62 protein-coding genes and 2 tRNA genes (1 of these 64 only partly in view) are annotated in these 52,941 nt (G+C 62.6%); 31 read left to right on the plus strand and 33 right to left on the minus strand.

Annotation, left to right across the window (positions count from 1 at the left end; translation table 11 throughout):
• Positions 1-443: 443 nt before the first annotated feature.
• Positions 444-1,448, minus strand: a complete 1,005-nt coding sequence (locus tag ACI3KW_RS20985; protein ID WP_404849706.1) for a hypothetical protein — start codon at positions 1,446-1,448, stop codon at positions 444-446.
• Positions 1,449-1,759: 311 nt separating this feature from the next.
• Between ACI3KW_RS20985 and ACI3KW_RS20990 the strand changes: the two genes are divergently transcribed.
• Positions 1,760-1,996, plus strand: a complete 237-nt coding sequence (locus ACI3KW_RS20990) for a hypothetical protein (RefSeq protein WP_404849707.1) — start codon at positions 1,760-1,762, stop codon at positions 1,994-1,996.
• Positions 1,997-2,052: 56 nt separating this feature from the next.
• Here the strand turns inward: ACI3KW_RS20990 and ACI3KW_RS20995 are convergent, their stop codons facing one another.
• Positions 2,053-3,111 (minus strand): SDR family oxidoreductase, encoded by a 1,059-nt coding sequence (locus ACI3KW_RS20995; RefSeq protein WP_404849708.1) that lies wholly within the window; start codon positions 3,109-3,111, stop codon positions 2,053-2,055.
• 110 nt (positions 3,112-3,221) lie between these two features.
• On the opposite strand from ACI3KW_RS20995, the gene ACI3KW_RS21000 reads away from it, so the two are divergent.
• The gene (locus tag ACI3KW_RS21000; RefSeq protein WP_404849709.1) at positions 3,222-4,112 is read left to right on the plus strand and encodes a LysR family transcriptional regulator; all 891 of its coding nucleotides are present in this window, start codon (positions 3,222-3,224) and stop codon (positions 4,110-4,112) included.
• Positions 4,113-4,192: 80 nt separating this feature from the next.
• On the opposite strand, the gene ychF is transcribed toward ACI3KW_RS21000, so the two are convergent.
• From ychF to ACI3KW_RS21015, 3 genes are all read right to left on the minus strand, one after another.
• The gene (ychF, locus tag ACI3KW_RS21005) at positions 4,193-5,290 is read right to left on the minus strand and encodes a redox-regulated ATPase YchF (protein ID WP_113123259.1); all 1,098 of its coding nucleotides are present in this window, start codon (positions 5,288-5,290) and stop codon (positions 4,193-4,195) included.
• Between the two features lie 62 nt (positions 5,291-5,352).
• Entirely contained in the window at positions 5,353-5,871 is a 519-nt protein-coding gene (locus ACI3KW_RS21010) for a disulfide bond formation protein B (protein ID WP_113123260.1), read from the minus strand.
• A gap of 76 nt (positions 5,872-5,947) precedes the next feature.
• Positions 5,948-6,772, minus strand: a complete 825-nt coding sequence (locus tag ACI3KW_RS21015; RefSeq protein ID WP_404849710.1) for a DUF72 domain-containing protein — start codon at positions 6,770-6,772, stop codon at positions 5,948-5,950.
• Positions 6,773-6,957: 185 nt separating this feature from the next.
• On the opposite strand from ACI3KW_RS21015, the gene ACI3KW_RS21020 reads away from it, so the two are divergent.
• Together ACI3KW_RS21020 and ACI3KW_RS21025 are read left to right on the plus strand one after the other, a co-directional pair.
• Positions 6,958-7,626 (plus strand): response regulator transcription factor, encoded by a 669-nt coding sequence (locus ACI3KW_RS21020; protein WP_113123262.1) that lies wholly within the window; start codon positions 6,958-6,960, stop codon positions 7,624-7,626.
• Positions 7,623-8,978, plus strand: coding sequence for a sensor histidine kinase (locus ACI3KW_RS21025; protein WP_404849711.1), 1,356 nt, complete (start codon positions 7,623-7,625; stop codon positions 8,976-8,978). Before ACI3KW_RS21020 ends, ACI3KW_RS21025 begins: the two co-directional genes overlap by 4 nt.
• 10 nt (positions 8,979-8,988) lie before the next feature.
• Here the strand turns inward: ACI3KW_RS21025 and ACI3KW_RS21030 are convergent, their stop codons facing one another.
• Positions 8,989-9,570 carry a DUF308 domain-containing protein gene (locus ACI3KW_RS21030; RefSeq protein WP_404849712.1) on the minus strand — a complete coding sequence of 194 codons (582 nt, stop codon included), beginning with the start codon at positions 9,568-9,570 and terminating at the stop codon, positions 8,989-8,991.
• Between the two features lie 61 nt (positions 9,571-9,631).
• Complete coding sequence (locus ACI3KW_RS21035) at positions 9,632-10,210, minus strand: TetR/AcrR family transcriptional regulator (RefSeq protein WP_404849713.1); 579 nt, start codon at positions 10,208-10,210, stop codon at positions 9,632-9,634.
• A 172-nt stretch (positions 10,211-10,382) separates the two neighbouring features.
• On the opposite strand from ACI3KW_RS21035, the gene ACI3KW_RS21040 reads away from it, so the two are divergent.
• Together ACI3KW_RS21040 and ACI3KW_RS21045 are read left to right on the plus strand one after the other, a co-directional pair.
• Complete coding sequence (locus tag ACI3KW_RS21040; RefSeq protein ID WP_404849714.1) at positions 10,383-11,309, plus strand: manganese catalase family protein; 927 nt, start codon at positions 10,383-10,385, stop codon at positions 11,307-11,309.
• Between the two features lie 13 nt (positions 11,310-11,322).
• On the plus strand, positions 11,323-11,829 hold the full coding sequence (locus tag ACI3KW_RS21045; RefSeq protein ID WP_404849715.1) for a ferritin-like domain-containing protein: 507 nt from the start codon (positions 11,323-11,325) through the stop codon (positions 11,827-11,829).
• Between the two features lie 18 nt (positions 11,830-11,847).
• On the opposite strand, the gene ACI3KW_RS21050 is transcribed toward ACI3KW_RS21045, so the two are convergent.
• Positions 11,848-12,693 (minus strand): helix-turn-helix transcriptional regulator, encoded by an 846-nt coding sequence (locus tag ACI3KW_RS21050; protein WP_404849716.1) that lies wholly within the window; start codon positions 12,691-12,693, stop codon positions 11,848-11,850.
• A 98-nt stretch (positions 12,694-12,791) separates the two neighbouring features.
• Between ACI3KW_RS21050 and ACI3KW_RS21055 the strand changes: the two genes are divergently transcribed.
• The 3 genes from ACI3KW_RS21055 (at position 12,792) to ACI3KW_RS21065 (ending at position 15,004) form a co-directional block, all read left to right on the plus strand.
• The gene (locus tag ACI3KW_RS21055) at positions 12,792-13,694 is read left to right on the plus strand and encodes an SDR family oxidoreductase (protein WP_404849717.1); all 903 of its coding nucleotides are present in this window, start codon (positions 12,792-12,794) and stop codon (positions 13,692-13,694) included.
• A gap of 202 nt (positions 13,695-13,896) precedes the next feature.
• Positions 13,897-14,253 (plus strand): MarR family winged helix-turn-helix transcriptional regulator, encoded by a 357-nt coding sequence (locus ACI3KW_RS21060; RefSeq protein WP_404849756.1) that lies wholly within the window; start codon positions 13,897-13,899, stop codon positions 14,251-14,253.
• Positions 14,254-14,269: 16 nt separating this feature from the next.
• On the plus strand, positions 14,270-15,004 hold the full coding sequence (locus ACI3KW_RS21065) for an NADPH-dependent F420 reductase (protein WP_404849718.1): 735 nt from the start codon (positions 14,270-14,272) through the stop codon (positions 15,002-15,004).
• 136 nt (positions 15,005-15,140) lie between these two features.
• Here the strand turns inward: ACI3KW_RS21065 and ACI3KW_RS21070 are convergent, their stop codons facing one another.
• Positions 15,141-15,824 carry an outer membrane protein gene (locus tag ACI3KW_RS21070; RefSeq protein WP_162740421.1) on the minus strand — a complete coding sequence of 228 codons (684 nt, stop codon included), beginning with the start codon at positions 15,822-15,824 and terminating at the stop codon, positions 15,141-15,143.
• Positions 15,825-16,050: 226 nt separating this feature from the next.
• Here ACI3KW_RS21070 and ACI3KW_RS21075 point away from each other — a divergent pair.
• Positions 16,051-16,134: transfer RNA gene (locus ACI3KW_RS21075), tRNA-Leu, on the plus strand.
• A gap of 31 nt (positions 16,135-16,165) precedes the next feature.
• Here ACI3KW_RS21075 and ACI3KW_RS21080 read toward each other — a convergent pair.
• From ACI3KW_RS21080 to ACI3KW_RS21095, 4 genes are all read right to left on the minus strand, one after another.
• Complete coding sequence (locus ACI3KW_RS21080; protein ID WP_404849719.1) at positions 16,166-17,038, minus strand: alpha/beta fold hydrolase; 873 nt, start codon at positions 17,036-17,038, stop codon at positions 16,166-16,168.
• A gap of 27 nt (positions 17,039-17,065) precedes the next feature.
• Entirely contained in the window at positions 17,066-17,680 is a 615-nt protein-coding gene (locus ACI3KW_RS21085) for a hypothetical protein (protein WP_404849720.1), read from the minus strand.
• 70 nt (positions 17,681-17,750) lie between these two features.
• Entirely contained in the window at positions 17,751-18,173 is a 423-nt protein-coding gene (locus tag ACI3KW_RS21090) for a hypothetical protein (RefSeq protein ID WP_262166404.1), read from the minus strand.
• Positions 18,174-18,328: 155 nt separating this feature from the next.
• The gene (locus ACI3KW_RS21095) at positions 18,329-19,285 is read right to left on the minus strand and encodes an alpha/beta hydrolase (RefSeq protein ID WP_404849721.1); all 957 of its coding nucleotides are present in this window, start codon (positions 19,283-19,285) and stop codon (positions 18,329-18,331) included.
• Between the two features lie 248 nt (positions 19,286-19,533).
• Here ACI3KW_RS21095 and ACI3KW_RS21100 point away from each other — a divergent pair, with 248 nt between their 5' ends.
• Positions 19,534-20,889, plus strand: coding sequence for an MATE family efflux transporter (locus ACI3KW_RS21100; protein ID WP_113123276.1), 1,356 nt, complete (start codon positions 19,534-19,536; stop codon positions 20,887-20,889).
• Positions 20,890-20,922: 33 nt separating this feature from the next.
• Here the strand turns inward: ACI3KW_RS21100 and ACI3KW_RS21105 are convergent, their stop codons facing one another.
• Entirely contained in the window at positions 20,923-21,471 is a 549-nt protein-coding gene (locus ACI3KW_RS21105) for a TetR/AcrR family transcriptional regulator (RefSeq protein WP_404849722.1), read from the minus strand.
• 157 nt (positions 21,472-21,628) lie between these two features.
• Between ACI3KW_RS21105 and ACI3KW_RS21110 the strand changes: the two genes are divergently transcribed.
• A complete protein-coding gene (locus ACI3KW_RS21110; RefSeq protein WP_404849723.1) occupies positions 21,629-22,378 on the plus strand; it encodes an SDR family NAD(P)-dependent oxidoreductase in 750 nt (249 codons plus the stop codon).
• 139 nt (positions 22,379-22,517) lie between these two features.
• On the opposite strand, the gene aac(3) is transcribed toward ACI3KW_RS21110, so the two are convergent.
• From aac(3) to ACI3KW_RS21125, 3 genes are all read right to left on the minus strand, one after another.
• Positions 22,518-23,294, minus strand: coding sequence for an aminoglycoside 3-N-acetyltransferase (aac(3), locus tag ACI3KW_RS21115; RefSeq protein WP_404849724.1), 777 nt, complete (start codon positions 23,292-23,294; stop codon positions 22,518-22,520).
• A 6-nt stretch (positions 23,295-23,300) separates the two neighbouring features.
• Positions 23,301-23,717, minus strand: coding sequence for a helix-turn-helix domain-containing protein (locus ACI3KW_RS21120; RefSeq protein WP_035103496.1), 417 nt, complete (start codon positions 23,715-23,717; stop codon positions 23,301-23,303).
• Positions 23,718-23,790: 73 nt separating this feature from the next.
• Positions 23,791-24,360, minus strand: coding sequence for a type 1 glutamine amidotransferase family protein (locus tag ACI3KW_RS21125; RefSeq protein WP_404849725.1), 570 nt, complete (start codon positions 24,358-24,360; stop codon positions 23,791-23,793).
• A 165-nt stretch (positions 24,361-24,525) separates the two neighbouring features.
• Here ACI3KW_RS21125 and ACI3KW_RS21130 point away from each other — a divergent pair, with 165 nt between their 5' ends.
• Positions 24,526-25,689 (plus strand): D-alanyl-D-alanine carboxypeptidase family protein, encoded by a 1,164-nt coding sequence (locus ACI3KW_RS21130; RefSeq protein WP_404849726.1) that lies wholly within the window; start codon positions 24,526-24,528, stop codon positions 25,687-25,689.
• On the opposite strand, the gene ACI3KW_RS21135 is transcribed toward ACI3KW_RS21130, so the two are convergent.
• Positions 25,690-25,971 carry a sulfurtransferase TusA family protein gene (locus ACI3KW_RS21135; protein WP_404849727.1) on the minus strand — a complete coding sequence of 94 codons (282 nt, stop codon included), beginning with the start codon at positions 25,969-25,971 and terminating at the stop codon, positions 25,690-25,692.
• Positions 25,907-26,398, minus strand: a complete 492-nt coding sequence (locus ACI3KW_RS21140; RefSeq protein WP_404849728.1) for a CAP domain-containing protein — start codon at positions 26,396-26,398, stop codon at positions 25,907-25,909. Before ACI3KW_RS21140 ends, ACI3KW_RS21135 begins: the two co-directional genes overlap by 65 nt.
• A gap of 193 nt (positions 26,399-26,591) precedes the next feature.
• On the opposite strand from ACI3KW_RS21140, the gene ACI3KW_RS21145 reads away from it, so the two are divergent.
• The 8 genes from ACI3KW_RS21145 (at position 26,592) to ACI3KW_RS21180 (ending at position 35,503) form a co-directional block, all read left to right on the plus strand.
• On the plus strand, positions 26,592-27,965 hold the full coding sequence (locus ACI3KW_RS21145; protein ID WP_404849729.1) for a cache domain-containing protein: 1,374 nt from the start codon (positions 26,592-26,594) through the stop codon (positions 27,963-27,965).
• Positions 27,962-28,591, plus strand: coding sequence for a response regulator (locus tag ACI3KW_RS21150; protein ID WP_404849730.1), 630 nt, complete (start codon positions 27,962-27,964; stop codon positions 28,589-28,591). Before ACI3KW_RS21145 ends, ACI3KW_RS21150 begins: the two co-directional genes overlap by 4 nt.
• Before the next feature lie 139 nt (positions 28,592-28,730).
• The gene (locus tag ACI3KW_RS21155; RefSeq protein WP_262166417.1) at positions 28,731-29,279 is read left to right on the plus strand and encodes a TRAP transporter small permease subunit; all 549 of its coding nucleotides are present in this window, start codon (positions 28,731-28,733) and stop codon (positions 29,277-29,279) included.
• Positions 29,280-29,294: 15 nt separating this feature from the next.
• Positions 29,295-30,923: a TRAP transporter large permease subunit gene (locus tag ACI3KW_RS21160; RefSeq protein ID WP_113123286.1), complete on the plus strand. Its 1,629-nt coding sequence runs from the start codon at positions 29,295-29,297 to the stop codon at positions 30,921-30,923.
• A gap of 29 nt (positions 30,924-30,952) precedes the next feature.
• On the plus strand, positions 30,953-32,068 hold the full coding sequence (locus ACI3KW_RS21165; protein WP_113123287.1) for a TRAP transporter substrate-binding protein: 1,116 nt from the start codon (positions 30,953-30,955) through the stop codon (positions 32,066-32,068).
• A gap of 253 nt (positions 32,069-32,321) precedes the next feature.
• Positions 32,322-33,608, plus strand: a complete 1,287-nt coding sequence (locus tag ACI3KW_RS21170; protein WP_404849731.1) for an ABC transporter substrate-binding protein — start codon at positions 32,322-32,324, stop codon at positions 33,606-33,608.
• A 56-nt stretch (positions 33,609-33,664) separates the two neighbouring features.
• The gene (locus ACI3KW_RS21175) at positions 33,665-34,738 is read left to right on the plus strand and encodes a Gfo/Idh/MocA family protein (protein ID WP_404849732.1); all 1,074 of its coding nucleotides are present in this window, start codon (positions 33,665-33,667) and stop codon (positions 34,736-34,738) included.
• Positions 34,739-34,795: 57 nt separating this feature from the next.
• Positions 34,796-35,503 carry a GntR family transcriptional regulator gene (locus tag ACI3KW_RS21180; protein WP_404849733.1) on the plus strand — a complete coding sequence of 236 codons (708 nt, stop codon included), beginning with the start codon at positions 34,796-34,798 and terminating at the stop codon, positions 35,501-35,503.
• A 3-nt stretch (positions 35,504-35,506) separates the two neighbouring features.
• Here ACI3KW_RS21180 and ACI3KW_RS21185 read toward each other — a convergent pair.
• Positions 35,507-35,583 (minus strand) — tRNA-Arg (locus ACI3KW_RS21185).
• A 161-nt stretch (positions 35,584-35,744) separates the two neighbouring features.
• Here ACI3KW_RS21185 and ACI3KW_RS21190 point away from each other — a divergent pair.
• The 5 genes from ACI3KW_RS21190 to ACI3KW_RS21210 all read left to right on the plus strand — a co-directional run bounded on the left by ACI3KW_RS21190 (position 35,745) and on the right by ACI3KW_RS21210 (position 38,813).
• On the plus strand, positions 35,745-36,113 hold the full coding sequence (locus ACI3KW_RS21190) for a hypothetical protein (protein WP_404849734.1): 369 nt from the start codon (positions 35,745-35,747) through the stop codon (positions 36,111-36,113).
• Between the two features lie 100 nt (positions 36,114-36,213).
• Positions 36,214-37,446 (plus strand): bifunctional glutamate N-acetyltransferase/amino-acid acetyltransferase ArgJ, encoded by a 1,233-nt coding sequence (argJ, locus tag ACI3KW_RS21195; RefSeq protein ID WP_404849735.1) that lies wholly within the window; start codon positions 36,214-36,216, stop codon positions 37,444-37,446.
• A gap of 1 nt (position 37,447) precedes the next feature.
• The gene (locus tag ACI3KW_RS21200) at positions 37,448-38,194 is read left to right on the plus strand and encodes a GNAT family N-acetyltransferase (protein ID WP_404849736.1); all 747 of its coding nucleotides are present in this window, start codon (positions 37,448-37,450) and stop codon (positions 38,192-38,194) included.
• Positions 38,191-38,595, plus strand: coding sequence for an 8-oxo-dGTP diphosphatase MutT (mutT, locus tag ACI3KW_RS21205; RefSeq protein WP_404849737.1), 405 nt, complete (start codon positions 38,191-38,193; stop codon positions 38,593-38,595). Before ACI3KW_RS21200 ends, mutT begins: the two co-directional genes overlap by 4 nt.
• A 20-nt stretch (positions 38,596-38,615) precedes the next feature.
• On the plus strand, positions 38,616-38,813 hold the full coding sequence (locus ACI3KW_RS21210; RefSeq protein WP_404849738.1) for a Flp family type IVb pilin: 198 nt from the start codon (positions 38,616-38,618) through the stop codon (positions 38,811-38,813).
• A 329-nt stretch (positions 38,814-39,142) separates the two neighbouring features.
• Here the strand turns inward: ACI3KW_RS21210 and ACI3KW_RS21215 are convergent, their stop codons facing one another.
• From ACI3KW_RS21215 to ACI3KW_RS21230, 4 genes are all read right to left on the minus strand, one after another.
• Positions 39,143-40,627 (minus strand): M48 family metalloprotease, encoded by a 1,485-nt coding sequence (locus ACI3KW_RS21215; RefSeq protein ID WP_162740423.1) that lies wholly within the window; start codon positions 40,625-40,627, stop codon positions 39,143-39,145.
• Positions 40,624-41,433: a thermonuclease family protein gene (locus tag ACI3KW_RS21220; RefSeq protein WP_404849739.1), complete on the minus strand. Its 810-nt coding sequence runs from the start codon at positions 41,431-41,433 to the stop codon at positions 40,624-40,626. Before ACI3KW_RS21220 ends, ACI3KW_RS21215 begins: the two co-directional genes overlap by 4 nt.
• 126 nt (positions 41,434-41,559) lie before the next feature.
• Positions 41,560-42,258, minus strand: coding sequence for an aminoacyl-tRNA hydrolase (gene pth, locus ACI3KW_RS21225; protein WP_404849740.1), 699 nt, complete (start codon positions 42,256-42,258; stop codon positions 41,560-41,562).
• 71 nt (positions 42,259-42,329) lie between these two features.
• Positions 42,330-42,962 (minus strand): 50S ribosomal protein L25/general stress protein Ctc, encoded by a 633-nt coding sequence (locus ACI3KW_RS21230; RefSeq protein ID WP_404849741.1) that lies wholly within the window; start codon positions 42,960-42,962, stop codon positions 42,330-42,332.
• 176 nt (positions 42,963-43,138) lie between these two features.
• On the opposite strand from ACI3KW_RS21230, the gene ACI3KW_RS21235 reads away from it, so the two are divergent.
• Positions 43,139-43,396: a BrnT family toxin gene (locus ACI3KW_RS21235; RefSeq protein WP_113123299.1), complete on the plus strand. Its 258-nt coding sequence runs from the start codon at positions 43,139-43,141 to the stop codon at positions 43,394-43,396.
• Positions 43,386-43,670, plus strand: a complete 285-nt coding sequence (locus ACI3KW_RS21240) for a BrnA antitoxin family protein (RefSeq protein ID WP_162740425.1) — start codon at positions 43,386-43,388, stop codon at positions 43,668-43,670. The genes ACI3KW_RS21235 and ACI3KW_RS21240 overlap by 11 nt, the downstream gene beginning before the upstream one ends.
• Here ACI3KW_RS21240 and ACI3KW_RS21245 read toward each other — a convergent pair.
• The 8 genes from ACI3KW_RS21245 to lgt all read right to left on the minus strand — a co-directional run bounded on the left by ACI3KW_RS21245 (position 43,667) and on the right by lgt (position 50,039).
• Entirely contained in the window at positions 43,667-44,911 is a 1,245-nt protein-coding gene (locus ACI3KW_RS21245; RefSeq protein ID WP_404849742.1) for an RNA polymerase sigma factor, read from the minus strand. The two genes, ACI3KW_RS21240 and ACI3KW_RS21245, sit on opposite strands and share 4 nt — an antisense overlap.
• On the minus strand, positions 44,908-45,252 hold the full coding sequence (locus tag ACI3KW_RS21250) for a YciI family protein (protein WP_404849743.1): 345 nt from the start codon (positions 45,250-45,252) through the stop codon (positions 44,908-44,910). Before ACI3KW_RS21250 ends, ACI3KW_RS21245 begins: the two co-directional genes overlap by 4 nt.
• Positions 45,253-45,261: 9 nt before the next feature.
• Entirely contained in the window at positions 45,262-45,615 is a 354-nt protein-coding gene (locus tag ACI3KW_RS21255; RefSeq protein WP_262166431.1) for a YciI family protein, read from the minus strand.
• 88 nt (positions 45,616-45,703) lie between these two features.
• Entirely contained in the window at positions 45,704-46,054 is a 351-nt protein-coding gene (locus tag ACI3KW_RS21260; RefSeq protein ID WP_404849744.1) for a YciI family protein, read from the minus strand.
• Between the two features lie 271 nt (positions 46,055-46,325).
• Positions 46,326-47,258 (minus strand): ribose-phosphate pyrophosphokinase, encoded by a 933-nt coding sequence (locus ACI3KW_RS21265; RefSeq protein WP_404849745.1) that lies wholly within the window; start codon positions 47,256-47,258, stop codon positions 46,326-46,328.
• 116 nt (positions 47,259-47,374) lie between these two features.
• A complete protein-coding gene (gene pgeF / locus ACI3KW_RS21270) occupies positions 47,375-48,142 on the minus strand; it encodes a peptidoglycan editing factor PgeF (RefSeq protein ID WP_404849746.1) in 768 nt (255 codons plus the stop codon).
• Positions 48,139-49,218, minus strand: coding sequence for a class I SAM-dependent methyltransferase (locus tag ACI3KW_RS21275; protein WP_404849747.1), 1,080 nt, complete (start codon positions 49,216-49,218; stop codon positions 48,139-48,141). Before ACI3KW_RS21275 ends, pgeF begins: the two co-directional genes overlap by 4 nt.
• A complete protein-coding gene (lgt, locus tag ACI3KW_RS21280; protein WP_404849748.1) occupies positions 49,215-50,039 on the minus strand; it encodes a prolipoprotein diacylglyceryl transferase in 825 nt (274 codons plus the stop codon). The genes ACI3KW_RS21275 and lgt overlap by 4 nt, the downstream gene beginning before the upstream one ends.
• 122 nt (positions 50,040-50,161) lie before the next feature.
• On the opposite strand from lgt, the gene ACI3KW_RS21285 reads away from it, so the two are divergent.
• From ACI3KW_RS21285 to proC, 3 genes are all read left to right on the plus strand, one after another.
• The gene (locus ACI3KW_RS21285; RefSeq protein ID WP_035103542.1) at positions 50,162-50,416 is read left to right on the plus strand and encodes an accessory factor UbiK family protein; all 255 of its coding nucleotides are present in this window, start codon (positions 50,162-50,164) and stop codon (positions 50,414-50,416) included.
• 446 nt (positions 50,417-50,862) lie between these two features.
• Positions 50,863-51,363 carry a YbjN domain-containing protein gene (locus ACI3KW_RS21290; protein ID WP_035103544.1) on the plus strand — a complete coding sequence of 167 codons (501 nt, stop codon included), beginning with the start codon at positions 50,863-50,865 and terminating at the stop codon, positions 51,361-51,363.
• A 2-nt stretch (positions 51,364-51,365) separates the two neighbouring features.
• Positions 51,366-52,184, plus strand: a complete 819-nt coding sequence (proC, locus tag ACI3KW_RS21295; protein WP_404849757.1) for a pyrroline-5-carboxylate reductase — start codon at positions 51,366-51,368, stop codon at positions 52,182-52,184.
• Between the two features lie 308 nt (positions 52,185-52,492).
• On the opposite strand, the gene ACI3KW_RS21300 is transcribed toward proC, so the two are convergent.
• A protein-coding gene (locus ACI3KW_RS21300; protein ID WP_404849749.1) for a MarR family winged helix-turn-helix transcriptional regulator crosses the window boundary here: on the minus strand, positions 52,493-52,941 show its 3' portion. The gene runs 70 nt beyond the window's last position; only the last 449 of its 519 coding nucleotides appear in the window; the start codon falls outside the window, past its right edge; its stop codon occupies positions 52,493-52,495.

A 52,941-nucleotide genomic window follows, 5' to 3' on the forward strand; every position in this document is an offset into this window, starting at 1 on the left:
GGTGTGGCGTCGCGGTTATACGGTAACGGGCGGCCATTGGACCTTCCGAAACAGATAGAGTGGGCCAATGGCCGCCCGTCACGATCCGCTTTTTATGCAGGGTCCGGTTCAGGCGGTACCATTCTTGCAGGTCCGGCTGCCGAGTTTCCAACCCCACTGGAAAGGCGCCCCTCTCCCACGGTCTCCCCACCCGGCCCTGCGTCGGGGCCGCGTAACTGGCGGGAATGGGGGTATAGTGACATGGGGTTTGGGGGCGGGGATAAGTTTTTTGCAATGGCCGGATGCGACACCCCGTATCGGTCATGGCAGACTACTTGGTCCGCCTGAAAGTCGACATCGAACGCGAGGTGCAATGTAACCTCTACACATGATGCTATCGGTTGTTCGGGTGGAGAGAAATCAACCATGCTCAACCAACTGGAGCTGAGAAGCTTCGCTTTCTACTAAGGATCGTCGAAGAAGGACGGTTCTTCATTCTGGACTTGCTGAAAGCTGTCGAGGAACGGACGGAGCTCGCGGTCAGTCATCTCGTTGGACACCTTGACACCGTTGAACTCTAAGACCCGCAGGACGACGTGGTTCTTGCGACGTTTCGGCCCCTGCTTGTAGGCCCACTGGACCCTCATGCTGTCAGCGATACGAGGATTAAGCTCGCCGCGGAATACCATCTCCCAGAAGCGCTCGTCGCGGATGATGAAGAAACGAGCGTGGCCGTCTTGGTCAGCGCCTTTCCAGTTCCTTGCCGTGTCTTTGCGGTTCCAGTTGGGTGATGTGCCGGTGATGTTCTCGATCGCTACCCGCCATTCGTCATCATCCGCACCCCCGGCAATCTGGCTGATCCGCTGGAAATCACTACGCTTGATCGGGAAAGTAGGCTGCCGGCTAAAGCCAATAGCTTTGAGGTCCGGCACCTCCTTGCAGGTGTCGTAGAAGCGGCGTTTAGCCACCAAGGCGTCCTTTAAAGCCGGCGCCATGGGCAACGCCTCCAGCTCCTCGTTGTCCTCCTGCAATATCCATTTTACCGCTGCCACGGTTACAACCGACGCTGCAACGCACTTTGCCTCCCTGTCCTCCGAGGCAGAGGTAAGCTCTTCGAAAGCAGCACGAACACCTTGCACCAATTCCTTTCCCACATCGGACGCGTCCTTAGAAACGATCTCCTCGAAGATGCCTGATCCGAAGTCACCCAAGGGTCCCGAAACGATCGCGCCGGCGATGAAGATGCTGACAGCAGTTACAACGATGCCGAGTTGGCTGAGGAACGACCCCTCCTCCGGGGGAACGATGACGACCTCAAGCGTGAAACTGCCGCCGAACAGTTCTTGGTTGATTACCTCGGCAATGCGGCCAGCATTTTCGGCGGTATCAATGAAGGTCTGAAGGGGTATGACATGCCTGGGCAAGTCAAAATGGATAGGCAGCAGCTGCCCTTCTTTGATGTCTTGCATGTGCCCCCAATGAGCCCACGCTTTTATTCAGGGCCCATCGAACCTTAGCTAAATCTACCCGATCTGCAAACTGGATAGACCACGGACGGTTACGCATCTCAACCACCATCATGGTGTCCGTTTTCAGCAGTCTTGAGATGACAGCGGACATTCCGCTACCCACCCCTTAGGTGCCGTTCAGCATCAAGCCAAAATCCAGCGTTATCTGTCCTCCTGCCGAGCCGCTCGCTGTTAACTGCAATCGCGATGCACGCAAGCATGATTGGCTTCGTTGCTTTACGAAGGAAGGGATACCAACCACGTAGTGAAGCATGGTCAGTTTCAGCAACTTCGTAATGCTTGCGCCCAAGCACTTGCGCTTCGCCTACGGGACGGTCGCATTGACCTATTTCGGGTTGCGTCTGACGATGGCTATCGCGGAACATCAAGGCATCATGCAGATACCACCCTATGCGGCAGATGCGGCGATGGTGGGGGCAATCTTTGTTGGCGCGTTGGTGGGTATCAGGATGTACCTGCGCAAGGGTACAGATTCAGCCTCGGACTAGTGGATTTCAGCGACATGGAAGAGGGCGGGGACTGGGCACCCCCCCTCTCACCATTGCTATCTTATGATCTTTCGCGCGCGCAGATCGTCGAATACCGAGAAGAACATTGCCGCCGTGTCGACATGCTCGTGAAAGCCCAAGCGCCGTGCCTTCGATCCGTCGGCGAAAAAGTCGTAGTCCCAGGCAAAGACCGCATCGCCGAACGGCCAAGATGATACGTCCTCATAGCTGATATCAGCCAGCCCGTGACGGGCCACCATTTCTGCCCATAGCTGCGCCTTGTCGGCCATGATGGTCGTCAGGTTCATCGGCAGGGGTGGTGCGACCTCCAGCTCGAAATAGGCAGCGATTCTGGGCCACATCTCGTTCCAGCGAAACAGATCACCATTGGTGATGTTGAGGGCCTGGTTGGCGCAGGCGGGCGTGGTGGCGGCCCAGACGGTGGCCCGCGCCAGGAGCCCCGCGTCGGTCATCTCCAGCAGGCTGTCATAGGCGCCAGGCTTGCCCGGGAACCGTAGCGGCAGCCCGAGTTCCTTGGACATGCTGGCATAGATGGCGATAACCATGGCAAGGTTCATCGGATTGCCTAACCCGAAGCCGATAACCACCGAGGGACGCAGCGCCGACCATGTCCAGCTTTGCCCGATCTGCCGCCCTTCAAGAAACGCTTGCTGGTCGATATTGAATTCAGGCGGCATGTGATTGGCGTCACTCTCCCGTGCGGGTGTCTTGAAGGGGCCGAGATGGGCGCCATAGACCTTGTAGCCCTGCATCAGGCTGATGTGCTGCAACCGGCTGGCGACGGGCTCGATCGCGTCTACGACATTGACCAGCATGGCCAGGTTTGGCGGCACCAGTTCGGCCCAACTGGGGCGATCCTGGTAGGCGGCATAAAATATATGCGTGACATCGGACAGCTCGCCGAGTGCGGCGCGGGTGGCCTCGCGGTCGAGCAGATCAACTGCGATATAGCGGGCACGGTCGGTGGTGACACCGCCGCGGCGTGACAGCCCGACAATATCCCAATCATCCAATGTGGCCAGATGTTCGATAAGATTGCCGCCAATCACGCCATTGGCGCCCACGACCAGGGCGGTTTTTCGGGCTTCGGCCATGTTCTGCTCCTGTGCCCGGAATGGGCGATGGCACAGCATCATCTATTTGCCTGGGCCGCGGCAGTCGGCTAAATATACGATCAGTTATAAGAAAAACTTTGGGTCGCGTGATGGATGTGCTGGCCGCAATGGGCGTGTTCGTCAGGGTTGCCGAATTGGGTAGCCTGTCTGCGGCAGGCCGGGATCTGAAACTGTCCCAGCCCGCGGTAAGCCAGAAAGTCAGCGCGCTGGAGCAGCATCTGGGGGTCCGCTTGGTCAACCGGACGACCCGCCAACTGGCTCTGACCGAGGCAGGCCGGACCTATTATGCGCGAGCCAAGCCGGTGCTCGCCGCCGTTGATGAGGCGGCCGAACTGGTCGCTGGCGCCGGGCGTCCGCTGACCGGCCACCTCCGCATTCAGGCGCCAACCGGCTTCGGCCAGATGTATCTGGCCGATATCGCGATCGCGTTTCAGTTGGAACATCCCGGGCTGACCTTTGAATTGATGCTGGACGATCGCTACGTGGACCTGACCGAGCAGGCCGTCGACCTTGCCTTGCGCTTTGGCACTCTGCGGTCCTCCGGCCTGATCGCGCGCCGTCTCGGTACGCTCAGGCGGATACTGGTTGCCGCACCCGCCTATCTGGCCCGGCACGGCGCGCCCGACACGCCCGAACAGCTGTCGACACACCGGCAGGTGCGCTTCAGCGGGGCGGCAGTGGACGACACCATGCCGTTGACCGGCCCGGCAGGCTCACTGCTGGTCCCGGTGCAGACCAGCTTTCTCGCCAACAATACCTTCGTGCTCACCAAGGCGCTGGTGGCCGGGCTCGGCCTGGGTGGCGCGCAGCTACCCCAGATACGGGCCGAACTGGCTGCCGGCCAATTGGTGCAGATCATGCCTGACTATCAATATGCGCCGCTCGACGTGCATGCCGTGTATCCGACGGCGCATTTTGTCCCGGCCAAAGTCAGGCTGTTCGTCGAGCACCTCAGACGCGCCCTGTCTGAAATCATCTAAAGTCCGACAGTTACGCCAGCCAGATGGTCCGTCTAAGGCGGTCCGCTTTTCACGGCAACTTCCGAAAAGCCAGGCCGAGCTCAGGTATTAAACTTGAACAGCATCACATCGCCATCTTTGACGACGTATTCCTTGCCTTCGTCGCGGGCTTTGCCGGCTTCCTTGGCGGGGACTTCGCCGCCCAGGGTGACGAAGTCGTCATAGGCGATGGTCTGGGCGCGGATGAAGCCGCGTTCGAAATCGGAGTGGATGACGCCGGCGGCCGCGGGGGCCTTGTCGCCCTTGTGGATGGTCCAGGCGCGGGTTTCCTTGGGGCCGACGGTGAAATAGGTCTGCAGGCCCAATAGGGCATAGGCTTCGCGGATCAGCCGGTTGAGGCCGGCTTCGTGCAGGCCCAGGGATTCGAGGTATTCGGCCTGTTCGGCATCGGGAAGCTGGGCCAGCTGGCTTTCGATTTCAGCCGAGATGATGACGACGCCCGCATCATGCTGATGGGCGTAGTCTTCCACCAGCTTGCTCATGGCATTGCCGTTTTCGGCCGAGCCTTCATCGACATTGCAGACATAAAGCGCCGGCTTGGAGGTCAGCAGCTGAAGTTCCTGGAAGGCTTTTTCTTCCTCGGCGTCGCGCTTGACGAAGCGGGCGGATTTGCCGTCGCGCAGCAGGACCAGGGCGCGGTCGATCAGCTCGAGGGTGAGCTTGGCGTCCTTGTCGTTCTGCTTGGCTTTCTTCTCGACGCCATTGCGGCGCTTTTCGAGACTTTCAAGATCGGCCAGCATCAGCTCGGTCTCGACCACTTCGGCATCGGCGAGCGGATCGACCTTGTTGGCGACGTGGATGATGTTGTTGTCTTCAAAGCAGCGGAGCACATAGGCGATGGCGTCGCATTCGCGGATATTGGCGAGGAACTGGTTGCCCAGCCCTTCGCCCTGCGAGGCGCCCTTTACGAGCCCGGCAATGTCGACAAAGCTCATGCGGGCGGGCAGCACGTTGATCGACTTGCCGATGGCGGCGAGCTTATCGAGGCGGGCGTCCGGCACCGAGACTTCGCCCACATTGGGCTCGATGGTGCAGAAGGGGAAGTTCGCGGCCTGGGCGGCAGCGGTGCGGGTGAGCGCGTTGAAAAGGGTCGACTTGCCGACATTGGGCAGGCCGACGATGCCCATCTTGAAACCCATGGGGAACTCCGGAAATTGTTGGCTTCCACATGGTTCGGATGGGCTGAGATGTCAATGCGAACCTAAGCGGCGCGCTTGTTGCCCCGCCATTGCAGCGCGATCGAGATCAGCAGCAGCACCACAATGGCTGCCGAGATCAGGGCATTGTAGCCGGCCAGCGAAATGCCGAGGAAGCGGAACTGGACGACGTCGCAACCGATGACATGGGCGTCGTTCATATTGCTCAGGGCATTGAAATCCATGGCGTCGCCGACGCCGGTGCAGGCGGTGGGGCCGGGCCAGAAGCCCCATTCGACGCCGGCGTGGAAGCCGCCCATATAGGTGCCCCAGGCGAAAATGGCGGCGGCGATGGCCATGGCGATATACCACACCGTCAGCGGCAGCTTGTTCCAGGCGAGCAGGATCAGCAGCAGGAGCGGCAGGCCCCAGTAATAGGCGAGGCGCTGTTCAAGGCAGAGTTCGCAGGGGACGAGCCCGCCGATCAGCTGGCTGCCCCAGGCGCCGGCAATGGTGGCAAGGCCGAGCACGAAGGCGATGGCGGCGGTGATCTTGTCGAGGGGCCGGGAGGTAGGGGCTGGCATGGGACGTTCCGTGTGACGCTTTGCAGCGTCGATAAAACCGAATTGGGGCGAATTCCAGCGGGGAACGGCGATGTGATCAATCGCCGGGCAGGGTGATGCCCAGCGCCTGGCGCAGCGCAATGGCATTGGCGGGCGCGTGCAGCTTATCCTCGTGCACGAAATAGGCGAAGACGTCCTTGCCGGCCTTGGCCCAGGCGCCGGCCGTTTCGGCCCAGTCGGCAATGTCGCCGGGCTCGTAACCCGTTGCGCCAGGGCGGGCGGGGCCCTGCAAGCGGCAATAGGCGAAATCGGCGGTCAGGTCGCGGGCGGGGGATTCGAGGGTGTCGGCGATGACCTGCGCCACATTGTGGCTGGCCAGCAGGTCGCGGACTTCGGGCGTGTCGAAGCTGGCATTGCGCAGCTCAATGGCGTGGCGAATGGTGGTGACGCCAGCGGTGTCGAGATAAGGCGGGGTCTTGAGCCGAGTGTCGGCCTCCGCGGCGAGGGCGGTGTATTGCTCGGGCGTCTTGGGCAGCAGCTCGAGGAAGGCACCCAATACGTCCGGCTTGAAGCTCTGATTGGGCGGCAATTGCCAAATGAAGGGTCCCAGCTTTTCGCCCAGCGCGAGGGGGCCCGAGGCGAAGAAATTGGCGAGTTCAGTCCGGCAATCCTTGAGCCGCTTGATATGGGTGACCAGTTGCGGGCCCTTGATCGAGAACACGAAGCCTTCGCGCGCCTCGCCGGCCCATTTGGCAAAGCTAGCCGGCTTTTGCGTGGCGCGGAAGGTGGCGTTGATCTCGATGGTGCCGAGGCGGGAGCTGGCATAGGCCAGTTCCTTTTTCTGAACCAGCCCCTGCGGAAAGAAGGTGCCTCGCCACGGTTCGTAAACCCAGCCCGCCGTGCCCGTTCTGATTGTAGCCATGCCAAAGGTCTTCCACGATAAGCCAAAAGCTCAATGACTGCAGAGCCACCAGTTGTTGGGCGATACCATAAGGGCCGATGGCTGCGCTGACCATCGGTCACCATCAAAAAAGCCGGGCTCCCGTGCCGTGCAATGCAGCCGCAATGTCTGTCGCTAGACTGCCGAAAGCCCGATAGGAATGATGCATGCGCATTTTGCTGGTCGAAGACGAGATGAATATGGCTGCGGCACTGACCGCCGCGTTGAGCCGCCACGACATCGTGGTGGATCATGCCCGCACGCTCGAAATTGCGGAGGAGGCCTGCCGCAGCGGCGTGCATGATGCGGTGCTGCTCGACCGCAAACTGCCGGACGGTGATGGCCTGTCGCTGATCCCCGTGTTGCGGCGGGAGCATGCCGGCCTGCCGATCATCGTGCTGTCGGCGCTGGGATCGCTCGATCACCGCGTCGCGGGGCTCGACCATGGGGCCGATGACTATCTGGCCAAGCCGTTTTCCACCGACGAGCTGCTGGCACGGTTGCGCGCCGTGATGCGCCGCCCGGCCCAGATCGGGGAGAGCACAGTCAATGTCGGTCTGCTGCGGTTCAATCTCACCGCCCGCCATGCCGAAGTGGCAGACGAGCCGCTGGACCTGACACGGCGCGAATTGTTGGCACTGGAAATATTGGTGCGGCGCTCGGGCAGGACGGTGCCGCGCAGTGCGCTGGAGGAGGCGGTCTATGGCTATGACGACGAGATCGCGTCCAATACGCTGGATGCCCATATCTCGCGGCTGCGCCGCAAGCTGAGCGGAGCGGGAGTGGAAATCCACGCCATTCGCGGCCTGGGCTATCTGCTGCGGGCGGCATCATGAAGCCGTGGAACTATCCGTCCCTGCGTGTCAGGCTGACCTGGCGCATGGTGGCGATGCAGGCCCTGGTGCTGATTGCCTTTACCAGCGTGGTGGCGATCCCGATTGTCGAGCTGATCCGCCAGGAACAGGGGCTCGATGACGGGGTTATCGAGCACATTGCCGACTCGATCCAGCGCACTGCCGCAGGCGATTTGGAGGTTGTGCTCGACGAGGACATGATCGAGAAATCTGCCGATTTCCCGCGGTTCTGGTTCTATGCGATCGATATTGACGGTCATTCGGCGCAGATGGGGAACATTCCCGCGGGAGTCGCAGATCTCCTCGAGGACCTGCCGCGGCTAAACTCCGCCAATATTGCCGATATCGGCCTATCCGAGGCGCCCACTGCCATCGTGCGGCGGGAGAACCGCGATGACGGCACGTTGTGGATCATTACCGGCGGCGGCCCCGAGGTCGGCTTCAAGGCGCTGTTTGCAACATTCGGGGATTCGCTCTTTCTCGGCCTGCTCTTCCTGTTGACCCTGGTTTCCTTCCTGGTCATTCCGATGGTGGTGACCCGCCAATTGCGGGGCGTGGCCCATGTGGCGGCGGAAGCGGACAGGATCGATGTCGACCAGCGCGGCATTCGCCTGTCCTCGGCCCATGTGCCCGAGGAACTTCATTCCCTGGTGGGAGCGGTCAATTCGGCGCTGCAGCGCCTCGATGACGGCATGGAGCGGCGGCAGCGCTTTCTGGCCGATGCGGCCCATGAATTGCGCACCCCCATCGCCATATTGCAGACCCGTATCGAACTGCTGCCCGCTGACGAGCAGCGCAGCCGGCTGCTGCTCGACGTGGCGCGGCTGGCTAATCTGGCCAACCAATTGCTCGACCTGCAACGGCTCGACGCCGACCTGACGGTGTTTCAGCCAGTCAATCTGGTCGACCTGGCCGCCCAGGTTACCGCCGATATGGCGCCCTTGGCGATCGCGGCCGGGGACGAGATTTCCTTCGATGCCGAAGTGGACAACGTCACCATCGCGGGCGACGCAGCATCGCTTTCGCGGGCCATTGTCAACCTCATCCAGAATGCGGTGATCCATGGCGGCAGCAAAACCGCCATCCGGGTCGGGGTGGGTCGCGACGGCTCGTTGCGCGTTGCCGATACGGGGCCTGGCATTGCCGAAGAACACCGCCAGACCATTTTCGAGCCCTTCAATCGTGTCGTGCCGCTCGATCAGGGCGCCGGGCTCGGGCTCAACCTGGTCCGGGACATCATCGCCCGCCACCACGGCCAGATCACCGTGGGGGACGCCCCCGGAGGCGGGGCGCTGTTCGAGATCTCCCTGCCTGTCGCCAGCCCGGCAACCTAGCGCGCCAATGCTATGAACGAGTACGCCTCCCCAAATGCTTGCCGATGAGCAGCGACAGTGCCGAAACCAGGAAATAGATGGCGCCAAACGCGGCGTATCCGGCCACGACGGGCAGGACCGCCGGCACGGGCTGTTGCGCCTGGACGACGAAAAACGCGCCGGCAAGTGCCGATTGACCGCCGCTCAGGATCATTGCCCATTGCGCGCCTGACGATTTCCAGCGGCGGATGGCGGTGCCCAGTTGCAGCAAGCCGGACAGGATGGCCCATGCGCCAAATACCGTCAGCACGGCGTTCAGCCCTGCCTGCAGGGCGATAAACACGGCCAGCGTGGTGACCAGACTGACGAAAACGTTGATCGCTTGCGTATTGTTTTGGAGTAGTCCGCCGTTGCGAGTGGCGTCTACATAGTTGGCCGCTGCGTCCCAGAGCGGGTAAATTACCAGCAGGATGGCGCCAAGAGCTGCATTGCTCTGCCCAAGCGTCAGGGCGAATGCTACCCAGACCACAGAGAATGCTGCACGGGAGATATAATAGGTGGCGAGCCAGCGGTCCTGAGCTGACCGGGCGGGTTTTTCGTCGATGGTGGGCATTTTGTTCTATCTACTAGTTGGAAGGTCTGGGGGGTGAAATGGACGTAGAGGTGAGATTTATTTAGCTGGAGAGGCGGGCTCGCACCGAAGCGGTGATCATGCCAAACAGTTTTGGATTGCCATGGACTCGGGCCGATAACATCGCTCCGTGGACCGCAGCCATGAAGGCCTCCGCTTCGGTTTTGGGGGCGCTTTGAAGCTGAAAGATGCCCGACTTGGCGCCACGTTCAAAGGCCGATGTCAGCCATTCCGACAAGGTCTCGAAGTGCAGGCGCACTTCCTTGGCGACCTCTACGGGTAGGGCGGGCAACTCGCTGGCCAAAAGGGCGCATATGCAGAATGGCGCGCTTGCGTCGGCAATGCACTTTTCCCAATAGGCGATGTAATTCGAAAGCTGCTCGCCCGGGTCCTTGGCCGTTCGTTCAAGTGCAACAAATCCGGCTCGCGCGTCCTCGCGATAGCGAAGGACTAGCGTGCGCACCAGATCGACCTTGCTGGGAAAGTGGTGGTGAATACTGGCTTTGCGGATGCCGACAATCTCGGCGATATCCGCATAGCTGAACCCGTTATATCCCCCCGCAACGATCAGCGGCCGGGCAGCGGCAAGGATATCGTCGGAGGTCGAGGAAAGATTGGTCATAAACTCACCTACCTATTGATAGGTAGGATGTCAAGCGGCCTTGCTTGGAGAGGCGGATAGCAGGCCAGAGTTCACCCAAGCAGTACAAGTTCTGCCGCTTAACCCACGTTAGCGTGGGATCGAACTGTCAGGGCCTTCCGTTGCGGGCAAGCACCAAACGGAGAGCCAAACCATGTTCATGCGTGTCGATCGACTGATCACCGAACTGCCACCGCCGGCTGCCGCAGACCCCAATGCAGCTGCGGCGCTGCAGGAGCTGCTCGGCGGCAAATATGGCGAGATGTCCACGCTCGGAAACTACATGTTCCAGAGCTTCAACTTTCGCTCCAAGGACAAACTGCGGCCGTTCTATAGCCTTGTCGCCTCCATCACGGCCGAAGAGCTGGCGCATGTGGAACTGGTGAGCAATGGCGTCGCCATGCTGAACAATGGCCCCGACAAGCCCCAGGGCGACAAGGGCGATGGCGGCGATATCTCCAAGACGCCGTTCGAGGCGATGCAAGACATTCGCCTTGCCTCAGCCTTCCTGTCCAATGGGGGTGGCTCAACGCCGGTGAATGCCAATGGCGTGTCGTGGAACAACGACTTCGTCACCACGACGGGTAATCTGATTTTCGACTTGCTGCACAATTTCCATCTCGAATGCGGCGCACGCCTGCACAAGCTGCGGGTTTACGAGACGGTCAGCGATCCAACCGGACGCGAAGTCTGCGGCTATCTGCTGGTGCGCGGCTCGGTGCATGCCCATTCCTATGCATTGGCACTGAAGAAGCTAACCGGCGTGGATATCGAGAAGATGCTGCCAACGCCCAATATTCCGCTCTCCAACATTCCTGAATGTCAGAAATATCTGGATGAGGGCTCGCATCGCCGCCTCTACACCTGGAGCCAGGGTGACTACCAGGAAATCTCCGGCATCTGGTCCAATGACGAAGTCGCGCTGCCTGACGATCCGCCGGGGCCGCTCGAAGTGGTCGAAGGCATGCCCGATGGCGGCAAGATCCAGCAATTGGTCGGCATCCCCTCGGCCTTCACGCCAGACTATGCGCCCGAGGAAATGTTCGAAATCGCCGCCAAACTTTACAAAGCCTCACGCTAAACCGGAGCAGACCATGACTGGCACTCGCGATATCTTCATCACCGGCTTGCGCAATGCCCATGCCATGGAAAACCAGGCGCTGGCGATCATGAAACCGCAGGCCGAACGCATCGAGAATTACCCCGAGGTGGCGCGCCGCCTGGAAGAGCATATTGGCGAAACCGAGGGGCAGATCGAACGGTTGGAGCGCATTCTGGATACGCTCGGTGAAAAGCGGTCCTCACTCAAGGACATGGCATTGTCGGTGGGCGGCGCTATGGCGGCCATCGGTCACTCGGTGGCGCCCGATGAAATCGTCAAGAACAGCTTTGCCAATTTTGCCTTCGAGAATTACGAAATCGCCGCCTACAAGTCCCTGCTCGCCTTGGCGCAGCAGACCGGCGATGCTGGATCGGTACAGCTTCTGGAAGCCAACCTGGCCGAGGAGCAGGCGATGGCGGAGTGGCTGGATGACAATATCGAGGCGGTGACGCTGCAATATGCCTCGCTGCGGGAAAGTGGCGAAACGGCAAAGCGCTAGCGCGAAGCGCCGGCCGGGCTACGAGCGGGTGGCATCATTATCGAGCGCGGCGATGAGCGACCTCACCAGGTCCGCATCGCGGCTCGAGGCCGGATGGTAGATCACCATGCCAAGCTCGGGACGCCCGTCAATGGCGAAGCCTGAAAATTCAAGCTCCAGCAGGCCGACCCCGGGATGATGGATGCGCTTGATGCCTTCATGCTTGGTGGCGACCTCATTGTCGCGCCAGAGCCGGTCGAATTCCGGGCTTGTTCGGGACAGCTCGTCTACCAGCACCATGCTCTCCTCGGTGGCGCCGGCCCGCGCCACGTCCGCGCGGAACGAGCCTACCACATAGCGGGCAACGCTTTCCCAATCCTCCTGTTTGGCCCGGACACGTGAATCGGCGAACATGAGCCGGAGGATATTCCGCTGCTGCCGGGGAAGCTTGCTGTAATCGGTCAGTACCGCCGCCGCCGCCCGGTTCCAGGCGACGACATCCCAAGTGGCTGTCTTGATGATGGCCGGGCTGTTGCCGAGGGCGTCCAGCACGCGTTGCAGCCTGGGCGTCACACCGTCGATTGCCTTGTAACGCACCTCCGGCGGCCGGCCGAGCCCAAGCAGGAAAAGGTGCTCCCGTTCGGGCTCGGTGAGCATGAGGCCCTTTGCTATGCGATCGAGTACGTCGGCCGAGGGGGCGCCACCGCGGCCCTGTTCCAGCCAGGTATACCAGGTCGGACTGATATTGGCGCGTTGCGCGACTTCCTCGCGGCGCAATCCCGCGGTGCGGCGCCGCCCGCCGATGAAGCCCAGCGCCGCTGGATCGAGCCGGGTGCGGCGATCCCGCAGGTAAGTTCCCAAGACGTTGGTGGCGGGAGTGGTCATGACGAGCCAGTTGGTTTTTATACTATGATAAAGTCACTACTTTAACAGGAAGAGATATAGGTCCATCTGACAGGCCGAACAACCAGAAAGGTGCTGCCATGCGTGTTTTCCTGACCGGCGCGACCGGCTTTATCGGCTCGAAAATCGTGCCCGAACTTATCAATGCCGGCCATGAGGTTTTAGGGCTAACCCGATCGGACGATGGGGCGGCGGCGCTGGTCCGGGCCGGCGCCGAGGTGTATCGCGGCAGTTTGGAGGATCCCCAGACCCTCGCCCGTGGTGCGTCACAGGCAGACGCGGTCATCCATACCGCTTTCGATCACGACTTCACCAACTTCGTCGCCAATTGCGAAAAGGACCGGCGGGTGATCGAGGCGATCGGCGCCGCGCTCGCGGGATCGAACAAGCCATTCCTGATCACGTCCGGCTCGGGGATGGGAAGCGGAGCGCCTGGTGAGCCGGCGCTGGAACGGCAATTCGACCGAAACAATCCCAATCCGCGAAAGCTGTCCGAACTGGCCGGGGAAGCGGTGGCGGCCGGGGGCGTGAGCCTTGCAGTGGTGCGCCTGCCGCAGGTGCACGACACCCAAAAGCAGGGGCTGATCAGCCCGATGATCGAGATCGCGCGGGCTCGCGGCTTTGCGGCCTATGTCGGCGATGGCATGGAACGCTGGGCTGCATCCCATGTCTCCGACGTCGCCCGCCTGTATCGCCTGGCACTTGAAAAGCACGAGCCCGGAGCGCGCTATCATGCCGTTGCCGAGGAGGGCGTCTCGATACGCCAGGTTGCCGAGGCGGTGGGACTTGGCCTGGGTATTCCCGTGCGTTCCCTGTCTTTGGAGCAGGTTGCCGATTACTATGGACCATTTGCGCATTTTGCCACTTTGGACATGCCGGCATCGAGCGAATGGACGCGCAACACGCTTGGGTGGAATCCAACCGGCCCGAGTCTCCTCGCGGATTTGCAGCATATGAACTACAACGCCGCCGCTGCGTACTGATCGCCTGGCGCGCGCGGCCTGGTGTCCGACCCTGGAGGGTTGCAATTCTGGAGGGAGTATTTATCTAGTGCGCTAGATACTGGTTCAATAGTGAACCCTGATCTGTCGCGAGGATACGATGACACCTCAGAAAAGCGCCTCGCATCAGGTTCGGACGCAAATCTCGTTCGCTGTCTACGGCGCGGCGGGTCGAATGGCGCGCATGCACAAGCCGTTCCTTGATCCGCTGGGCCTGACCTTTCCCCAATATCTGGTGATGCTGGAGCTTTACGCGGCGGCGCCCCGATCGGTGGGTGAGCTCGGAAATGCCTTGGGGATGGATACCGGCACGATCACGCCGCTGCTCAAGCGGCTCGAGACCAGCGGGATGGTGACGCGGATGCGTGACCCCGAGGATGAACGCCGTGTCCTGGTCGATCTGTCGCCCGCTGGCCGCAGCATCAAGGACGAGGTCTGGAGCATTTCCGACAAGATCAAGAGTGCCTGCCGCATGACCGAGGACGATCTGGTCGCGCTGCGGGACACCCTCCATGACTTCGCTCATCCCGCCAAACCTTGAAAGTAAAGGCATAAACATGAAAATCGGAATCATTGGCGCCGGCAATATCGGCGCGCAGGTCGCCAAGAAGCTGGACGCCGCCGGCCACCAGGTGAAACTGGCCAACTCACGTGGTCCCGAAAGCCTTGCCGACACGGTGACTGGCACCGGCATCCAGGCCGTCGAGAAAGAGGCGGCCGTGCAGGACGCCGATGTGGTCATTCTCTCGGTGCCCTTCGCCAGGAACCCGGACCTGGCATCGATTGTCGCCGGCGCCCCTGCGGGTGCGATCGTGGTCGACACTTCCAACTACTATCCCGCCCGTGACGGCAAAATTTCCGAGGTGGAGAGCGGCAAGCCGGAGACCGTTTGGGCCAGCGAACAAGTGGGTCGCCCCCTGGTCAAGGCCTGGAATGCGCTGCTGACGCAGACATTGGCCGAGGCCGGTTCGGCGCCCGGCACGCCAAATCGCATTGCCATCCCGATTGCGGGCGACGACGCGGCGGCCAAGGCCCTGGTCGCCGATCTGGTGAGCATTACTGGCTTCGACATTGTGGATGCCGGCAGCCTTGAGGAGTCCTGGCGGCTGCAGCCGGGCACTCCGGCCTATTGCACCGAGCTGACTGCCACCGAGCTCAAAACTGCGCTTGCCGCGGCCGACAAGGGGCGTGCTGCATCCAACCGCGACGCCATCATGGCATCGTTTTCCAAGCCGGGTGCAGAGTTCACCCGCGCCGGCGCAGTCGCAACCAATAGGTCGTTCACTGCCTGAAGATATTGGTGGCGGCGGTGGCCAAAAACGCGAATGGGCAGCGGGTTTATACCGCTGCCCATGCTGTTGAATTTTGTTGGTAGATCGGGGTTTCGCGGCGCTGGATGGATAGTAGTCATCGGCGCCGCTACGCCAGCTAGAACTTGTAGTTGATGCCGGCGCGGACGACGCTGAAGCGTTGGGTGGCGTCGATGCTGCCGCCGGGCAGGCCGCCATAGGTCTGGGTGCCCAGATCGACATAGAGATATTCGGCCTTGACGGTGATGTTTTCGGTGGCGGCGGCTTCAAGGCCGACGCCGGCCGTCCAGCCCAGGTGGTTCTTGCTCTGGCTGGTGATCACGTCGGCGGGGTTGGTCACGCTGGCCGTGCCGCGGCCCCAGGCGACACCCAGGGTTGCATAGGGCATGACCTGACCGAACACCATGCCGGCGCGGCCGCGCAGCGTGCCATAGGCGTCGAGGCCGACCTTGGACGTGCCGATGCCGGCGAGGTCTTCTTCATGGCCGATGCTGGTCCAGTTGAGGTCGGCTTCGCCGCCCAGCACGAAGCCGCCCATGTCCATATTATAGCCGACCTGGCCGCCCAGGTTCCAGCCATTGGACTTGTTCTCGGTTTCCACGCCGCCGCCGGTGGGCTTGCGGGTCAGCTCGCCCCAGGCATAGCCGGCATTGACGCCGGCGTAAAAGCCGCTCCAGGTCGTGGCGGGCGCATAGAAGGAGCCGCCGCCGCTATTATTGCCGCCATTCCAGCCAAGATCGGCGGCGAATGCCGGAGTGGTGACTAGCAGTGCGGTGGCAAGCGCAAGGGCCTGGCGATTCATGGTCGTCCTCGTCGGTCGGAAAATATGGGTATTGGTTTTCCGTAAAATGCGACGGAATAAATTAACGCTGCGGTAAGGAACGTGGTTAACGCGGCCCGGTAGCGTGCTGGCGGCGTTCACTTTTTCGCGGGAACGGGGCGGGCGCTGCGTGGGCGGACGAAAATCGTGGAGGCGGCAGCGACGCTGTTGCGGAGCAGGACGAGCTGCGCTAGAGAGCATGACTTGTGCCCCTCTGGCGGAATGGTAGACGCAGAGGACTCAAAATCCTCCGCCGCAAGGCGTGCCGGTTCGAGTCCGGCGGGGGGCACCAATCCCAGTAGATTTGAGTTGCCTTACGCGCTTTATGCGCCGTGTTGCCGCACGAAGCGATGCATCAGGTCGGCGCAGAGATCGGCATGGGTTTCGAGCAGCAGGTGGGGGCCATCCAGGATGTGCGCTTCGAGCCTGGGCAGATCCTCGAGCCAGGAGCGGGTTTCTTCTAGCTCGAAATAGGGATCGTGCCGGCCCCAGAGCAGCAAAGCCGGGGGCTGACGGTTTTTGAGATAGGCGGCGATCTGGTCGAACCGCGCGACATGGTGCTGGTAATCCCGCACCAAAGCGCGTTGCAGTTCGAGCCGACCGGGTAGGGACATCACGCGCCAGTCTTCTTCCCAATCCCTGGGATTCATGCGGGCGGCAATGTCGTCGGGCACGCCGCTGACATATTGGGCGCGCGTTCCCTCCGCAGTGAGGTGGGCGTAGGCGGCCGCAGTGTTTTCGGCATCGGGGCTTTTCCAGAATGCCCGCACCTGCGCCCAAGTCGGACCCATGCCGCTTTCATGGGCATTGGCATTCTGGATGATCAGGCCCAGTACCTGATTGGGCCGGCGCATGGCAATGTGCAGGGCGGCGGGCGCGCCGTAATCATGCAGGTAAATGAACATCCTGGTGATGCCGAGATGATCCAGCAGGCCCTCGATCAGATCGGCGAACCGCGCGAAGGTGGCGGGCTCGATGACGTCGGATGCGCCATAGCCCGGCAGGTCGGGCGCGATGACGCGGCACGATTGGGCAAGGGTGGGGATGATCGGCTGGAACATGCGCGAGGAATTGGGCATGCCGTGCAGCAGCAGGAGACCCGGTGCCGCGGCGTCGCCAGCAAGCGTGACGTGAAGCGAGACGCCGTCGATGGCGATGTCCTGCTCGGTGAATTTGGAGTTGTCGCTGTTTGGCATGACTGCCTCCCGTGGCGATTTGTCCGGTCAGAATGGGCCCTGCAGATGATCAAGCCCGCGCCGTTCGCGGTCTGGGTCGCGATTGAAGCCGGGAGCGGTGGGGTCGAAATATTGCCAGCCCTCTTCTTCGTAGCGGGCGCGGCGTTCGGTGATGTCGACCTGCTGGGCCTTGGTGAAGATATCCTCGACTACCCCCGCCTGGCTTTCATCGACGCGCGCCGAAACGACGCTGCCGCCGCGGCGGACGCCTTCGGCAAAGACGTGGGCATCCTGCTCGTGCACGCCCGAGCTGGTGAAGGCGCCGATGACGCCACCGGTGGCGCCGCCCAATGCGGCGCCGGCAACGGCGCCCACGGCGGTCGATACCAGCCAGCCAGCGGCAATGACCGGGCCGATACCGGGTATGGCCAGGGCACCGAGGCCAGCCAACAGGCCGCCCGCGCCACCGATGATGGCACCGATACCGGCGCCAGCACCCGCGCCGTCGGCGGCTTTGTCATCGGCATTGTCTTCGCCCACTTCGTCATCGAGGGTCGAGACGACGAGGGAAATGTCATCTTCGGGAAGGCCGGCGGCTTCCAGGCCGCGTACCGCCTGAGCCGCCAGGGTATAATCGTCGAACAGGGCGGTCATGGTCTTCATGGCGCGTCTCCAATCCAGCTAATGTGGATGTGAAACGAAGAGACTGGCGCGAGCGTTCCCGAGCGGTGGTTCAGTCGGGCTTGATGGCCTTGGCGTAGAGCCGCACCATGCTGAGCGGCATGCCGGGGCGTTGGAAATAGACGCGGGCGCGCAGATCGGCCTTGCGGCCGCTGCGGAAGAGCCTGGTGCCCAGGGCCTTTTCGGCGGCTGCCTCGGGCGAGTTCACGCCATCGACCTGATGCTCCGGCGGCTCGGCGCCTCCCGAGGCAAGATCGACCACGCGATAGCTTAACGGCATAACCAATTCCCCTGTCGGGCTATCCTTAGCATGCGCCGCGGTAGCTGGTGGCACGGAATTGGTGAACTCGATTTCGAGCGCGACCTCGATGGCTTCTTCGATCAACAGGCCGATTGCGGGGGCCTGCGGGTCCTTGGGCAATGTGAAGAGGGCCTGTTCCAACTGGTCACGGACCAGCCGCGCTTCTTTCGGCATGGGTGCTCTCGCATCGGTGGTTTGAAACCAATCGAAACCCGCCACATTCGCCGGCGCGGACTTTTGGTTCGGCTCTTCTGAGCTGACTATCGATTGACCCCCACCATTCGCGTCAAAAAACGGCCATCAGATGACAGGATTTGGGGGCTTTTTATTCAAAGTTTCGGCTCGCGCCACTGGCTGTCGATGAAGCTCAGCGCGTCACGGATGCTAGTGGCCCAGACGTCCCAGGAATGGTCGCCATTGGTGATGCGAAATTCGACCGGGCGATTGTCCGCCTGCATGGTTTCGTAGAAGGCGATGGCGCCGCGCCAGAGCTTGTGGCTGTCGTCATCGCCGACGGTGAGGAACAGCGCGGGCAGGTCGGTATTGTCGGCAATGGCTTGGGCGAGGAGCGTGAAAACGTTCTGGCTGTTGAAGCGGCGGGCGTCGAACGGGGTGCCGAAGGCGCTGCCGAAATGGGGTGGCACCGGCGGCAGGTCGATGCCGGTCGATATGTCGGCGGGATCGTTGTGGTGGAAATAGGTGCTGTCGATGATCAGCGCCATGGCTTCGGGGGCCAGATCCAATTCGTCGACGGGCACGTTCTGCCAGATGGCGCCGGAGAGGCTGGCGGCGGATGTGAAGAGGTCGGGATGGGCGAGGGCGAGGCGAAGGGCGCCGTAGCCGCCCATGGAGAGGCCCGCTATGGCGCGGCCGCCCTTGTCGGTGCGGACGGGATAGGCGCTTTCGATGGCTTGGCGGAGGTCGGTGACGACAGCAGTTTCGGAATTGCCGGGGCCGCCGATATCGCGGGAATCGACGTACCAGCCTTCGGGACCGGCGCCGGGCATGACCACGAGGGCGGACTTGATGGCGTGGCCCATCATGTCGTCGAGCGTAGGCTGGATATGGCCGAGATCGCGCCAGCTGGTTTGATCGCCGCCCAGGCCGTGCAGCAGGTAGATGACGGGCCAGCCGCCCGATGGTGGCGGGCCGTCGGGGCGATAGACCAGGGCGTTGATGGTGCCGCCCAGGCCCGGACTGGGGAAGGATTTGCTCTCCATGGTGCCGGCGAAAGCGGGGTGGCCGAGGAGGACGAGAAGCAGGGGCGCGAGCAGGGCTTTGATCATGGCGCAATACTAGCGGTGTGGCGTTTGCTCAACAATGGCCGGGGGACGCCGCCTGCGCCGTTGACGACTTTGGGAGCCAAGCGTAGACAAGCGGCTGTGTCATTTCAAAGCCTCAAGCGCCCGTCCAGCCGGCACCCGATCTTTTGGGTGTGAAATGGTCCCCGCAGTGTGTCCCAGCATAATGGGATTGCCACTGTGTTCAGGGCCGACGTGACGCAATTTTTGTTGAGGCTTTCTGGAGCGTTCTGATGAACCCCATGTCCAAGCCGCTCTGGCAGCGGTTTACGTTTTTCCTAATTCCGTTGATGGTTTCCAATATCCTGCAGTCGCTGTCAGGAACCGCCAATGCCGTTTATGTCGGGCAGATGGTTGGGGTGGAGGCGCTGGCGGCGATCTCCACTTTCTTCCCTATCCTGTTCTTTTTGATGAGCTTTATCATCGGGCTCTCCTCGGGCGCCACGGTGCTGATCGGGCAGGCCTGGGGCGCGCGCAATGTTGACAAGGTCAAGCAAATTGCTGGCACAACGCTCACCGCGACGATCACTTTAGGCGTCATTGTCGCCATTATCGGTGGCACGTTTACGCCCCAGATCATGCAGGTGCTGGGTGCGCCGGCCAATATTCTGGGATTGTCGACCGACTATGCGCGGATCGTGCTGATCGGCATGCCGGGCTTTTTCGTATTCCTCGTCGTGACCTCGGTGTTGCGCGGGGTGGGCGATACGGTGACGCCGCTGGTGGCGCTGATCATTTCGCTGATGGTAAGCCTGTTGGTGACGCCGGCGCTGATCCAGGGCTGGTTCGGCCTGCCCAAGCTGGGGCTGCTGGCGGCGGCTTATGCCTTTATTGCCGGCTTCGTATCGGTGCTGATTTTCCTCTTCATCTATATGCGCGCCCGCAAATTGCCGCTGGCGCCGGATGCGACCTTGTTGCGGGCCATGGTGCCCGACTTCAAGCTCTTGGGGTTGATCCTGCGGCTGGGCGTGCCGGCCGGGTTGCAGATGGTGATTTCCTCGATCTCGGCCATCGTGGTGGTGGGGCTGGTCAATGGCTTTGGCTCGGATGCCACGGCCGCCTATGGCGCGGTCAACCAGGTGATTGGCTATGTGCAGTTTCCGGCCATGTCGATCGGCATTGCCGCCTCGATTTTCGGGGCGCAGGCCATTGGCGCGGGGCAGGCGGGGCAATTGTGGGGGATCACCAAGACGGCGCTGGTGCTCAATCTGATCATCACCGGCACGTTGATCCTGGTCGCGTACCTGTTCTCCCAGCATCTGGTGGCGCTGTTCATCACCGATCCGGCGGTGATCGAAGTGACCGAGACGCTGCTGCATATCGTGCTGTGGAGCATGCTGTGCTTTGGCTGGAGCGTGGTGTTCTCGGGCATCATGCGCTCGAGCGGCACGGTGGTGGCGCCCATGGTGATCTCGCTGGCCTGTATCCTGCTCATCGAATTGCCGGGCGCGGTCGTACTCAGCCGGACGAGCCTGGGGCTGCATGGCATCTGGATCGCCTATGCGGCGAGCTTCACGGTGATGCTGGTGGCGCAGGCGAGCTGGTATCGCTTCGTGTGGCGCAAGAAGAAGATCGTGGCGCTGATCTAGCAACAATGAAGGCGGGCGAGGAGCCCGCCTTTTTCATGCGCCGACCAATGAATCCCATGCGGCCAGTGCGCCGGTAACGATGCGATCGAGATCGGCCTGTTGGGCGCCGTCGCGGGCTTCGATGGCGAGGCCATTGATGACCGTGGCGTAGAAGGTGGCAATGGCCTGCGGGTCGGCGCTGGCCGGCACGTCGCCGTCGGCAATGCCGCGCGCCAGGCGGGCGGCCAGATGATCGCGCGTGGCTTGCCGGCGGCGGGTCAGGTGGGCGCGGACTTCGGCATTTTGCGGCGTGCCGACCGTGGCCGCGAGCACGATAAAACAGCCGGGCGGTGTATCGGGATTGAGCTGGGATTCGGCATTGCGCCGCAGTGTTTCGGCAAAGGCAATGCGGGCGGTGGGTGCCTCGTTCAAGGCGCTCGGGGAAAAGCAGCCATAGCGGTCTTCATAGAGCTGGAGGGCTTCGAGGAACAGATTTTCCTTGTTGCCGAAGGCGGCGTAGAGACTGGGCTTGCCGATGTCGAGAGCCTCGGAGAGGTCGCCAACCGAGGTGCCCTCATAGCCGCGCTCCCAAAACAGCAGCATGGCATCATGCAAGGCCTTGGTTCGATCAAACTCGCGCGGGCGTCCTGCCAAAACCGGGTGTCCAAATGATTTTCTACCGATCAGTATAAAACCATTGACCAGCCATCACAAGCCGGTCTAGCTATTATGTACCGATCGTTAGAAAATGGAGACGAATATGCGGTCCAAACCCGAACTTCTCGACCAGGTCGCCCTTGTAACCGGGGGCAGCCGCGGCATTGGAGCAGCGATTGCCATTGCCCTGGCCAAAGCCGGCGCGGATGTGGCCTTCACCTTTGCCAGCAATGGCGAGCGGGCCGAGGCAGTCAGCCGGCAGATTACCCAGCTTGGCCGCAAGGCTTTGGCATTCCAGGCCGATTCAGCTGATGCGGATGCGGTGGTGGCAGCCGTCGAGCGCGCGGTGAGCCATTTCGGCAAGCTCGATGTGCTGGTCAACAATGCCGGGGTCGGCGATGGCGGGCCGTTTGCCGATGTCTCGCAGGCCGATTTCGACCGGCTGTTCGCCATTCACGCCAGGGCGCCATTTTTCGCGGCGCAAGCGGCGGCGCGGCACATGCCCAATGGCGGCCGGATCATCTCGATCGGCAGCAATCTATCGACCCGCGTGCCCAGTGCGGGCCTGGCGCTCTATGTCTCCAGTAAATCGGCGTTGCTCGGCATGACGCGGGCATTGGCGCGTGAGTTGGGGCCGCAGGGGATTACCGTCAACACGGTCGATCCCGGCTCGACCGATACCGATATGAACCCCGCCAATGGGGCTCATGCCGCTAGCCAACTGATGCATAACGCCTTGGGCCGGTTCGGTGCACCGGACGATGTCGCGGCGGCAGTCCTGCATCTGGCGGGGCCGGGTGGCCGCAGCATTACCGGAAGCTCGATCTTGGTCGATAGCGGCTTTAACGCCTAGGACCAGTCGGCATTCGCTGATGCTGGCCTGCAAATGGCGGTTTTCTGCGCTTCCGGTGCTCACGTACCCAAAAGTACGCTGCGCTCCGGTTCTCGAAACCCGCCATTTTCGGCTCAGCCTGAGTGAATGTCGACTGGTCCTACGGCGGACAGTGATGTTCCAGCCATTCGACCGCGAAAGCGACGATGGCTGGGGCATCGACCAATACCGATGGGGCGTGACCGATCAGTCCGCGTCGGCCTTGTCCGGTGGCCAGGAAATCCTCGGCCACGTCCGCGAAATAGTCATCGGGCAGTCCTTCGACCACCGGGTCGGAAGTGTCGAATTCCTCAAAGTCGCGCCATGTCGTCTGCCCGTCCACCAGGATCGGCGCTTGATAGCGGCGCAGGCGCTTGCCGGGAATGTCGGCGAGATGTTCGGCATGGTGCAGTAGCGTCATGGTATCGAGCGGCGCGCCGATCAGCATGGTCTTGCCGCCGGCCTCGACCAGCTTGCCGAAGGGCGATTGCGGGCCATAGCCATAGTCGAGCGCATGATCGGCGGTGAACCAGTCGGCCCTGCCACCGAGCGCGGCGCAGGATGCCCCGGGGCTGGCGCTGCGCCGGGCGCCGGGCGTGGTGCGCAGCAGTTCGGGAAATGCACCATTGTCGCGCGTGGCGCGGGAGCGTTCGGGATCGAACGGGGGTACGTCGACGCGCAAAGCCGGGTCCGGCAGGCCGCGGTCGTCATAGTTCCAGTCGCAATAGCCCAGGATCGTACCGGTGGGCCCGACTGCGTCCATGAGTGCTGCGACCAGGGCATCGGGCCCGCCAAGCATGGGTCCGACCGAGCGCAGGCCGGCATGCACCAGAATTGCGTCACCGGGCTCGATGCCAAATGCAGAGATTTGGCCTGCCAATACGGATCGCGTCCACATGGCCGATCAGTCGCGGGCGTAGGCGGCCTTGCGTGGTTCGGCCGGGGTGGTTGTGGTTTCGCGGGCGTCATAGATGGCGCGGGCTTCCATAATCGTGCCGTGATGTTCGGCCGACCAATCCCAGAGGCCGCTGATCGGCACCTGGAGGGTCTTGCCCAGCTCGGTCAGGCTATATTCCACGCGCGGCGGCACTTCGGGATAGATGGTGCGGGTAACCAGCCCGTCGCGCTCGAGATTGCGCAGGGTCAGGGTCAGCATGCGCTGGGACACGCCATTGATCATGCGCTTGAGCTCGTTGAAGCGCAGCGTGCCATTCTGGCCGAGAATGCCCACGACCATGACGCTCCACTTGTCGCCGATGCGGTTGAGCACGTCGGACATGGCCAGGCAATTGGCGGATTTGGAGGTATCGGTGAGAGGCATGTGCGGACCTTAGGCTTGAAGAACTTAGGCACAAATATAAACACGGTTACTGCTTGTGCCTAGGGGTAAGTGATCAGGCCGCCCGATGTTCGGCGCCGTAGAGCCCGAGATAGAAGTCCAGATCGCCGTTACGCAGGCCCAATGTCTCCAGCACGCCGCCCATGAAGCTCACCGGAGCGGTGCCCGGCGCGGTGACGATCCTGCCATCGACCACTGCCTGCGGTTGATCCTTGTAGTGGGCTGCGCCGGCATAGCCAGTCGGGGTGAGATTGTCGGCTGAATTGGAGGTATGCGCGACATTATCGAGAATGCCGGCGCGGGCGAGTGCCAGCGTGCCATCGCAAATGCCGGCAACGGTCTTGCCAGCGTCGCGGGCTGCCACGAGCACTGCTGCGATATCGGGTGGGGCATCGCTGGCCCAGGCAGTTCCACCGCAGACGACGAGGGCGTCGAGCGTGGCGGGATCGATGTCTTCCACTGCCAGATCCGGCGTTATCCTGAGGCCACCGGCCGAGGTGACCGGCTTGCCGCCCGGAGTGGCGAATTTGGTGTCGATGCCGAGATAGCTGCGGGCGCCGGCATTAAGCAGGGCGGTTTCCCAATCGGCAAAGCCTTCGGTCAGAACGGTGATGATGGTGGTCATGGTGGGGCTCCTCGTGTCTGTGCTGCCACAAAGTTGAACGCTTGTGCTGCCAGAGGGTGTCAGGAGCGGTCAAAAGCCTGTCACCGGGGGCTTGGCCACATTGAGATAAGGGGAGGGCGCTGGTAAGAGGAAGCGCCTTCCCGACATACTCGGAGACTTTGTCACTTGCCGTATGCCCGCCGTCTCGGCCTTTTCGCCTTTGCCTGCCTTGTCAGCCTCGCCGCCGCCCTTGGGGCAGCGCGGGCCAATCCGATGCTGCTGGTCGATATGGACAATCTCGACGTGCTTTATGCGCAGGAGGCTGGCCAACCCTGGCATCCGGCATCGCTGACCAAGATGATGACGGCCTATGTGGTGTTTGAGGAAATCGCCAAGGGGACGGTGACGCTGGATACGCCGGTGATCCTGTCGGCCAAGGCCCTCAAGCAGGCGCCCTCGCGCTCGGGCCTGCCGGTGGGCAGCGCCATGAGCCTGAAAGACGCGCTTTATGTGATGATCGTCAAATCGGCCAATGACACGGCGATGGCGATTGCCGAGACGGTGGGCGGCAGCGAAGCGGGCTTCGTCGCCAAGATGAACGATGTGGCGGCGCGGATGGGGCTGACCGCCAGCCATTTTAACAATCCTAATGGCCTGCACGATCCCGGGCAATACATGTCGGCGCGGGATCTGGCCGTGCTGGCGCTCTATATCCGCCAGAGCTTTCCGCAATACCTGCCGATGTTCGGCACCGAAGTGGTGCAGGTGGGTAAGGCACGGCTGGAATCGCAGAATGAATTGCTGACCAAATTTTCCGGCACGACCGGCATGAAGACCGGCTTTGTCTGCGCGTCCGGGCTCAATATGGTGGCGACGGTGGAGCGCAATGGGCGCCGGTTGCTGGCCATTGTGCTGGGTGGCTCGTCGGCGCGCGAACGCAATGAACGCGCGGCTGAACTGGTGCTCAAGGGGCTGTCCGGCAGCATGCAGCCGAGCGGCCAGACGGTGCTCAACCTGGCCAATAATCCGGGTGCGGCGCCGGTCGATATGCGCGCCAATATCTGTGGCAAGGGTTCGCAGGATTATGTGAAGGCGCAGGAAGCCGCGTTCCCGATGGGGCTCAAGGGCCAGCCGACCTACCTGACCGATACGGTCGTGCCCAACACCTATGTGGCGACCGATCTGGGGCGGATGGCGGTGGGCGTGGTACTGCCGCGGCCGCGGCCGGCGCATGTGCCGATGTTTGCCGCGCCGACGACGACGGAAGCGGCATTGGATGGCGGGCTGCGGCCTGGCGTGCCAGTGGCGGGCGGGGATATCCCGGTGCCGCGGACGCGGCCGGTTTTTTGATCAGCTTTTAAGGATGGAAAACCGCAGCACGTCACCCTCGGTGGTGAGGGTGCAATTGTGCCCGTGCTGGCGGCAATAGAGCGGGATATCGACCTTGGCCATGGGGTCGGTGGCGAGCACGGTCAGGGCTGCGCCGGAGGGCAGGCTATCGAGCCGTTTCTCCATGCGCAGCACCGGGAGGGGGCATTTGAGCCCCCGCGCGTCAATGAGCTCGGGCTCAGTCGCCAACAACCAGGACCCAATAGACGCCGTAGCTGGAGGCGGGATTGAAGGCCATGGCAACGCCGGCCTTGCCGCCAGCCGAGGTCAGGCCAGCCGCGTCGGCCGGGTTGTTGCGCCAGCCCGAAAAGGTTTCGGCAAAGGTGGCGTAACCGGCGCTGAGCTTCATGACACGCAGGCCCTGCGGGGTCTTGGGCGGGGTGCCGGTCTCAGCATATTGATTGGCCAGGGCCTGGGCGGTGCCGTCGAGGCCTGTATCGGGCGTCAGGGGGGCAATGCCATTGGTGGCGCGGTAGGCGTTGACGATGCTGAGGGCCTGGGCTCGGTCGAGGCTCGCGCCGGGCTGGTCCATGCGGGCGCTGAGGCCCGGATGCAGTGCGGCGCCAGTGCTGCCACCGCCGCCGCCCATGCTGCATCCGGCGAGTGCAGCAGCTGTCAGCAGGGCGAAGGCGGCAGCTGCCACGGGTCGGGTGAGGCGCAAAACGGGCATTGGTTTTCCTTTGTTGGGCAGGGCGATTGCGGCGCGATTAAGCTGCCGCTGATGGCCAAATGATGGTGCTGTCTGGCACTATTGCACTGCCATTGCCTTAACGCGGGGTGAATCAGGACAAAACGACGCCCTTGCGGCCAAGCCGGTTTGGCCGCAAAACCAGCAGCCTGACCGACGCAAAGGGGAGACGGCGGTGAACCTGCGATATCAAATTCTGGCGCTGGCGATCATTCCGCTGATCGTGGCGATATCGGCGATTACCCTTTTGATCACCTGGCAGTCCACGCGGCTGGCCCAGACCAGTATCGATACGTTCGAAAGCAATCTGCTGGAGGCCAAGCAGACCGAACTGCTGAACCTCACCAATCTGGCGATTTCGGCGATCGACGATATCTACCAGGCGGCAGGACCCGATGATGAAGCAGCCAAGGAGCAGGTGCGCGCCATTCTGACCACGCTCGATTATGGGCAGGACGGGTATTTCTTCGTCTACGATTATGACGGCAACAATGTCGTGCATCCGCGCCAGACCTATCGGCCGGGGCAGAATTGGCTCGATCTGGTGGACCCGGACGGCGACCATGTGATCGCCAACCTGATCCAGCGGGCCAAGGAGGGGGGTGGGCTGCACCAGTATAAATGGGAAAAGCCCTCGGCCGGGGCGATGGCGGACAAACTATCGTTCGCGGTGGGGCTGGATAAATGGCGCTGGATGCTGGGGACGGGGGTGTATCTCGACGATGTGTTCGCCCAGACCGCTGCGGCCAAGGCCGAATTGCGGGCCAGTATCGGGCAGACATTCTTCATCGTCGCGCTGATTGCCGTGCCGGCGGTGTTGATCGTTTTTGCCACCTGCATGCTGCTCAATGCGCGCGAGCGGCGCATGGCGGACAGCAAGCTCAAGCAATTGACGCAGCGCATCGTGGATACGCAGGAAGAGGAGCGTTCGCGGCTGGCGCGGGAGCTGCATGACGGGATTTCGCAGAACCTGATCGGGGTGCGCTATGCGATCGACCTGGCGCGGCGTAAGGCCAGCAATGACAGTGCCGACGCGATCGGCGCCATCGAGCGGGGGGCCGAGGCGCTGAACGGGGCGATCAAGGAAGTGCGGCGCCTGTCGCATGATCTGCGGCCGCGCGTGCTGGACGATCTGGGGCTGAGTTCGGCGCTCGAAGCGCTGTGCCACAATTTTTCCGAGCGGACGGGGATTGCGACGCAGCTGGAATATAGCGGGTTCAAGGTGCGGCCCAAGGCCGAGGCGAGCACGGCGCTGTATCGGGTGGCGCAGGAAGCGCTCAACAATGTCGAGCGGCATGCCGGCGCCAATAGCGTGTCGATCACCGTGCTCAGCCCCAAGGGGCGGGTGCAGATGATCATCGAGGATGACGGCAAGGGCTTTGCCGGGCAGAGCGGCATGGGCGGGCTGGGGCTGCGCAATATGCAGGAACGGATGGCCCATTTCGGCGGGCTGCTGCTGATCCAGACTTCGCCGAGCGGCACGCGGCTGCAGGCCAGCCTGCCCAAATCGGCCAGCCTGCCGCAGGCGGAGCTGAGCGAAGTGGCATGAGCGAGAAACCGATCAAGGTGCTGCTGGTCGACAATCATCCGCTGGTGCTGGACGGGCTCAAGGCGATCCTTGAAACCTTCGAGCATATCGATGTGGTGGGGGTAGCGGGGCTGGCGCTGGCGGGGCTCGAAATCGCCCGGGCGACACGGCCGCAGGTGGCGTTGATGGATATCAACATGCCCCATGTGAACGGCATCGAGGCGCTGGAGCTGTTCCGCGAACAGGTGCCGGAAACGCGGGTGCTGATGCTCTCGATGCATGATAGCCGGGAATATATCTCGACCTCGGTGATGCATGGCGCCTCGGGTTATGTACTCAAGGATGTGTCGACCGAGGAAATCGTGGAGGCGATCGAGACGGTGGCGGCTGGGGGCACTTATTTCTCCTCGGGCGTGTCGGATGTGTTGCTGGAGCGCCGGGCCAGCGAGGCGGCCCAGCCGCTGACGGCGCGGGAATATTCGGTGCTGCTGCTGATCGCGGCGGGGCAGAGCAACAAGCAGGTGGCCGAGGCGCTGTCGATCTCGGCGGCAACGGTTGAAACGCACCGCAAGAAGATCAAGAAGAAACTCGGCGTCACTTCTACGGCGGGATTGACGCGGTATGCCATCGAGAATGGGTTGGTCTAGGCGCAGGAGCCTTCGTACCCAGTACTGGGTATGCTCCCGCATTTGGGCCACATGGCTATATTGTCCGGCGGGGTGACGCGTTCTAGCACTGGCTCCCAAATGGCCGTCCGCCAACGTGCGGAACCCTCGGGAGGACTCCATGGCTGGTTTGTTGGCGTTGTCGCGCGCGATCGACGCGATCAATACTGTTATCGGGAAGGCCGTGTCGTGGCTGTTGCTGGCGGCGGTGCTGATCAGCGCGGTCAATGCGACGACGCGCAAGCTGTTCAATCTCAGCTCCAATGCCTGGCTAGAGGCACAGTGGTATCTGTTCTCGGCCGTGTTTCTGATTGCGGCGGGCTATACCCTGCTCAATAGCGAGCACGTCAAGGTCGACCTGCTCTATGGGCAATTGCCGCGCAAGGCGCAGCTCTGGGTGGACATCCTGGGGACGATCTTCTTCCTGTTCCCGTTCTGCCTGATCACCATCTACCTGTCCTGGCCCATAGTGGCGGCCAAGTTCGCCAGCGGTGAAATCTCCAACAATACCGGCGGGCTGGTCTTGTGGCCGGTCTGGGCGCTGATCCCAGCCGGGTTCGGCCTGCTGTTCCTGCAGGGCGTGTCCGAGCTGATCAAGCGCATCGCCGTTCTGCGCGGGCAAATTCCCGATCCGGTATCGGTTGCCGATGCCGAAGCTGCAGCACTCTAGGCCGGGAATTTCATAATGTTTGCCTTCTTCGCGGAAAATCTCGCGCCCATCATGTTCCTGTCGCTGATCGTCGTGCTGTTGCTCGGCTATCCGGTGGCGTTCGCGCTGGCCTTTGTCGGCTTTGCCTTCGGTTTTGTCGGCATCGAAATGGGGCTGCTGCCGATCAACCTGTTCGGCGCCATTCCCGACCGCATCTTCGGGCAGATGTCCAACGAGACATTGCTGGCCATTCCGTTCTTCACCTTCATGGGGTTGATCCTCGAACGGAGCGGCATGGCGGAGGACCTGCTCGATACCATCGGGCAGCTATTCGGGCCGGTGCGCGGGGGCTTGGCTTTCGCGGTGATCTTCGTAGGCGCGATCCTGGCGGCAACCACGGGCGTGGTGGCGGCGTCGGTGATTTCGATGGGCCTGATCTCGCTGCCGATCATGATGCGCTATGGCTATGACCGCAAGGTCGCGGCCGGGACGATCGCAGCGTCGGGTACATTGGCGCAGATCATTCCGCCCAGCCTGGTGCTGATCATCCTGGCCGACCAATTGGGTCGCTCGGTGGGCGATATGTACAAGGGCGCGCTGGTGCCCGGGCTGCTGCTGGTGGCCGCTTATGCCGCCTATATCATCGTCATGTCGATGATCTATCCCAAGAGCGTGCCGGCGCTGCCGCCGGAGGCGCGTACGCTGCGTGGCTGGAAACTGCTGGCGCGGGTGATCACCTCGCTGGTGCCGCCGCTGGTGCTGATATTCCTCGTGCTCGGCACGATCTTCATCGGCTTTGCCACGCCCACTGAAGGTGGCGCGATGGGGGCGGTGGGTGCGCTGGTCTTGGCCATGCTCAACCGCAAGCTGGACCTGCCCATGGTCAAGTCGGCGCTCTATTCGACGGCCAAGCTGTCATGCTTCGTGATCTTCATCCTGCTCGGCGCGCGCGTCTTCTCGCTGACCTTCTATGGCGTCAACGGCCATGTCTGGGTCGAGCACCTGATGACCTCGATCCCGGGCGGGGTGATCGGCTTCCTGATCATCGCCAACCTTTTGGTCTTCTTCCTCGCCTTCTTCCTCGATTATTTCGAATTGGCCTTCATCATCATCCCGCTGCTGGCGCCGGTGGCCGAGGCACTGGGGATCGACCTGATCTGGTTCGGCGTGATGCTGGCGATCAATATGCAAACCTCGTTCATGCATCCGCCCTTCGGGTTCTCGCTGTTCTATCTCAGATCGGTAGCGCCATCGCGGGCCTACAAGGACCGGGTGACCGGCGCGACGATCCAGCCGGTGACATCGGGACAAATCTATATGGGGGCGCTGCCATTCCTGGGCATCCAGCTGGTCATGGTGCTGCTGGTGATGTTCTTCCCGCAATTGGTGACGCACTACAAATCGAGCGCTGCCGCGGTCGATCCGGCCAGCATCCGGCTCAATGTGCCAATGCCCGGCGCGGGTGGGGAAAACCCGTTCGGCACGCCAGCGGCGCCATTCGGTGGCCCGGCTGCGCCAAGCTTTGGGGCTCCGGCACCTAGCTTTGGGGCACCTGCCGCTCCGGCTGCGCCCGCAGCCCCCAGCTTTGGCGCGCCCGCGCCAGACGCGGCTCCGGCCGCACCCAGTTTTGGCGCCGAGCCCGCTCCGGCGGCTCCGGCTCCGTGACGATCTAAAACACCTGAGGAGGACTGAACGTGACTGCTGATCTCAATCGACGTAACTTTTTGGGCAAGGGCGCTGCAGCCGGCGTCGCCGCCGCTGCTGGCACGGTGCTGGCCACCCCCGCGATTGCCCAGGAATTGCCGACGCTGCGCTGGCGCCTGACGTCGGGTTTTCCGAATAATCTCGACACCATCTATGGCGGCGCCGTGGTGATGGCGGAGGCTCTCTCCAAGATCACCGACGGCAAGTTCCAGATCCAGGTGTTCCAGGCCGGCGAATTGGTGCCGGGTGCCCAGGCCATCGACGCGGTGCAGGCCAATACGGTGGAAATCGCCCATACCTGCGGCTATTATTTCACCGGCAAGAACCCGACCTTTGCCATCGGCTCGACCATTCCGTTCGGCCTCAATGCGCGCCAGCAGAATGCCTGGCTCTATCATGGCGGCGGGAACGAGCTCTACAATACCTTCCTTGAGGAATACGGCGTTGTCGGCATTCCGGGCGGCGCGACTGGGGCACAGATGGGGGGCTGGTTCCGCAAGGAAATCAATAGCCTGGCCGATCTCTCCGGCATCAAGATGCGTATCGCGGGCGTGGCTGGCGAAGTGATGTCGCGCCTGGGCGTGGTGCCCCAGCAACTGCCGGGCGGTGACATCTACCCGGCGCTGGAACGCGGCACGATCGACGCGGCCGAATGGGTCGGGCCCTATGATGACGAGCGCCTGGGCTTCTACCAGATCGCGCCCTACTACTATTATCCGGCCTATTGGGAAGGCGGGCTGACCATCCACTTCTACATCAACAAGGCGCAGTACGAAGCGCTGCCCGAGACCTACAAGGTGGCGCTCGACACTGCCTGCAAGGCGGCCAATATCAACATGCAGGCGCTGTACGACGTCAAGAACACCGCCGCGATCCGCTCGCTGGTGGGCAAGGGCGTGCAGCTGCGGCCGCTGCCGCGCGATGTGCTGGACGCTGCCTACAAGGCGACGTTCGAGCTGTACGAGGAATATACGGCCAACAATCCGCAATGGGCGGCGATCTATCCGAGCTGGAAGAAATTCCGCGACGAGAGCTTCGAGTGGTTCCGCGTCGCCGAATATACCTATGACAGCTACATGTACTCGGCCCAGGCTGCCGGGCAATAATTGCGACGGCGCGGCGGGCTGAGGTCCGCCGCGCCTTTTTCCAGCGCTGGCCAGCGCGCAGCGGGCCATGAATGATGACCGCACCTCTGCGGCGCAGTCCTTCTCCTGAGATCTCGAAATTGATGGCTGGCGAGGGCGTCCGCGTTCGTACGCGGGCCGTGTTCGCCGTTCTGATCTTCCATACTAGCCTTGACCCGTCTCGCAAATTTGATATATCAGATTTCAATTTCACGTATTGAGGGAGGAGCCTCGAATGCCTGAATTGACGAGACGGAATTTTCTAGCGGCGAGTTCGGCGCTGACGCTGGCTGGGCTGATCGGCGGGGGTGCGGCTTTTGCCCAGGAGAGCCGCTTGCGGCTGAGCTGGTGGGGCAATGCCGAACGGGCGGAGCGGACCAACAAGATCATCGATCTGTTCAAGGCCGCCAATGCGGGCGTCGAAATCGAGGGCCAGACCCTGCCGGGCGGCGGCGATTACTGGACGTGGCTGGCCACCCAGACTGCTGGCGGCAATCCGCCCGACGTGATCCAGATGGATTACCGCTATATCTTTGAATATGCCGGGCGCGGCGTGCTGCTGCCGCTCGATGATCTGCTGGCCTCGACGATTGATCTCTCCAATTGGCCGGAAGAGCGGATTGACGTCGGCCGGGTGGATGGCAAGGTCTATGGCATTAGCCTGGGCGCTAATACCGGGGCGGTGATCCTGAACCTGACTGCCTGGGAAGAAGCTGGTATCGAGCCGCCGACGATCGGCACCACCTGGGAGCAGTTTGCCGATCTGTGCACCCAATTTACCAGCAAGACCACGCGCACGGGCTTTTTCGGCACACAGGATGCCAGCGGGCACGAAACCTCGTTCGAGACCTATCTGCGCCAGCGCGGCAAGGCGTCGTATACGGCCGATGGCAGCCTGGGGTTTGATGAGACCGACGCCAAGGCCTGGTTCGATCTGTGGAGCGAAATGCGCAAGGCGGGCGCCTGCGTGCCGGCCGATGTGCAGGCGCTGTCGCAGGGCAATGTGGATACCAGCGTCGTTACCGTTGGCAAGGCGGCCACAGGCATTGCGCAGTCCAACCAGTTGGTGAGCTACCAGAAGGCCAATACCGATCGGCTGGGCGTGACCAGCATTCCGGTGATCGAAGGCGGCCAGCCGGGGCAATATCTCAAGCCCTCGATGTATTTCAGCCTGAGCTCGCAGACCAAGGACCCCGAACTGGCGGGCAAGTTCCTCGACTTCTTCATCAACAATCCAGAATCCATGCAAATCCTGGGCGTCGAGCGCGGTGCGCCCGAGGCGCCGGAAACGCGCCAGGCCATCCTACCATCGCTGGATGAAGCTTCGCAGGAAGCACTGACCTATCTGGACAATATCGCTTCGGTGATCGGCGCGTTGCCGCCAGCGCCGCCGCAAGGGGCGGGCGAGGGCACGACCGTGCTGATGAGTGTGGCCGAAGAAGTGGCGTTCGAAGCCAAATCGAGCGAACAGGGCGCCGCCGACCTGGTTGCCGGCATGGCGCAAGCAGTCGCGCGCGGCTAAAAGCCTTCTGGTGTGCCCGGCTTGAGGCTGGGCACATCAAGCAATTGGAATTTGATATGACAGCCAAGCTTAGGGTCGGGATCGTGGGATGCGGCGCGGGGCGTACCCATTTGGTGGAGGGCTATGTGCCCAATGCCGAATTGTTCGAGGTGGTCGCGCTGTGTGATCTCAACGAGGAACGGCTGGCGGCGGTGGGCGACGAGTTCGGCATTGCGGGGCGCACGACTTCGTTTGAAGCGCTGCTGGCTATGCCGGGGATCGATGTCATCGATATCTGCACGCCGCCGGGCCTGCATCTGGAACAGAGTCTGGCGGCGCTGGCCGCGGGCAAGCATGTGGTGTGCGAGAAGCCGCTGGTCGGCTCGCTGGCCGAGATCGATGTGATCATGGCGGCGGAGGCCCGTTCGACAGGCCGGCTGATGCCGGTGTTTCAATATCGCTATGGCAATGGGGTGGCCAAGGCCAAGGCGGTGATCGATGCTGGCCTCGCGGGCAAAGCCTATGCGGGAACGGTGGAAACCTTCTGGCGGCGCGGGCCGGACTATTATGCGGTGCCGTGGCGCGGCAAATGGAAGACGGAGCTGGGCGGGGTGCTGATGGCCCATGCTATCCACCCGCATGACATGATGACCTATCTGATGGGGCCGGTGGATCGGGTGTTCGGGCGGGTCGATACGAGGGTCAACGACATTGAGGTTGAGGATTGCCTGTCGGCCTCGCTGCGCATGCAAAATGGCGCGCTGGTGTCGCTGACGGCGACGTTAGGCTCGGCCGACCAGTTGACGCGCATTCGTCTGGCGTTCGAAAACCTGACCCTTGAAAGCGATCATGCGCCCTATCGGCCGGGTGAGGCGGATTGGCAGATCATTGCCAAAACGCCGGAGATTGGCGCGCGGATCGATGCCGTGCTGGCCGATTGGCAATTCGTGCCCTCGCGTCACACCACCCAATTGCGGCTGTTCCACCAGGCGATCACCACCGGTGCGCCGCTGCCGGTAACGACGGCGGATGCACGGCAGGCGCTCGAGCTGGTAACGGCGATCTATCATTCGTCGGAAACCGGGACCGATATTGCGCTGCCGCTGGACGCGGACCATCCCAAATATAGCGGCTGGGCGCCGGCGGCATAGGGGCCTGCCAGGCCAGCGGAAACTTGCTATACCCAAGCTTGGTGCGGAGAGATTGTCATGCAGGATCACGGTGCGGCGCGGCTGGAACGGCTTGATCCAAAGCTCAGCCTGACGCTGCGCGATCATGTGCACAAGGCGCTGCGCATGGCTATTCTGTCCGGGCGGTTTGCGCCGCAGGAAAAGCTCAATGAGCGGCAATTGGCCGAGGAGCTGGGCGTCAGCACCACCCCGCTCAAAGAAGCGCTGCGGCAATTGGAGACCGAAGGGCTGATCTCGACGCTGCCGCGGCGGGGGATCGTCGTGCTCTATAGCCGGACTTGGGCGGAGGAAATGATCCTGGCGCGAGCCGCGCTCGAATCGATGATCGCGCACCTGGCGGCGCGGCGGATCGACAAGGCAGGCGGCGCCGCGCTGCATGCGACGATTGCGTCCATGGCCGAGGCCAGCGCCGCAGGCGATGCCGGAAGGCTGATCGAGCTCAACGGCGTGTTCCACGAACAGATCCATATTGCTTCGCAATGCCTTTATCTGGCCCGGCTCATCGAGCGGCAGCGCTTTTATGATGAAGGCACGCGCCGCATCATCCATTCGGACCCAGACGAACGCGCCCGCGCGCTGGCCGAACACAAGCTCATCGCCGAAACCATCGCCGCAGGCCAAGTGGAAGCCGCCGAGCGCGCCATGCGCGACCACGTTGTGCGCTCAGGCGAGCATTATCTCGGGCTGGTGTTTACCGAAAGGGCCGGCGCGGCGGCGGAAGACTGAAACTGGTGACCCCGGCGGGATTCGAACCCACGACCCCAGGATTAGGAATCCTGTGCTCTATCCTGCTGAGCTACGGGGCCAGCCAGACCGAAATACCAGTAGGGCTTAGGTTTTTCAAGGTTGGCTTGCTGGATTGAGCGGAGCTCTTGGTGACGAGAATTCGTCCCGTTCCGTTGGTATTAGTCCGACTGCCATCGGTGAACTCGCTCTGTTACCTCCAGTACTATCTGGGGGTAATTACATGAAATTCGTTCTACCTGTCGCCGCTGTCGCGGCGATGCTTGCCGGCTGCGCCACGCCGCCGAAGGATATTGCACCGGCCTATGTTTCGACGGGGCTCTACCAAAACCTGAGCTGTAGCCAATTGCGGGCGGAAGCGGAAAATGTCTCCGCCCGGGCCGCCGCGGCCTTCGGGCAGCAATCGAAGAATCGCAGCCAGGATGCGGCCATGACGGGCGTAGCCATCATATTGTTCTGGCCTGCTGCCTTCTTCATGAAAGGCGATGGCGCAGCCGCGGCCGAGGTGGCGCGGTTCAAGGGCGAAATGCAGGCGATCGAGCAGGTCAACCGCGTCAAGAATTGCGGCATTCAGTTCGCGCCCATCGCCTAGCTTTGGGGCATGATGCGCAAACGTCCGCAACCCGTCTTGCGGACGTCTCGCGTTTGGGGCAAACCCGGAGGCAGCTTTTGCCCCCAAGAGGACAGCCCAGATGGCCCATCCCGTTTCCCCGCTCGCTCCCAAATCCTATCCGGACCTGCCCGCGATTGCGGGGGTGCGTTTCGCGACGGCGGAGGCCGGGATCAAGTACAAGAACCGCACCGATGTGCTGCTGATGGCGTTTGACGAGGGCACAACGGCGGCCGGCGTGCTGACGCGCTCGAAATGTTCGTCGGCGGCAGTGGATTGGTGCAAGGCAAATTTGCCCGGCGGGGTGGCGCGGGGCCTGGTGGTCAATTCGGGCAATGCCAATGCCTTTACCGGCACCAAGGGGCAAAAGAGCGTCGAACTGACGGCCGATTATGCCGCCAAGGCGCTGGGCTGTGCACCGTCCGAAGTTTTCCTAGCCTCGACGGGGGTGATTGGGGAGCCGCTGGATGCCTCCAAATTTGCCGGCGTGCTGGACGACATGGCGGCGCGGGTGGGCGCCGGGTCGTGGATGGAGCCCGCCAAGGCGATCATGACGACCGATACCTTTCCCAAGCTCTCGGGCGCGATTTTCGAGATCGACGGGGTCGAGGTCAAAATCAACGGCATTGCCAAGGGCAGCGGCATGATCGCGCCTGACATGGCGACCATGCTCAGCTTCGTGGTCACCGATATGCCGATTGCGGCGCCCGTCTTGCAGGCGCTGCTGGCGCGGCATGTGCAGACCAGTTTCAACGCCATCACGGTGGATAGCGACACGTCCACCTCCGATACACTGCTGGCCTTTGCGACCGGCAAGGCCGGGGTGGAGGCGATTGCCAGCCTCGATGACCCGCGCGCCGAGACCTTTGGCGCGGCTTTGGCCGATGTGTTGTTCGACCTCGCCATCCAGGTGGTGCGTGACGGGGAAGGGGCGACCAAGCAGGTGTCGATCCATGTCGAGGGCGCGACCTCCGACCAGAGCGCGTTCCGCATTGCCAAGTCGATTGCCGACTCTCCATTGGTCAAGACCGCCATTGCCGGCGAAGACGCCAATTGGGGGCGCGTGGTGATGGCCGTGGGCAAGGCGGGGGAGCCGGCCGATCGCGACAAGCTGGCCATTCGCTTTGGCGATTTGCTGGTGGCCAAGGATGGTGAGCGGGCGGCAGTTTACGACGAAGCGGCGACCAGCGCCTATATGAAGGGCGAGGACCTGGAACTGACCGTCAGCCTGGGGCTGGGGGAAGGCAAGGCGAGCGTTTATACCTGTGACCTGACGCATGGCTATATCACCATCAATGGCGATTATCGGAGCTGATATGTCCTTGCCCGATATTGCCACCTTCGAGCGGGCGGGACTTGCAGCCTGGCCGGGGATCGAAGTTGAATGGGACGGCGCCTGGGTGCGCCGTGCCGCTGGCGGCTATACCAAACGGGCCAATTCGCTGCAGTGTTTCGATGTGAGCGATGGCGACAATGTCGAGGCGCGGCTGGACGCAGCGCAGGCGTGGTTTGCGGCGCGCGAATTGCCGGTGGTCGTTCGTACGACGCCGCTGGCGAGTGGGGCGCTCAATGCTGCCCTTGATGCCCGCGGCTGGGCGACGGTCGACCACAGCCATCTCTATGCCATGCCGCTAGGCGAGCACGAGCCTGACCCGGAGGGGCGGCTGTTTGAGCTGCTTGATCCGGCATTCCTAGCGGCGCAGCAGGAATTGCGCAGCTATAGCGATGAGAATGTAGCCCGCCTGCGGGCGCTGCTGGCGGTCATGGCCGTGCCGGCAACGGGCGTGGTGGTCTATCGCGATGGGCAGGCGGTCGCCAGCGGGCTGATGGCGATAGGCGAGGCCATTGTCGTCACCGGCAATGTGATCACCGACACGACGCGGCGACGGCAGGGGCTGGCAGCGGCGATGATGCGCACCGGGCTGGCCTGGGCGAAAGAGGCCAGCGCGACGGTCGCGGCGCTCAATGTGCAGGCGGACAATCCGGCCGCCAAGGCGCTCTATGGGTCGCTCGGCTATATGTACCAGTACGATTACACCTATCGCATCCCGGGCGCGTCATGAGCGGCCACATTCTTCTCGTCGTCGCCTGCGCCCTGGTGGACGCCGATCGGCGTGTGCTGATTGCACAGCGGCCAGAAGGCAAGTCCATGGCGGGGCTGTGGGAGTTTCCCGGCGGCAAGGTGGAGCCGGGGGAGAGCCCCGAGGCGGCGCTGATCCGTGAGCTGGAGGAAGAGCTGGGCGTGCTGACCAAGACGGCGTGCCTGGCACCGATATCTTTCGCCAGTCATTCTTACGAGACTTTTCACCTGTTAATGCCACTTTACGTCTGCCGGAAATGGCAGGGACAGCCACAGGCCAAGGAACATTCCGCCCTCAAATGGGTGCGGCCCCAAGCCCTGCGTGACTACCCGATGCCGCCGGCCGACGAACCACTGATCGCGGCGCTCTGCGATCTGTTGTAGCCAGGTGTTCGGGGGCAGGCATGACGAAGACGTTGTTGCATTTTCTCCGGGACGAGACCGGCGCCACGGCGATTGAATACGGCCTGCTCGCCGGGCTTATTGCCGTTGCGCTCCTGGTCTCCTTCGCCCTGCTGGGCGACAGCCTGACCGCCTTGTTCGGTGTCGGCGCGGGTGGCGCGGCAGCCATTATCGGCGAGGCCGCCAACAGCATTCCTTGAGAGCCAATCAGCATTCAACAACCGCGGGACATTCCGGCGCAGGCCGGAATCCATGCTGCCGCATTCCCTAAGTCAAGTTCCATCGTCATTGCCCGGCTTGTCCGGGCAATCCATTGCTGCCGCGGATGCTGAGAGATGGATCACCCGGACTAGCCGGGTGATGACGATGAGTTGAGGGAATTGTGCGAGCGGCTCCAACCTTCACAAGGTCATTCCGCGAAAGCGGGAACCTCCGTTTCAACTCGCCCACCAAAACAGAGGTCCCCGCTTTCGCGGGGATGACATCGTGGTGGGGGATGGGCTTGAGGGAAAGTCCCGAGCCTCAGGCCCTATTGCAGCACGACGACCTTGTATTTCTGGCCGGGCTGGACGGGATCGCCCGGGTAGAGATCGTTGATGATATAGAACAGTTCCGCGCCGCGGCTGAGGCCGGCCATTTGGCGGGCCAGGCTATCGGCGGTGTCGCCGGCCTTGGCGGTGACAATGCGGATGGCGACCTTGCGGATGGCGTTGAGGTCGCTGCTATCGGTGCGGCGGAAGCTGGTCAACGTCGCTTCGGCACCGGCCGAGAAGCGGGCGCTGTCGGCCTTGGCGGCGAAGATGAAGCGATAGACCTGACCATCGAGCCGCATGACCGAGACGCGGAAGAACCATTGGTCGGTCTGGGCGACGCCCGAGGCCATCTCGATGCCGTTGACGGTCCTGGTGGTGACGCTGTCGGTCTTGAGGCCGGCAATCCAACCCGATTTGAGGTAGTCGGCAAGGCCGATATTGGCCTGCACATCGGCGCTGTCGAAACGCACGGCCTCGCCATCGCCCGCCACGCCGACCACGGCGCTTTGCGAATTCTGCAGCGTATAGCCATCGGGCACGGTGAAGGTGAACTTGCTGGCCGAATGGATGAATTTGCGGCCGACGATCGAGCCCTGGGCGGGGCTGTCGCCAAAGGTGAGGCCGGTAATGGAATCGAGATAGCCGGTGCGGTCGGTCTCCCCGACCTGGGCCTGGCCGAACATGGTGCGGGCGGTTTCCAGCGCCTTCTGGATGCGGGCGGGCGTCGAGGGGTGCGAGGACAGGAAGCCGGCATTATTGCCGTTCTGGCCAGCCGAGAAGGTGGCGAAGCGGCTCATCACGCCCAGGAAACGCGCAGCGGCCTGCGGATCGTAGCCCGCCTTGCCGGCGAATTTGATGCCTTCGTGGTCGGCTTCGAGTTCCTGCTGCTGGCCAAAAGCGGCCATGGACTGGCGCGTGCGGTTGGCAGTGGCGTCGGTCGAAGTATCCCCGCCCAAAACGCCGGTGATGACGCGATCGACGATGGCGGTGGTGCGAGTGCGATCGGTGCGGGCGCGGGCGTGGCGCAGGGTGACGTGGGCGATTTCGTGCGCCAGTACGGCCGCCAATTCGCTGGTATCGGACGCGAGCGCCAGGATGCCGCGCGTCACATAGATATAGCCGCCAGGCAGCGCGAAGGCGTTGACTTCGGAGGTGTCGAGAATCGTGACCTGGAACTGAGCATTGGGCTGGTCGGCAGCGGCCAGCAGGCGCCCGACAATGCGGGCGACCATGATTTCGGCGGCGCGATCGGAATAGACTCCGCCATAGGCGGCGATGATGCGGGGATGCTCGCGGCGGCCGATGACCACGTCTTCGGGATCGGTGCCCTCGGGAACCACGGTAGGCGCCGGCATGTCACCGGTCTGGCTGACCGCAATCTGGGAGCCGGTAAAGCTGGTGCAGGCCGACAGGGCCAGCAGCGATACCGCCAGCAAGCCATTGCGCAAACCCTTGTTGATGATGTGCTTGGTGCGCGTCATCGTGCTGCCAGAACCTCGATCTGTTCGGGATGAGTAATCTCGATGCGTGGGCCATCCCGATCGTCCACCCAGCCTCTGATGCGAACTAGCGCCCCTTCTAGGGCTGATGGATCAATGCCGTCTGCGGCAAAAAGCTTGAGCGCAGACGCTTCGATCACTGCGGTGAAATCTTCTTTCCAGAACCGGCCAAAGTTCAGATAGACCCGCCCGCCGGATTGATCGGCAAGCAGGACACGTCCCTCGACAAGTTCGTAATGGCCCTGCCGATCCAAAAGGTCAGAAGGCCGATCCGCCGCACGAGTGCTGTAATAGGGATCGGCCCAGATGCCAAGCCCGGCTAAACGCGCACGCCCTTCGGCCGCGAACAGCAGATCAAGGCATTTTCGGTTATCAGGGAAGGAATAGACGCGGGCCAAGCCCTGGGAGACCATATATTGCTGCGCCCAGATCTCGCCATCGGGGCCATCGACGAAGACATGGGCAAGCGCTCGCTCGTAGCGATCGACTTCTTCTCCGCCATAGCCGAGACGTACGGGCTTGTTGAGGGCGATGGCTTCGAGCGCGGCTTTAGCCTCGGGTGCCAGCGGCCAGGTCTCGAATCCATCGCGTCCGAGCGGCAATTTGGGGGCTTGGGTGCCGATCATGCGCACGACCATGCCATTGTCGAGCACGACCGTGTCGCCATCGGTAACCTGGGTGACGATGCCGCCGGGCACCATGCGCAAATCCTCGCATGCAAGTACCGCCGCCGAAACAGACGACAGCGCCGCTATGGCGGCGAGGCTGGCAAGACTAGTCTTAAGCAAATCGGACCCCGGCAGGATTTCGTTCACCATGCACCTAAATAGGCCAAAAAATCATTACCGCTTGATAACTTTAGCGGCGGTGTGGCCGAAAGGTCGCGCAGTTGTGACACCGGCATAGGGCCGGTTCTATTCGCCCTTGAACAGTTTTTTGAGCATGGCGGCCATGGGGCCGGTTTCTGGGAGGGCGACCTGCGGTTTGGCCGGACGTGCCTGGCGGATATGGCTTTGGGCTTTGGGCGGCGCCTTGGCCGGGGCCGGTTCGGCGGCGGTGGCCAGCGCCAGCTTGTTCATGAAGCCATTGTCATCGCCCTTGAGCACGAGCCCGATATGCTTGGCGATGCCGTCGAGCAGGGGATCGAGCCAGGCCTGGTCGGCCTTGGCGAAATCGCCCAGCACATGGTGGGTGACGAATTCCTTGCCGGGATGACCGATGCCGAGGCGGATGCGCTTGTAGTCGAGTCCGATCTGGGGATCGATGGAGCGCAGACCATTATGCCCGCCATTGCCGCCGCCAACCTTGACCCGCACCTTGCCGGGGGCGAGGTCGAGTTCGTCATAGAGCACGATGATATCGACGGGCGCGATCTTATAGAACTGGGCGACCTGCTGCACGCTATCGCCGGAGCGGTTCATGAAGGTCTGTGGCTTGAGCAGCATGACCTTTTCGCCATCGATCGTGGCTTCGGACAGCAAAGCGGAATGCTTGGTCTTCCAGGGGCCGGCATTGTGCGCGCGCGCCACGGCATCAATGGCCATGAAGCCAATATTGTGCCGGTTGCCGGCATATTGGTTGCCTGGATTGCCCAGGCCCACGAGCAGCTTCATCGAAAGCTCCGAAAATGGATGAGGCGACCCGAAGGCCGCCCCAATAGTCTAGCGCAAAGACAAAAGGGCGATTACTCGGCTTTTGCTTCGCCCTCGCCTTCAGTAGCCTCGGTCTCGCCGCCTTCAGACGACTTGAGAGCCGACGGGGCAACGATGGTCGCGATCGTCACGTCTTCTTCGTGGCTGTGGTCGGTAGCACCGGCCGGCAGCTTGACGTTGGAGATGTGGATGCTATCGCCGATATCCAGGCCCGTCAGATCGACAGTGACTTCTTCAGGGATATTGGAGGCATCGACGGTCAGGTCGAGCGTGTGGTGCACGATATTGAGCGTACCACCGCGCTTCAGGCCCGGGCTGGCTTCTTCATTGATGAAGTTGACATGCACCTGGACGTTGAGCTTGGAGCCCTTGCCGACGCGCAGAAAATCCACGTGCAGGGCAAAGTCCTTGACCGGATCAAGCTGGTAATCGCGCGGGATCACCGAATGCTTGGTGCCATCGACGTCCAGCTCGAGGACGTGGCTGAGGAAGCCACCGGCGTAGATGGACTTCATCGCATCCTTGTAGGCGATGGAGATGGTGACGGGGGGTTTCTTGTCACCGTAGATAACAGCGGGAACGAGTCCCTGACGACGCAGCTCACGAGCGGCCCCCTTGCCCACTCCCTCACGCGCCTGTGCCTTGAGCACTCTAGTCTCAGCCATGGAAATATCCATTCTGGTTGGTGTATGCCGCCACTACAACGACATACGCGCCCGTCCTCCAGGGGTGACGAGCGCTTCATGGGGCGGGCTATAGCTCAAAGGGGCATCAGGGGCAAGCACGGCTTGCAGATGACGAATTATGTAACTACATTATTCAGGCAAGCAAGGGGGCACGCTTGGAATGGGACGAGGAGAAGTCGGAGCGGAACCGCGTCATGCGTGGTTTCGGGTTCGAGATTGCGAATGAGTTTGATTGGTCTGCTGCGATCGTCGAGCGAGACGATCGAAAAGACTATGGAGAGATAAGATACAGGGCCTTTGGGTGGGCCAATGCGCTGCGGCTCTGTATCGCCTTTACGGTTCGCGGAGACGAGACCCGGATTATCAGTGTGCGACGTGTGCACGACAAGGAGGCCAGGAAATATGGCATCTAAGCACAAGCCAGATCCGTATCTGATCGATTTTGAGACCGCTCCTTTGACGGAAGAGGAGATCAAGCGCCTTCGACCGGCGCGAGAGGTTTTTGCCGAGCTTGGCCTTCCATTGCCCGGCAAGCCGGGGCGCCCGCCAAGCGGCAATGGCAAGCAGCAGGTGACCCTGCGGCTCGACAATGAGATCATTGATTTCTTCAAGGCCGACGGTCCTGGTTGGCAGACGCGACTCAATGAGGAACTCGCATCGGTGGTGCGCCAGCGCAAGAAGGCCTAGCCATCCTGCAATGCCATACGCTGGCCGGTCAGGTATTGGCGTACGGCTTCGTCGGTTGAGAGGCCGATAGCCAGGGTGAGGGCCTCGTGGGCCTGGTCCTTGCGGCCGGCGCGGGCGGCAAAGTGGCCGCGGGCGGCCCAATAGGGCTGGTAATCGGCCATGCGCTTGTCATCGGCGATGGTGTCGAGGCTGGCTAGCGCGGCTTCGGGACCGTCGCGTTCGGCAAGGGCGGCGGCGCGGTTGAGGATGACGACGGGCGAGTCGGTCAATTGCAGCAACACATCGTAGAGCGTGACAATGGTGGGCCAATTGGCCCGGCCGGTGACGCGGCGGGCGATGTGGGCGGATTGGATGGCGGCTTCGATCTGGTAGCGGCCGGTGGGACCGGCGCGATTGGCGGCGCGGAGCAGGGCTTCGGCGGCCATGATTTGCGGTTCATCCCACAAAGCAATGTCCTGCTGTTCGAGCGGCACATAGAGACCGTTGGCATCGCGGCGCGCCGGGCGGCGGGCTTCGGCATAGAGCATCAAGGCGAGCATGCCCTTGGCTTCGGGCTCATCGGGCAGGAGCGATACGACCAGCCGGCCCAGCCAGATGGCTTCGTCGGCGAGGCGGTCGGCGGCGGCGTCGCCGATTTCGGTCCAGCCCTTGGCATAGGCGGCATAGATGGCTTCGAGTACGGCATCGAGCCGGCCGGGCAGGTCTTCGCGCTCGGGAATGGCGAAGGGAATTCCGGCGTCCTTGATGCGGGTTTTGGCGCGCACCAGGCGCTGGCCCATCGTGGCGGGCGGAATGAGAAAAGCTGTAGCGATGTCGATGGCGGTGAGGCCCAGAATGGTTTGCAGGATCATCGGCGCGCGCATGCCGGCTTCGATGGCGGGATGGGCGCAGGCGAACATCAGCGCGAGGCGCCGGTCGGGGATGGCATCGGGATGGGCGGCGGCGTCTTCGAGTTCTTCGGCCATGAGCTGGATATGAACCTCCCCGGCGGTACGGGTGTAGCGGCGGCGGACGGCGTCGGTCTGGCGGCGGCGGGCCACGGTCAGCAGCCAGGCGTCGGGATTGTCCGGCACGCCGTCGTCCGGCCAGGATTTGAGGGCGCTGGCAAAGGCTTCCGCCAGCGCATCCTCGGCGCCCGCGACATCGCGGGTGCGGGCAGCGAGAAAGGCGACGAGGCGGCCATAGCTGTCGCGCGCCACGCGCTCGGCGGCCCGGCGCGCCTCGTTGCCTAGCTCACTCACGGTTCGCGGGCCGGCCAGATGGGCCGCACTTCGACGGTGCCATATTGGGCGCTGGGGCAGCGGGCCGCCCAGGCGATGGCGGCATCGAGATCGGGCACGTCGAGCAGCACATAGCCGGCAAACTGCTCCTTGGTGTCGACATAGGGGCCGTCGAGGATTTCCGGCGCACCGGAGCGGCGCGTGATGCTCTTGCCTTCCGTGCTGGCGCCCAGGCGTTCGCCGGGCGTGCCGGCCCCGGCCTTGAGCAGCGCCTCGCGGAAGGCGGCATATTCGCCCCAGAGCGAGGGTGGTGCCTTGGCGAGGGCTTCGTCGTCGTGGTGGATGAGGAGTATGTAACGCATAGCTTTTCCTTAGCCCTGGGTCGGCCAGACGGGGCGCACTTCGACTGTGCCCCGCTGGGCGGCGGGGCAGCGGCCTGCCCAATCCATGGCGGCGTCCATGTCGGCGGCTTCGATCAGGTAATAGCCACCAAGCTGTTCCTTGGTCTCGGCATAGGGGCCATCGAGCACTTCGGTCTTGCCGTTGCGGATGCGCACGCTGGCGGCCGTTGTGGTGGGACGCAGCCGATCGCCGGCCAACATGGCGCCGGCCTTGATCAGGGCTTCGTTATAGGCGGCATATTCGGGGCTCATCTGGCCGGGAGTGGCCGGAGCGGCGGCTGCGACGGCTTGTTCGTCGGCGTGGATCAGCAGCATGAACTTCATTTTCGTCTCCATGGGTTGGATCGGAGCGGCGCCCCGATGCAACTATGTCGAAGGGGAAAGACGGGTTTCGACTCTTGGCGTAGAAAAATTATCGATTGGGGTGGAATGGCCGGATTTCAATCGATCCCCAGGTGGCGGCGGGGCATTGGGCGGCCAGTTCCACGGCACGATTCATATCGGGCGCCTCGATAATGTAATAGCCGCCGAATTGCTCGCGGGTGTCGGCATAGGGGCCGTCATGCACCTTGAGTTGCCCAGCGTCGAGCTTGATGGTCTTGGCATCCGAGGTTGGGGTGAGCCCGGCGGTAGCGACGAAGGCGCCGGCCTTTTCGAGGGCTTCCTGATAGGCATGCATCTTGCCCATGAAACCGGCCATCTGCTCAGGCGGAATGGCGGCGCCGGCTTTTTCGTCGGCATAGAGCATCAGCAAATACTTCATCACGCATCTCCTTCCAGCGGGCAATATAGCCCGTCATGGCTATGTCGCGCGAGGGCGGGAGATTTCGACACTTCGAGCCGGCCGAAGGCAAATTTCTGCCGGTGGCAGAAATTCAGGCGAGAAGGCCATGAGAGCTGCGCTCGAATGGCGAGGGAAAATAGTGCCACGACCTCGTGGTTCGACAGGCTCACCATGAGGTCTACTGCTAGAGCGCTGAATGCCCCGTAGACCTCATCCTGAGCTTGTCGAAGGACGAGGTCGTGGCAGAGGATCAGTCCAGCAGGCTCGACACCGATTGCTCGCTGGCGGTGCGGGCGATGGCTTCCCCGATCAGGGGGGCGATGGTGAGGCGGCGGATATTGGCGGCTTTCTTGATCAGGTCGGTCTCTTCGATCGAGTCGGTGATCACCAATTCCTTGAGCTTGGAGGTGGCGATGCGCTCGGCGGCGCCGTTGGAGAGCACGCCATGGGTGATGTAGGCAGAGACTTCCTTGGCGCCAGCCTTGAGCAGGGCCTCGGCAGCATTGACGAGGGTGCCGCCCGAGTCGACGATATCGTCGATCAGCAGACACGTCTGGCCAGAGACATCGCCGATAATGTTCATGACTTCGGAGACGCCGGCACGGGGGCGGCGCTTGTCGACGATGGCCAGATCTGCCCCGATGCGCTGGGCGATGGCGCGGGCGCGGGCCACCCCGCCAACGTCGGGCGACACGATCATGACATTGCCCGAGCCATAATTCTCCTGGATGTCGCGAACCATGACCGGCGCGCCATAGAGATTGTCGGTGGGGATATCGAAGAAGCCCTGAATCTGGGCGGCGTGCAGATCGAGCGTGATGACGCGGTTGACGCCGGCCTCGGTGATGAGGTTGGCAACCAGCTTGGCTGAAATCGGCGTGCGGGACGCCGATTTACGATCTTGCCGCGCATAGCCGAAATAGGGCAGCACAGCGGTGATGCGGCGGGCCGAGGAGCGGCGCAGCGCATCGGTGAGGATCAGCAGCTCCATCAGATTGTCATTGGCCGGAAAGCTGGTCGACTGCAGGATGAACACATCCTCGCCGCGCACATTTTCATGCACTTCGACATAGATCTCGTTGTCGGCGAAGCGCTTGACCGTGCAATCGGTGAGGGGAAGTTCGAGATAGCTGGCGACGGCTTGAGCGAGGGCACGATTGGAGTTGCCGGTCACCAGCTTCATGGGTGCGATCCTGTCTCAACAGCGCCCGTAAAGCGGGCGTTTCCAGTTTCGCGGGCAGCTTTAGCGAGTCCCAACCAGACTCGCAACGCAACAAATGGATGATAGCTAAATAAGATTCACGTCAGGGCGATGACGGCGATCTGGCGACCCGTCGTGGTGCCGTGATGGGTAGCGTAGCGGTGGGAGAAATAGCGTTCGGGATTGCCATAGGTGCAGAGGCCAACGCGGTCGATTTTGGTGACGCCGGATGCGGCGATCTGGTCGGCTACGAAAGCAGGCAGGTTGAAGTGTTCGCGGCCGCCCGGGGGCGTGGTGAAATAGTCCTTGCCGCCGGGGTGGAGGGCGAGGAAATCGGCCATGAATTGCGGGCCGACTTCGTAATTGGGCGCAGAGACGGTAGGGCCGATGGCGGCGATGATGCGGGCGGGATTGGCGCCCAGTGCCACTATAGCTGCGATGGTGTTGCCGATGATGCCGTCGATGGCGCCGCGCCAGCCGGCGTGGGCTGCCCCGATAATGCCGGCTTCTGGATCGGCGAAAAGGATTGGGGTGCAGTCGGCGGTCAGGATGCCCAGGGCGACGCCGGGGCGGGCGGTGACCATGGCGTCGGCCTCGACGCGCGGACCGGTATGGGGGCCAGTTAGCGTGATGACGGCATTGGAATGAACCTGCTTGAGCAGGGCCAATTGGTGGGGCTCAAAGCCGAGCGTTGCCGCGACCATCTTGCGATTATCGGCCACGATGACCGGATCATCGCCGCCGGTGTCGGAGACGTTGAGGCCGGCAAAGATGCCTGTGGAGAGCCCGCCCTGGCGGCCGAAGAAGGCGTGGCGCACGGCCGGTATGGCGATCAGGCCGGCGCTTTGCTCATGGGGCACGTTCATTGGGTAAATCCGGGTGGCATGAGGCCGGGGCTGGCGGCGCAGAAGGCCTTGAACAATTCACCCATCTGGTCGGGGGCGATAAGGCGGCCCTTGGCGCTGGCGATATCCGCGGCCGAGCCCGGATTGGCGGCGCTGAGCGCCTTGGCGCGGTCATTGATGCCCAGGCGGGTGAGGAACTGGCCTTGGCCCAGTAGCGGATGGACGGCAAGGCCCGCCTTGGCAGCGACATTGCCGACGGCCTCGAAATCGACATGGGCGGAGAGGTCAGTCTCGCCGGGAGAGGCGAGGACATCGTCATAGGCGTGGCGGCGCACGCCCTGCAGGGTTTCCCCGGTCTGGGTGGTGCCATAGCCATAGTCGATCGCCAGCAGCACGCCGCCCTGGGCCGAGATGGTGCGAGCGAGGCGGGCGGTGACTTCGCCGGCGGCGAGGCCGACTTCGAAGACCGCATTGGGCTCGGCATCGGCAATGGCGTCGGGCATGGCCGATTGCGGGATGGGTGTGGGCGAGAGGCCAAAGGCGCGCTTGCCATCGACCAGGCCCACCATGCGCTCGTGCCAGCCCTCGGTGCCGCGCACGAATTGGCGGATGGGCAGGGCATCGAAGAATTCGTTGGCGACGACGAGGAGGGGGCCATCACCGACCTTGTCAAAGCCGTCGATCCATTTGGGATCATAGGGCTCGAGGCGGGCATGCTGCTCGGCAATGAGGGAGGGATTGGTTTCAAAGAGGCGCAGGTCGAGCGCATCGCGGAAGCCTTCGACGCGGCAGGCGACGCGCAGCATATCGGCCATCAGCGTGCCGCGGCCGGGGCCGAGTTCGAGCAGGGTGAAGGCTTTGGGCGAGCCCATTTGCTGGAAGATATTGGCGAAGAAAAAGCCAACCAATTCGCCGAACATCTGGGATATTTCGGGGGCGGTGACGAAATCGCCCTTGGCCCCGAGCGGATCGGCGCCCTTGTAATAGCCCTGCCGCGGATGGGTGAGGCAGAGGCCCATATAGGTGGCGACCGACATGGGACCCGTGGAGCGGATCTGCATGTCGATGAGTTCGGGCAGGGTTGGGTTTTCTGTCATGCCCGCAGGCCGCTTTGCTTGCGCGTCATGGCGTAGACTACCAGCCCGATGCCGGCCACCAGGATGGGCAGGCTGAGCACCTGGCCCATGGTGAGCCAGCCGCCATAGAGATAACCGATCTGGATATCGGGCAGACGCACGAATTCGACTGCGATGCGGGAGAGGGCGTAGCCGATGCCGAAAATACCGGCGACGAGGCCCGGGCGGCGCAGGGCGTAGAAAACGTGAGTGGCGACGCGGATGACCAGGAACAGCAGGATGCCTTCGAGAGCGCCTTCGTAAAGCTGGCTGGGATGGCGCGGCACGCCGAGCGGATCGGTGGGGAAAATCACGCCCCAGGGCAGGGTGGTGGGGGCGCCATAGAGCTCGGAATTGATGAAATTGGCGATGCGGCCGAGCAGCAGGCCAATGGTGGCGACCGAGGCGATCAGATCAAGCGAACTCAGCCAATTGCCGCCCTTGGAGCGGGTGAAGACGATGGCTGCCAGCATCAGCCCCAGCATGCCCCCATGGAAGGACATGCCGCCATCGAGCGTGTTGAAGATCTGGACTGGGTTGGCCAGATAAAAGGGCAGGTTGTAAAACAGCACATAGCCAATGCGGCCGCCCAGCACGATGGCCAGCATGGTCCAGAAGGCAAAGTCCCAGATATCCTGGGCTTTGAAGGGCGGCTCACCCTTGTGCCAGAGCCTGGTATTGGCGAGGAGCCGATAGCCATAAGCTGCGCCCAAGAGGGTTCCGAACAGATAGGCCAGCGCATACCAACGCACTGCGAGCGGGCCGACGGCGAAGGCGATGGGATCGATGTTTGGGAAGGGCAAGCGGGGCTCCTGCGGCAATCGGGCGGACCATTGCCGCTTCGCCCGCTCTGGTCAAGTCGGGATCAAGGGCCTAGATATCAACTAAGAGTGCCCGCTGTGGCGACCAACAATATAGGTGTGCGATGACCCAGAACAGCAAGCTTTTCGACGGTTTGGGCCGGGTGATGAACGAAGCGGCCGGTGTGGCCGACGGCGTTCGGCGGGAAGTGGAGACCGCCGTGAAGTCGCAGGCCCAGCGTTTCGTGGCCGATATGGACCTGGTCAAGCGCGAGGATTTCGATGCGCTGCGCGAACTGGTTCAGGTGCAGGGCGAAGAGATCGATGCGCTGCGCAAGGAATTGGCGGCGCTCAAGGGCGGCAAGGCTGCCAAGGCCTGATTTTCTCCCATCGCATTTCTAACCACGGTGTCATTCCCGCGAAAGCGGGAACCTCCGTTTGGTTGGAGAGTCCGGTAAACAGAGGTTCCCGCTTTCGCGGGAATGACATTGTGGGGTGGGGCCATGGTGCCGTCCGCTGGTCCGCCAACGAGCATTTTGGCTGCGTTCCATCCCTCAACAAACTGCCCCGTTTCGGGGCGCTTTTCCTGCGCAAAAGCGGGATTTTGTTAACGGACTGTTAACGTTGACGGGCCGATCATCCACAAGAGATTGCCGTCCTCCTGCTGCCGCGCGTCCCCTGAATCAGTGGGGCGGTGTAGGGTCAATTCATCAGGACGATTCGTAAGCCTAGTGCGTGCGGCCAGTTCCTTGAGTACCCGAAATTGTGTCGGCCCGTCGCGGGTCGCATGCCTCGAACACACGCGTTGCCAGGACGAGAATCGTCAATGTCACTCCTTCAAGTCGAGCCGGATCGCGTCGTCCACCCGGTGGACATTATCGAGCACATCGCTTCGATCAACGACTGGAGTTTCGAACGCCAGGACGCCGACGAGATTTCGATCTCGGTGCGGGGCGGCTGGAGCGATTACCATGTCTCGTTCAACTGGATGGAAGACCTGGAATCGCTGCACATCGCCTGCGCGTTCGATCTGAAGGTGCCCGAGGGGCGGCGCAACGAAATCAAGCAACTTATTTCGCTGATCAATGAGCAGCTGTGGATCGGCCATTTCGATATCTGGAACAAGGAAGGCGTGGTGCTGTTCCGCAATTCGCACCTGCTGACCGGGGGCGCTGAAGTGTCGCCGCAGCAATGCGAGGCGCTGCTGCGCTCGGCCACCGATAGCTGCGATCTCTATTACCAGGCCTTCCAGTTTGTGGTGTGGGCCGGCAAGACGGCCGCCGATGCGCTGACCCATGTGATGTTTGAAACGGTCGGCGAGGCGTGACCGTGTCGTTGCGCGATATCGGCCCGGTCATGCTGGTTGGGGCCGGCAAGATGGGCCTGGCCATGGCCAAGAGCTGGTTGGCTGCCGGATTGCCCGAGAACAACCTTATTCTGATTGCGCCCTCGCCAAGCGAAGCGGCCAAGGCGCTGGCGCGGGACTACGATCTGCAGATTTATCCGGAGGCCAGTGGGCTTCTGCCCAATGTGCTGGTGCTGGCGGTCAAGCCCCAGGTCATCGACGGGGTGATGGAGCAGGTGCAGCCGGTGGTTGGGCCGCAAACGCTGGTTGTGTCGGTTGCCGCGGGCATCGATATTGCCCGGCTGGTGCGCGGGACGGGGACGGGCCGGGTGGTGCGCACCATGCCCAATACGCCCGCGCAGGTCGGCAAGGGGATTACCGGGGCGGTGGCCGCGCCGGATGTGTCGGCTGCCGAAAAGGCGAGCGTGGATGCGCTGTTGGGGGCGTCCGGGCAGGTGGTGTGGCTGGCCGATGAAGGCGATATCGATGCTCTGACGGCGGTTTCCGGGTCGGGGCCGGCTTACGTGTTCAACATGGTCGAGGCGCTGGCGACAGCTGGTGAGCAGCAGGGATTGTCGCCTGTTCTGGCCATGCAATTGGCGCGGCAGACGGTGATTGGCGCCGCGGCGCTGATGGAGGCCGATCCGGCGCCGGCGGCGGTGCTGCGGCAGAATGTGACGTCGCCCAAGGGGGTGACGGCCGAGGCTTTGGCGGTGTTGATGGCCGATGATGGCCTGGCGCCGTTGATGGCGCGGGCTGTTGCGGCGGCGCGGAAGCGGAGTGAGGAATTGGGGCAGGCCTGAGCGCGGTGCCTACCTCCTCCCGTTGAGGGAGAAGGTGCCGCGTAGCGGCGGATGAGGGGTCTCTTTCTGCGTCTCTGGGCATGGGCGCGCAGAATCCCTCACCCTGTCAATTCTGATGAACGCAGAATGATCGGTCCCTCTCCCTCAAGGGGCGAGGGGTGGCTCCGTGGGTGGGGCAACTTCTCGGCAATCTCAGTAGACCTCATCCTGAGCTTGTCGAAGGATGAGGTCGTGGCACTCGCTCCTCCACTCGCTCGACCTCGTGGTTCGACAGGCTCACCATGAGGTCTTTGGGAGTTAGGGCTAGCTTACAATCCGCCCGTCAAATTCAATCTGTCCAGCACAGTCCGATCCCCCGGCTCGACCATGCCTACCAGGAACCGCCGGACGATGCGGGCGGCTTCGGGGGGGAGGGCGGCGATGGCGGCGTCGATGCGGCTGGCTTGGGAGGCGGAGAGGGTGGAAAAGAGCTGGCGGCCTTTGTCGGTGGCAAAGAGCAGGCGCTGGCGGCGGTCGGAATGGCCGGTTTTTTGTTCGATATAGCCATTGTCGATCAATTGGCGGAGCACGCGGGCCAGACTCTGCTTGGTGATCTTGAGGATATCGAGCAGATCGGCCACCGGCATGCCGGGGCGCAGATTGACGAAATACAGCACCCGATGATGAGCCCGGCCAAAGCCCTGGCGTTCGAGCAGGGCATCGGCATCGCCGGTAAAATCCCGATAGGCAAAGAAAAACAGCCCCATAATATCGAGCG

The sequence above is a fragment of the Devosia sp. ZW T5_3 genome (assembly GCF_044987315.1).
Taxonomy (GTDB): Bacteria; Pseudomonadota; Alphaproteobacteria; order Rhizobiales; family Devosiaceae; genus Devosia.

What these genes read in the sequence shown, in the direction of transcription:
- ACI3KW_RS21215 (WP_162740423.1), bottom strand. Translation starts at nt 40,627, where the DNA reads ATGACGCGCACCAAGCACATCATCAACAAGGGTTTGCGCAATGGCTTG.
- ACI3KW_RS21250 (WP_404849743.1), bottom strand. Translation starts at nt 45,252, where the DNA reads ATGCGTTACATACTCCTCATCCACCACGACGACGAAGCCCTCGCCAAG.
- ACI3KW_RS21070 (WP_162740421.1), bottom strand. Translation starts at nt 15,824, where the DNA reads ATGAATCGCCAGGCCCTTGCGCTTGCCACCGCACTGCTAGTCACCACT.
- ACI3KW_RS21275 (WP_404849747.1), bottom strand. Translation starts at nt 49,218, where the DNA reads ATGACAGAAAACCCAACCCTGCCCGAACTCATCGACATGCAGATCCGC.
- ACI3KW_RS21200 (WP_404849736.1), top strand. Translation starts at nt 37,448, where the DNA reads ATGTCCTTGCCCGATATTGCCACCTTCGAGCGGGCGGGACTTGCAGCC.
- ACI3KW_RS21190 (WP_404849734.1), top strand. Translation starts at nt 35,745, where the DNA reads ATGAAATTCGTTCTACCTGTCGCCGCTGTCGCGGCGATGCTTGCCGGC.
- ACI3KW_RS21050 (WP_404849716.1), bottom strand. Translation starts at nt 12,693, where the DNA reads ATGACCACTCCCGCCACCAACGTCTTGGGAACTTACCTGCGGGATCGC.
- ACI3KW_RS20990 (WP_404849707.1), top strand. Translation starts at nt 1,760, where the DNA reads ATGGTCAGTTTCAGCAACTTCGTAATGCTTGCGCCCAAGCACTTGCGC.
- ACI3KW_RS21030 (WP_404849712.1), bottom strand. Translation starts at nt 9,570, where the DNA reads ATGCCCACCATCGACGAAAAACCCGCCCGGTCAGCTCAGGACCGCTGG.
- ACI3KW_RS21020 (WP_113123262.1), top strand. Translation starts at nt 6,958, where the DNA reads ATGCGCATTTTGCTGGTCGAAGACGAGATGAATATGGCTGCGGCACTG.
- pgeF (WP_404849746.1), bottom strand. Translation starts at nt 48,142, where the DNA reads ATGAACGTGCCCCATGAGCAAAGCGCCGGCCTGATCGCCATACCGGCC.
- ACI3KW_RS21160 (WP_113123286.1), top strand. Translation starts at nt 29,295, where the DNA reads ATGTTTGCCTTCTTCGCGGAAAATCTCGCGCCCATCATGTTCCTGTCG.
- ACI3KW_RS21055 (WP_404849717.1), top strand. Translation starts at nt 12,792, where the DNA reads ATGCGTGTTTTCCTGACCGGCGCGACCGGCTTTATCGGCTCGAAAATC.
- ACI3KW_RS21100 (WP_113123276.1), top strand. Translation starts at nt 19,534, where the DNA reads ATGAACCCCATGTCCAAGCCGCTCTGGCAGCGGTTTACGTTTTTCCTA.
- ACI3KW_RS21080 (WP_404849719.1), bottom strand. Translation starts at nt 17,038, where the DNA reads ATGCCAAACAGCGACAACTCCAAATTCACCGAGCAGGACATCGCCATC.
- ACI3KW_RS21015 (WP_404849710.1), bottom strand. Translation starts at nt 6,772, where the DNA reads ATGGCTACAATCAGAACGGGCACGGCGGGCTGGGTTTACGAACCGTGG.
- ACI3KW_RS21085 (WP_404849720.1), bottom strand. Translation starts at nt 17,680, where the DNA reads ATGAAGACCATGACCGCCCTGTTCGACGATTATACCCTGGCGGCTCAG.
- ACI3KW_RS21025 (WP_404849711.1), top strand. Translation starts at nt 7,623, where the DNA reads ATGAAGCCGTGGAACTATCCGTCCCTGCGTGTCAGGCTGACCTGGCGC.
- argJ (WP_404849735.1), top strand. Translation starts at nt 36,214, where the DNA reads ATGGCCCATCCCGTTTCCCCGCTCGCTCCCAAATCCTATCCGGACCTG.
- ACI3KW_RS20995 (WP_404849708.1), bottom strand. Translation starts at nt 3,111, where the DNA reads ATGGCCGAAGCCCGAAAAACCGCCCTGGTCGTGGGCGCCAATGGCGTG.
- ACI3KW_RS21170 (WP_404849731.1), top strand. Translation starts at nt 32,322, where the DNA reads ATGCCTGAATTGACGAGACGGAATTTTCTAGCGGCGAGTTCGGCGCTG.
- ACI3KW_RS21045 (WP_404849715.1), top strand. Translation starts at nt 11,323, where the DNA reads ATGACTGGCACTCGCGATATCTTCATCACCGGCTTGCGCAATGCCCAT.
- ACI3KW_RS21265 (WP_404849745.1), bottom strand. Translation starts at nt 47,258, where the DNA reads ATGAAGCTGGTGACCGGCAACTCCAATCGTGCCCTCGCTCAAGCCGTC.
- ACI3KW_RS21210 (WP_404849738.1), top strand. Translation starts at nt 38,616, where the DNA reads ATGACGAAGACGTTGTTGCATTTTCTCCGGGACGAGACCGGCGCCACG.
- ACI3KW_RS21150 (WP_404849730.1), top strand. Translation starts at nt 27,962, where the DNA reads ATGAGCGAGAAACCGATCAAGGTGCTGCTGGTCGACAATCATCCGCTG.
- ACI3KW_RS21140 (WP_404849728.1), bottom strand. Translation starts at nt 26,398, where the DNA reads ATGCCCGTTTTGCGCCTCACCCGACCCGTGGCAGCTGCCGCCTTCGCC.
- ACI3KW_RS21035 (WP_404849713.1), bottom strand. Translation starts at nt 10,210, where the DNA reads ATGACCAATCTTTCCTCGACCTCCGACGATATCCTTGCCGCTGCCCGG.
- ACI3KW_RS21180 (WP_404849733.1), top strand. Translation starts at nt 34,796, where the DNA reads ATGCAGGATCACGGTGCGGCGCGGCTGGAACGGCTTGATCCAAAGCTC.
- ACI3KW_RS20985 (WP_404849706.1), bottom strand. Translation starts at nt 1,448, where the DNA reads ATGCAAGACATCAAAGAAGGGCAGCTGCTGCCTATCCATTTTGACTTG.
- mutT (WP_404849737.1), top strand. Translation starts at nt 38,191, where the DNA reads ATGAGCGGCCACATTCTTCTCGTCGTCGCCTGCGCCCTGGTGGACGCC.
- ACI3KW_RS21010 (WP_113123260.1), bottom strand. Translation starts at nt 5,871, where the DNA reads ATGCCAGCCCCTACCTCCCGGCCCCTCGACAAGATCACCGCCGCCATC.
- ACI3KW_RS21285 (WP_035103542.1), top strand. Translation starts at nt 50,162, where the DNA reads ATGACCCAGAACAGCAAGCTTTTCGACGGTTTGGGCCGGGTGATGAAC.
- ACI3KW_RS21255 (WP_262166431.1), bottom strand. Translation starts at nt 45,615, where the DNA reads ATGAAGTTCATGCTGCTGATCCACGCCGACGAACAAGCCGTCGCAGCC.
- ACI3KW_RS21240 (WP_162740425.1), top strand. Translation starts at nt 43,386, where the DNA reads ATGGCATCTAAGCACAAGCCAGATCCGTATCTGATCGATTTTGAGACC.
- ACI3KW_RS21155 (WP_262166417.1), top strand. Translation starts at nt 28,731, where the DNA reads ATGGCTGGTTTGTTGGCGTTGTCGCGCGCGATCGACGCGATCAATACT.
- ACI3KW_RS21290 (WP_035103544.1), top strand. Translation starts at nt 50,863, where the DNA reads ATGTCACTCCTTCAAGTCGAGCCGGATCGCGTCGTCCACCCGGTGGAC.
- ACI3KW_RS21110 (WP_404849723.1), top strand. Translation starts at nt 21,629, where the DNA reads ATGCGGTCCAAACCCGAACTTCTCGACCAGGTCGCCCTTGTAACCGGG.
- ACI3KW_RS21260 (WP_404849744.1), bottom strand. Translation starts at nt 46,054, where the DNA reads ATGAAGTATTTGCTGATGCTCTATGCCGACGAAAAAGCCGGCGCCGCC.
- pth (WP_404849740.1), bottom strand. Translation starts at nt 42,258, where the DNA reads ATGAAGCTGCTCGTGGGCCTGGGCAATCCAGGCAACCAATATGCCGGC.
- ACI3KW_RS21175 (WP_404849732.1), top strand. Translation starts at nt 33,665, where the DNA reads ATGACAGCCAAGCTTAGGGTCGGGATCGTGGGATGCGGCGCGGGGCGT.
- ACI3KW_RS21065 (WP_404849718.1), top strand. Translation starts at nt 14,270, where the DNA reads ATGAAAATCGGAATCATTGGCGCCGGCAATATCGGCGCGCAGGTCGCC.
- ychF (WP_113123259.1), bottom strand. Translation starts at nt 5,290, where the DNA reads ATGGGTTTCAAGATGGGCATCGTCGGCCTGCCCAATGTCGGCAAGTCG.
- ACI3KW_RS21095 (WP_404849721.1), bottom strand. Translation starts at nt 19,285, where the DNA reads ATGATCAAAGCCCTGCTCGCGCCCCTGCTTCTCGTCCTCCTCGGCCAC.
- ACI3KW_RS21090 (WP_262166404.1), bottom strand. Translation starts at nt 18,173, where the DNA reads ATGCCGAAAGAAGCGCGGCTGGTCCGTGACCAGTTGGAACAGGCCCTC.
- ACI3KW_RS21040 (WP_404849714.1), top strand. Translation starts at nt 10,383, where the DNA reads ATGTTCATGCGTGTCGATCGACTGATCACCGAACTGCCACCGCCGGCT.
- ACI3KW_RS21105 (WP_404849722.1), bottom strand. Translation starts at nt 21,471, where the DNA reads ATGCTGCTGTTTTGGGAGCGCGGCTATGAGGGCACCTCGGTTGGCGAC.
- ACI3KW_RS21000 (WP_404849709.1), top strand. Translation starts at nt 3,222, where the DNA reads ATGGATGTGCTGGCCGCAATGGGCGTGTTCGTCAGGGTTGCCGAATTG.
- ACI3KW_RS21120 (WP_035103496.1), bottom strand. Translation starts at nt 23,717, where the DNA reads ATGCCTCTCACCGATACCTCCAAATCCGCCAATTGCCTGGCCATGTCC.
- ACI3KW_RS21060 (WP_404849756.1), top strand. Translation starts at nt 13,897, where the DNA reads ATGCACAAGCCGTTCCTTGATCCGCTGGGCCTGACCTTTCCCCAATAT.
- ACI3KW_RS21230 (WP_404849741.1), bottom strand. Translation starts at nt 42,962, where the DNA reads ATGGCTGAGACTAGAGTGCTCAAGGCACAGGCGCGTGAGGGAGTGGGC.
- ACI3KW_RS21125 (WP_404849725.1), bottom strand. Translation starts at nt 24,360, where the DNA reads ATGACCACCATCATCACCGTTCTGACCGAAGGCTTTGCCGATTGGGAA.